General features: G+C 48.4%; 54 protein-coding genes, 4 tRNA genes, 1 pseudogene and 1 riboswitch (1 of these 60 running past the window's edge). Of the genes and pseudogenes, 28 read left to right on the forward strand and 31 right to left on the reverse strand.

Annotation, left to right across the window (positions count from 1 at the left end):
- On the forward strand, window positions 1–1,225 hold a 1,225-nt coding region (locus tag GEV47_RS10615), incomplete at its 5' end, for a hypothetical protein (RefSeq protein WP_228124663.1).
- Window positions 1,226–1,302: 77 nt separating this feature from the next.
- The gene (locus GEV47_RS10620) at window positions 1,303–1,752 is read left to right on the forward strand and encodes a hypothetical protein (RefSeq protein ID WP_153234761.1); all 450 of its coding nucleotides are present in this window, start codon (window positions 1,303–1,305) and stop codon (window positions 1,750–1,752) included.
- On the opposite strand, the gene GEV47_RS10625 is transcribed toward GEV47_RS10620, so the two are convergent.
- Window positions 1,753–2,067: a glycoside hydrolase family 19 protein gene (locus tag GEV47_RS10625; RefSeq protein ID WP_194270644.1), complete on the reverse strand. Its 315-nt coding sequence runs from the start codon at window positions 2,065–2,067 to the stop codon at window positions 1,753–1,755.
- A 145-nt stretch (window positions 2,068–2,212) separates the two neighbouring features.
- Here GEV47_RS10625 and GEV47_RS10630 point away from each other — a divergent pair.
- A pseudogene (locus GEV47_RS10630) lies at window positions 2,213–2,419 on the forward strand (IS110 family transposase); the annotation flags it as partial.
- A 167-nt stretch (window positions 2,420–2,586) separates the two neighbouring features.
- Here GEV47_RS10630 and GEV47_RS10635 read toward each other — a convergent pair.
- Window positions 2,587–2,677, reverse strand: a tRNA-Ser gene (locus GEV47_RS10635).
- 97 nt (window positions 2,678–2,774) lie between these two features.
- Complete coding sequence (gene acs, locus GEV47_RS10640) at window positions 2,775–4,757, reverse strand: acetate--CoA ligase (RefSeq protein ID WP_153234763.1); 1,983 nt, start codon at window positions 4,755–4,757, stop codon at window positions 2,775–2,777.
- A 121-nt stretch (window positions 4,758–4,878) separates the two neighbouring features.
- Between acs and GEV47_RS10645 the strand changes: the two genes are divergently transcribed.
- The 6 genes from GEV47_RS10645 to GEV47_RS10670 all read left to right on the forward strand — a co-directional run bounded on the left by GEV47_RS10645 (window position 4,879) and on the right by GEV47_RS10670 (window position 9,780).
- Window positions 4,879–5,787, forward strand: a complete 909-nt coding sequence (locus GEV47_RS10645; RefSeq protein ID WP_153234764.1) for a DMT family transporter — start codon at window positions 4,879–4,881, stop codon at window positions 5,785–5,787.
- Between the two features lie 39 nt (window positions 5,788–5,826).
- Window positions 5,827–6,435, forward strand: a complete 609-nt coding sequence (locus GEV47_RS10650; protein WP_153234765.1) for a YqhA family protein — start codon at window positions 5,827–5,829, stop codon at window positions 6,433–6,435.
- A gap of 32 nt (window positions 6,436–6,467) precedes the next feature.
- Window positions 6,468–8,015 (forward strand): fumarate hydratase, encoded by a 1,548-nt coding sequence (locus GEV47_RS10655; RefSeq protein ID WP_153234766.1) that lies wholly within the window; start codon window positions 6,468–6,470, stop codon window positions 8,013–8,015.
- Window positions 8,016–8,054: 39 nt separating this feature from the next.
- Window positions 8,055–8,930, forward strand: coding sequence for a glutamate racemase (gene murI / locus GEV47_RS10660; RefSeq protein ID WP_153234767.1), 876 nt, complete (start codon window positions 8,055–8,057; stop codon window positions 8,928–8,930).
- 120 nt (window positions 8,931–9,050) lie between these two features.
- Window positions 9,051–9,126, forward strand: a tRNA-His gene (locus GEV47_RS10665).
- A 297-nt stretch (window positions 9,127–9,423) separates the two neighbouring features.
- Window positions 9,424–9,780 (forward strand): DUF805 domain-containing protein, encoded by a 357-nt coding sequence (locus GEV47_RS10670; RefSeq protein WP_153234768.1) that lies wholly within the window; start codon window positions 9,424–9,426, stop codon window positions 9,778–9,780.
- 14 nt (window positions 9,781–9,794) lie between these two features.
- Here the strand turns inward: GEV47_RS10670 and GEV47_RS10675 are convergent, their stop codons facing one another.
- From GEV47_RS10675 to glyA, 9 genes are all read right to left on the reverse strand, one after another.
- Window positions 9,795–10,019: a hypothetical protein gene (locus GEV47_RS10675; protein WP_153234769.1), complete on the reverse strand. Its 225-nt coding sequence runs from the start codon at window positions 10,017–10,019 to the stop codon at window positions 9,795–9,797.
- A gap of 109 nt (window positions 10,020–10,128) precedes the next feature.
- Window positions 10,129–10,413 carry a hypothetical protein gene (locus tag GEV47_RS10680; RefSeq protein ID WP_153234861.1) on the reverse strand — a complete coding sequence of 95 codons (285 nt, stop codon included), beginning with the start codon at window positions 10,411–10,413 and terminating at the stop codon, window positions 10,129–10,131.
- 252 nt (window positions 10,414–10,665) lie between these two features.
- Window positions 10,666–11,010: a hypothetical protein gene (locus tag GEV47_RS10685; protein WP_153234770.1), complete on the reverse strand. Its 345-nt coding sequence runs from the start codon at window positions 11,008–11,010 to the stop codon at window positions 10,666–10,668.
- A 130-nt stretch (window positions 11,011–11,140) separates the two neighbouring features.
- Window positions 11,141–11,758 (reverse strand): riboflavin synthase, encoded by a 618-nt coding sequence (locus tag GEV47_RS10690; RefSeq protein WP_153234771.1) that lies wholly within the window; start codon window positions 11,756–11,758, stop codon window positions 11,141–11,143.
- A gap of 119 nt (window positions 11,759–11,877) precedes the next feature.
- Window positions 11,878–12,963 carry a bifunctional diaminohydroxyphosphoribosylaminopyrimidine deaminase/5-amino-6-(5-phosphoribosylamino)uracil reductase RibD gene (ribD, locus tag GEV47_RS10695; RefSeq protein ID WP_153234772.1) on the reverse strand — a complete coding sequence of 362 codons (1,086 nt, stop codon included), beginning with the start codon at window positions 12,961–12,963 and terminating at the stop codon, window positions 11,878–11,880.
- A gap of 54 nt (window positions 12,964–13,017) precedes the next feature.
- On the reverse strand, window positions 13,018–13,938 hold the full coding sequence (locus GEV47_RS10700; protein WP_194270646.1) for a PilW family protein: 921 nt from the start codon (window positions 13,936–13,938) through the stop codon (window positions 13,018–13,020).
- Window positions 13,929–14,450 (reverse strand): GspH/FimT family pseudopilin, encoded by a 522-nt coding sequence (locus tag GEV47_RS10705; RefSeq protein WP_153234774.1) that lies wholly within the window; start codon window positions 14,448–14,450, stop codon window positions 13,929–13,931. Before GEV47_RS10705 ends, GEV47_RS10700 begins: the two co-directional genes overlap by 10 nt.
- Window positions 14,451–14,602: 152 nt before the next feature.
- A complete protein-coding gene (nrdR, locus tag GEV47_RS10710) occupies window positions 14,603–15,079 on the reverse strand; it encodes a transcriptional regulator NrdR (RefSeq protein ID WP_153234775.1) in 477 nt (158 codons plus the stop codon).
- A gap of 204 nt (window positions 15,080–15,283) precedes the next feature.
- On the reverse strand, window positions 15,284–16,531 hold the full coding sequence (gene glyA, locus GEV47_RS10715) for a serine hydroxymethyltransferase (RefSeq protein WP_153234776.1): 1,248 nt from the start codon (window positions 16,529–16,531) through the stop codon (window positions 15,284–15,286).
- A gap of 105 nt (window positions 16,532–16,636) precedes the next feature.
- A riboswitch (ZMP/ZTP riboswitch) is annotated at window positions 16,637–16,761 on the reverse strand.
- 286 nt (window positions 16,762–17,047) lie between these two features.
- On the opposite strand from glyA, the gene GEV47_RS10720 reads away from it, so the two are divergent.
- From GEV47_RS10720 to GEV47_RS10760, 9 genes are all read left to right on the forward strand, one after another.
- Window positions 17,048–17,797: an SDR family oxidoreductase gene (locus GEV47_RS10720; RefSeq protein WP_153234777.1), complete on the forward strand. Its 750-nt coding sequence runs from the start codon at window positions 17,048–17,050 to the stop codon at window positions 17,795–17,797.
- Window positions 17,798–17,859: 62 nt separating this feature from the next.
- The gene (gene ybgC, locus GEV47_RS10725) at window positions 17,860–18,294 is read left to right on the forward strand and encodes a tol-pal system-associated acyl-CoA thioesterase (RefSeq protein WP_153234862.1); all 435 of its coding nucleotides are present in this window, start codon (window positions 17,860–17,862) and stop codon (window positions 18,292–18,294) included.
- A 51-nt stretch (window positions 18,295–18,345) separates the two neighbouring features.
- On the forward strand, window positions 18,346–19,044 hold the full coding sequence (gene tolQ / locus GEV47_RS10730; RefSeq protein WP_153234778.1) for a protein TolQ: 699 nt from the start codon (window positions 18,346–18,348) through the stop codon (window positions 19,042–19,044).
- The gene (locus GEV47_RS10735; RefSeq protein ID WP_153234779.1) at window positions 19,044–19,478 is read left to right on the forward strand and encodes an ExbD/TolR family protein; all 435 of its coding nucleotides are present in this window, start codon (window positions 19,044–19,046) and stop codon (window positions 19,476–19,478) included. Before tolQ ends, GEV47_RS10735 begins: the two co-directional genes overlap by 1 nt.
- Window positions 19,479–19,524: 46 nt before the next feature.
- The gene (tolA, locus tag GEV47_RS10740; RefSeq protein WP_153234780.1) at window positions 19,525–20,523 is read left to right on the forward strand and encodes a cell envelope integrity protein TolA; all 999 of its coding nucleotides are present in this window, start codon (window positions 19,525–19,527) and stop codon (window positions 20,521–20,523) included.
- 25 nt (window positions 20,524–20,548) lie between these two features.
- Window positions 20,549–21,835: a Tol-Pal system beta propeller repeat protein TolB gene (gene tolB, locus GEV47_RS10745; protein WP_153234781.1), complete on the forward strand. Its 1,287-nt coding sequence runs from the start codon at window positions 20,549–20,551 to the stop codon at window positions 21,833–21,835.
- 114 nt (window positions 21,836–21,949) lie between these two features.
- A complete protein-coding gene (gene pal, locus GEV47_RS10750) occupies window positions 21,950–22,465 on the forward strand; it encodes a peptidoglycan-associated lipoprotein Pal (RefSeq protein ID WP_153234782.1) in 516 nt (171 codons plus the stop codon).
- Between the two features lie 193 nt (window positions 22,466–22,658).
- Window positions 22,659–23,405, forward strand: a complete 747-nt coding sequence (gene ybgF / locus GEV47_RS10755; protein ID WP_153234783.1) for a tol-pal system protein YbgF — start codon at window positions 22,659–22,661, stop codon at window positions 23,403–23,405.
- Between the two features lie 133 nt (window positions 23,406–23,538).
- Window positions 23,539–23,614, forward strand: a tRNA-Lys gene (locus GEV47_RS10760).
- A 178-nt stretch (window positions 23,615–23,792) separates the two neighbouring features.
- On the opposite strand, the gene GEV47_RS10765 is transcribed toward GEV47_RS10760, so the two are convergent.
- The 6 genes from GEV47_RS10765 to GEV47_RS10790 all read right to left on the reverse strand — a co-directional run bounded on the left by GEV47_RS10765 (window position 23,793) and on the right by GEV47_RS10790 (window position 28,498).
- A complete protein-coding gene (locus GEV47_RS10765) occupies window positions 23,793–24,053 on the reverse strand; it encodes a hypothetical protein (RefSeq protein ID WP_153234784.1) in 261 nt (86 codons plus the stop codon).
- 223 nt (window positions 24,054–24,276) lie between these two features.
- Window positions 24,277–24,828, reverse strand: coding sequence for an NADPH-dependent FMN reductase (locus GEV47_RS10770; protein WP_153234785.1), 552 nt, complete (start codon window positions 24,826–24,828; stop codon window positions 24,277–24,279).
- Between the two features lie 51 nt (window positions 24,829–24,879).
- Window positions 24,880–25,227 carry a GFA family protein gene (locus GEV47_RS10775; protein ID WP_153234786.1) on the reverse strand — a complete coding sequence of 116 codons (348 nt, stop codon included), beginning with the start codon at window positions 25,225–25,227 and terminating at the stop codon, window positions 24,880–24,882.
- Between the two features lie 122 nt (window positions 25,228–25,349).
- Entirely contained in the window at window positions 25,350–26,060 is a 711-nt protein-coding gene (locus GEV47_RS10780) for an HAD family hydrolase (protein WP_153234787.1), read from the reverse strand.
- 30 nt (window positions 26,061–26,090) lie between these two features.
- On the reverse strand, window positions 26,091–27,110 hold the full coding sequence (gnd, locus tag GEV47_RS10785; RefSeq protein WP_153234788.1) for a phosphogluconate dehydrogenase (NAD(+)-dependent, decarboxylating): 1,020 nt from the start codon (window positions 27,108–27,110) through the stop codon (window positions 26,091–26,093).
- Window positions 27,111–27,433: 323 nt separating this feature from the next.
- The gene (locus GEV47_RS10790; protein ID WP_153234789.1) at window positions 27,434–28,498 is read right to left on the reverse strand and encodes a M29 family metallopeptidase; all 1,065 of its coding nucleotides are present in this window, start codon (window positions 28,496–28,498) and stop codon (window positions 27,434–27,436) included.
- Between the two features lie 198 nt (window positions 28,499–28,696).
- On the opposite strand from GEV47_RS10790, the gene GEV47_RS10795 reads away from it, so the two are divergent.
- Window positions 28,697–28,772 (forward strand) — tRNA-Lys (locus GEV47_RS10795).
- 109 nt (window positions 28,773–28,881) lie between these two features.
- Here the strand turns inward: GEV47_RS10795 and GEV47_RS10800 are convergent.
- Genes GEV47_RS10800 through wecB form a run of 4 tightly spaced genes read right to left on the reverse strand, consistent with a single transcriptional unit; the run spans window position 28,882 to window position 34,909 of the window.
- Window positions 28,882–29,799 (reverse strand): DUF4434 domain-containing protein, encoded by a 918-nt coding sequence (locus GEV47_RS10800; RefSeq protein WP_153234790.1) that lies wholly within the window; start codon window positions 29,797–29,799, stop codon window positions 28,882–28,884.
- Window positions 29,800–29,846: 47 nt separating this feature from the next.
- Complete coding sequence (locus GEV47_RS10805; RefSeq protein ID WP_153234791.1) at window positions 29,847–32,318, reverse strand: NfrA family protein; 2,472 nt, start codon at window positions 32,316–32,318, stop codon at window positions 29,847–29,849.
- Window positions 32,319–32,321: 3 nt separating this feature from the next.
- Window positions 32,322–33,770, reverse strand: a complete 1,449-nt coding sequence (locus GEV47_RS10810) for a glycosyl transferase family protein (RefSeq protein ID WP_153234792.1) — start codon at window positions 33,768–33,770, stop codon at window positions 32,322–32,324.
- A complete protein-coding gene (gene wecB / locus GEV47_RS10815) occupies window positions 33,770–34,909 on the reverse strand; it encodes a non-hydrolyzing UDP-N-acetylglucosamine 2-epimerase (protein ID WP_153234793.1) in 1,140 nt (379 codons plus the stop codon). Before wecB ends, GEV47_RS10810 begins: the two co-directional genes overlap by 1 nt.
- Before the next feature lie 352 nt (window positions 34,910–35,261).
- Between wecB and GEV47_RS10820 the strand changes: the two genes are divergently transcribed.
- Window positions 35,262–35,648: a hypothetical protein gene (locus tag GEV47_RS10820; protein ID WP_153234794.1), complete on the forward strand. Its 387-nt coding sequence runs from the start codon at window positions 35,262–35,264 to the stop codon at window positions 35,646–35,648.
- A gap of 110 nt (window positions 35,649–35,758) precedes the next feature.
- On the opposite strand, the gene GEV47_RS10825 is transcribed toward GEV47_RS10820, so the two are convergent.
- From GEV47_RS10825 to GEV47_RS10845, 5 genes are all read right to left on the reverse strand, one after another.
- The gene (locus tag GEV47_RS10825) at window positions 35,759–36,544 is read right to left on the reverse strand and encodes a 4'-phosphopantetheinyl transferase family protein (protein WP_153234795.1); all 786 of its coding nucleotides are present in this window, start codon (window positions 36,542–36,544) and stop codon (window positions 35,759–35,761) included.
- A 138-nt stretch (window positions 36,545–36,682) separates the two neighbouring features.
- Window positions 36,683–37,495 carry a DUF1223 domain-containing protein gene (locus tag GEV47_RS10830; protein WP_322741613.1) on the reverse strand — a complete coding sequence of 271 codons (813 nt, stop codon included), beginning with the start codon at window positions 37,493–37,495 and terminating at the stop codon, window positions 36,683–36,685.
- Window positions 37,496–37,658: 163 nt separating this feature from the next.
- A complete protein-coding gene (locus GEV47_RS10835; RefSeq protein WP_153234797.1) occupies window positions 37,659–38,243 on the reverse strand; it encodes a YceI family protein in 585 nt (194 codons plus the stop codon).
- A gap of 54 nt (window positions 38,244–38,297) precedes the next feature.
- The gene (locus GEV47_RS10840) at window positions 38,298–38,879 is read right to left on the reverse strand and encodes a YceI family protein (RefSeq protein WP_194270647.1); all 582 of its coding nucleotides are present in this window, start codon (window positions 38,877–38,879) and stop codon (window positions 38,298–38,300) included.
- 95 nt (window positions 38,880–38,974) lie between these two features.
- Window positions 38,975–39,517 carry a cytochrome b gene (locus GEV47_RS10845; RefSeq protein WP_153234799.1) on the reverse strand — a complete coding sequence of 181 codons (543 nt, stop codon included), beginning with the start codon at window positions 39,515–39,517 and terminating at the stop codon, window positions 38,975–38,977.
- A 200-nt stretch (window positions 39,518–39,717) separates the two neighbouring features.
- Between GEV47_RS10845 and GEV47_RS10850 the strand changes: the two genes are divergently transcribed.
- A complete protein-coding gene (locus GEV47_RS10850) occupies window positions 39,718–40,719 on the forward strand; it encodes an NAD(P)H-quinone oxidoreductase (RefSeq protein ID WP_153234800.1) in 1,002 nt (333 codons plus the stop codon).
- A 69-nt stretch (window positions 40,720–40,788) separates the two neighbouring features.
- Here GEV47_RS10850 and mgrA read toward each other — a convergent pair whose 3' ends face one another.
- Both mgrA and GEV47_RS10860 read right to left on the reverse strand, forming a co-directional pair.
- Window positions 40,789–41,823 (reverse strand): L-glyceraldehyde 3-phosphate reductase, encoded by a 1,035-nt coding sequence (gene mgrA / locus GEV47_RS10855; protein WP_153234801.1) that lies wholly within the window; start codon window positions 41,821–41,823, stop codon window positions 40,789–40,791.
- Between the two features lie 150 nt (window positions 41,824–41,973).
- A complete protein-coding gene (locus GEV47_RS10860) occupies window positions 41,974–43,215 on the reverse strand; it encodes a CaiB/BaiF CoA transferase family protein (RefSeq protein ID WP_153234802.1) in 1,242 nt (413 codons plus the stop codon).
- 185 nt (window positions 43,216–43,400) lie between these two features.
- Between GEV47_RS10860 and GEV47_RS10865 the strand changes: the two genes are divergently transcribed.
- Both GEV47_RS10865 and GEV47_RS10870 read left to right on the forward strand, forming a co-directional pair.
- Window positions 43,401–43,784: a hypothetical protein gene (locus GEV47_RS10865; RefSeq protein ID WP_153234803.1), complete on the forward strand. Its 384-nt coding sequence runs from the start codon at window positions 43,401–43,403 to the stop codon at window positions 43,782–43,784.
- Between the two features lie 27 nt (window positions 43,785–43,811).
- On the forward strand, window positions 43,812–44,381 hold the full coding sequence (locus tag GEV47_RS10870) for a glycine zipper family protein (protein WP_153234804.1): 570 nt from the start codon (window positions 43,812–43,814) through the stop codon (window positions 44,379–44,381).
- Window positions 44,382–44,822: 441 nt separating this feature from the next.
- On the opposite strand, the gene GEV47_RS10875 is transcribed toward GEV47_RS10870, so the two are convergent.
- Window positions 44,823–46,250, reverse strand: coding sequence for an ATP-binding protein (locus tag GEV47_RS10875; protein ID WP_153234805.1), 1,428 nt, complete (start codon window positions 46,248–46,250; stop codon window positions 44,823–44,825).
- Between the two features lie 170 nt (window positions 46,251–46,420).
- Window positions 46,421–47,152, reverse strand: a complete 732-nt coding sequence (locus GEV47_RS10880; protein WP_153234806.1) for a response regulator — start codon at window positions 47,150–47,152, stop codon at window positions 46,421–46,423.
- Window positions 47,153–47,478: 326 nt separating this feature from the next.
- Here GEV47_RS10880 and GEV47_RS10885 point away from each other — a divergent pair, with 326 nt between their 5' ends.
- The 5 genes from GEV47_RS10885 to GEV47_RS10905 all read left to right on the forward strand — a co-directional run.
- The gene (locus GEV47_RS10885) at window positions 47,479–48,036 is read left to right on the forward strand and encodes a Spy/CpxP family protein refolding chaperone (RefSeq protein WP_153234807.1); all 558 of its coding nucleotides are present in this window, start codon (window positions 47,479–47,481) and stop codon (window positions 48,034–48,036) included.
- A 259-nt stretch (window positions 48,037–48,295) separates the two neighbouring features.
- Window positions 48,296–49,720, forward strand: coding sequence for an MdtA/MuxA family multidrug efflux RND transporter periplasmic adaptor subunit (locus GEV47_RS10890; RefSeq protein ID WP_228124664.1), 1,425 nt, complete (start codon window positions 48,296–48,298; stop codon window positions 49,718–49,720).
- Between the two features lie 172 nt (window positions 49,721–49,892).
- Window positions 49,893–53,054 (forward strand): MdtB/MuxB family multidrug efflux RND transporter permease subunit, encoded by a 3,162-nt coding sequence (locus tag GEV47_RS10895; protein WP_153234809.1) that lies wholly within the window; start codon window positions 49,893–49,895, stop codon window positions 53,052–53,054.
- Between the two features lie 15 nt (window positions 53,055–53,069).
- Window positions 53,070–56,291, forward strand: a complete 3,222-nt coding sequence (locus tag GEV47_RS10900; RefSeq protein ID WP_153234810.1) for an efflux RND transporter permease subunit — start codon at window positions 53,070–53,072, stop codon at window positions 56,289–56,291.
- A 29-nt stretch (window positions 56,292–56,320) separates the two neighbouring features.
- Window positions 56,321–57,671: the 5' portion of an efflux transporter outer membrane subunit gene (locus GEV47_RS10905; RefSeq protein ID WP_153234811.1), read on the forward strand. Its footprint extends 113 nt past the window's final position; the window shows 1,351 of its 1,464 coding nt (coding positions 1–1,351); it begins with the start codon at window positions 56,321–56,323; its stop codon lies off the right edge, out of view.

The following is a 57,671-nucleotide window of genomic DNA, read 5'->3' on the forward strand; positions in this document are numbered from 1 at the left end:
CGGCACTGAAGGCACGCCTTTTGGAAAAATACGGAAAAATAATTACCCCTGTTTATATGCCGTCGCATTAATTTTGTTTGGGCCGTGGACAGTGATGCAAGCGCTCCCAATCGTTGGTCTGTCGAAGCATGCCACGCAACTATATAGCTATATTCGACGTTTAGCGCCACTCATAGAAGAATTGCTCATCACGCCATTTATTTCCCCGCAATTTTTACGCTATCTCCAAACACCTGCAGTGCGCTTGATCACCAAAGAGGCAGTGATCAAATCGCTACCACTGTGGTTTGAAGAAACCTTTGGTCATAACTCGGCAGAAGATCAACAAAAGGCGGCCCAAATATGGCAAGAAGAACCGGCATTGCGCCAATTGATACAGCGCTTGGATGCCTATTGGCCGCATCGTTATAAACCCACGGTGTGCCCGATGTGCAACAGCACCAGCATACAAAAAAGATATTGCGTGTCTAGCGAACAGTATTATGAGTGTACCGCTTGTAGTAGTCATTTTTCTGCTACGCATAGCACCCCGTTCCATCGGCTGCGTTCCGAACACTATCGGCGGCTATATGCAACGGCACTGGTATTGTGGGGAACATGGAAAATTAGCCGCACAACCCATGTCATTGGGTGCAGCATAGAGAAGCAAGTGCATACTTATATTGCGCGCTTGCAGCCATTGATAGACGAACTCGATGTGCGGCCACTGACCTCACGCCCATCCTTTCGATTTGGTATTACCCCGGCACAGCAAGGGATACGCTGTATGCGTTGCGATAGCGACGACTTAATTTTTTGGCGTCGTAATACCCCGGATAACCCTACGATAAAATGCAATAGCTGTCAGCATAGTTTTGCTTTACATGTTGAACGTAGACAATCATTGCCGATTCCCGACAGCATCTGTTGCCCTGCCTGTACCAGCAAAAATTTACTGCAAGAAAAACATCCAGATGGTCGGTATAAATATCGCTGCAAGGATTGCCGAAGCTCCTTTATGTATCCGCCCAAGAACCCCAACCAATCAAAACACGCGTCCAAAATTCCACTGCCACCAGTGCCTGCCGGTACGTCATGCCCATTGTGTGCAAGTGGAGATGTGTATGTTAAGGGATGGTCTCCAGATCGCAGGCCTGTATTTAAGTGTCGAGGCTGTGCACGACAATTTATCAGTAACCCTAAACGGCTTGCATCACAGACTCGCCCCTTGATTGAACAAGGGTGAGGCGAAAAGCACATTGGCCCGCGTCGCGTGCTTTAACTAATTTGTTTGCAAGTGAAAATCTGAAACTGAAAATTCAAATGAACAAAATTCGCGTGAAACTTGAAAGTAAAATTACTTCCTACTTTGGAAAAATGCATGAAAAAAACATGGAAAAACTTTTGCAAAATACACGCAAAGGCTCGGATAAGAGTGCAGAAAAACTTGCGGACAGTTTTATCAATATATCTACCGCACTTTCAATAGCAGGAGGACTCTCTGCCTTTTCTTTAACCACTCTTGGTGCTAAATACTTCATTGCGCATCGAGAGTTTTCACGACTTAATGTAATTGCTCAACTTAGGATGCCCCGCAACATCATGCTTTTTATCGGTGCTTTGGCTGTGATAATGCTTGGTATTTTTGTCGCTATCAATCTCCGAGACAGGGCATTTGCCATCTACGATGATCTTGAAAACAAAAAGAAAAACGAAGCTAGGGCCATAAAACGCAGACTTAGTATAAGACCGGGTACATCACGTCCAGTCTAATCACACGATCGTCCTCATTGCTGCGCTGGTAAGTAACTCACGGTGCGCCAAGCCGTTGATGCCGCCATTGACACGCTTAGTCACTCTCACGAGATCGCCCATGATGCAATCGGGTACATTACCTTCCCACCAAGCGATAGAGGCGTGAAGTGCGATTACAGGTTGCGCCAACAGATCAGGTGTATTTTCTAAATCGAGTTTGAGCGCTTTACCAACCACGGCATAATTGTCTTTACCAGTCACTTGCAGCAAACCCCGACCACGATATTGGTAGCCATCACCTGGTGTCGTGTTACCTAAGCGATTGCTATACACTTTATTCGCCAGTGCCGCTGGATTACGCAGATACGGCAGAGCTTGTTCGTTAGTGGGCTTTAATGGAATGGACGCCCTCTTTCAAAACGGCATCGAAGTGCCAAAATAGCGGGAATATCTCGCTTAACTGAAAGGAGCGTCCATCATGAAGATTACTACGATAGGCATCGATTTAGCAAAGATGGTTTTTCAGATTCATGGTGTAGATGGTTATGGCGAAACGGTATTGCGCAAGAAATTAGACCGATCCAGGATGCTGGAGTTTTTCATCAAATTGGAACCGTGCTTGATCGGAATGGAAGCTTGCGGTATCGCCCATTATTGGGCACGCAAGCTAGTAGAGATGGGACATCCCGAATTGATATAATTATAATACACAATAGCATCATGCAATTTAATTGCAGTACTCACGAAGTGGAATTGAAACGAAAGTTACACGGGAATATTTGATGTTGATTTGATAGTTGAAATAGAAAAACCCCTTGATTCCTAATGAAATCAAGGGGTTATATGTATTATTGGCGGAGAAAGGGGGATTCGAACCCCCGGTAGGCTATGAACCTACACACGCTTTCCAGGCGTGCGACTTAAACCACTCATCCATCTCTCCTGATACGGTAATGCTGTCTTCGCTTTCACGAAGCCGAGCATTATAGCAATAATTTTAGGAGTGTAGTTGTTTTCTGCCGCCACAACCTATCCTATTTTTATTGCGCTTCTTTTAACTGTTCAAGAATTGCTGGGTTTTCCAAGGTAGAGATGTCTTGCGTAATTTCCTCTCCTTTGGCCAAAATTCTGAGTAAGCGCCGCATGATCTTGCCTGAACGGGTTTTTGGTAAATTGTCACCGAAGCGAATTTCTTTGGGCTTGGCAATCGGGCCGATTTCTTTGGCTACCCAGTCGCGTAACTCTTTGGCAATCTGCTTGGCTTCTTCACCGGTTGGACGACTGCGTTTGAGTACGACGAAGGCGCAGATGGCTTCGCCGGTGGTGTCGTCTGGGCGCCCCACTACTGCAGCTTCAGCGACCATAGGATTGGCGACCAGTGCGGATTCGATTTCCATCGTGCCCATACGGTGGCCGGAAACGTTGAGGACGTCGTCGATGCGGCCAGTAATGGTGAAATAGCCAGTGTCTTTATTACGCACCGAACCATCACCCGCCAGATACACTTTGCCACCGAATTCGGCAGGGAAATAGGCGTTCTTGTAACGCTCAGGGTTATTCCAGATGGTGCGTATCATCGCTGGCCATGGACGTTTGACGACCAAAAGACCGCCCTGCCCGTTAGGCAAATCATGGCCTGCTTCATCCACAATCACAGCGGCAATTCCTGGCATCGGCAAAGTACAAGAACCTGGCACTAGCGGCGTTGCACCGGGCAGTGGTGAAATCATGTGGCCACCAGTTTCGGTTTGCCAGAAAGTGTCGACAATCGGGCAACGCTCTGCGCCGATATTTTTGTGGTACCACATCCATGCTTCCGGATTGATCGGCTCACCCACAGATCCTAGCAGTCGCAAGGACGATAAATCGTATTTGCTCGGATGAATATTGGCATCCGCATCGGCGGCTTTGATCAACGAACGTATCGCGGTCGGTGCGGTGTAGAAAATGGTGGCTTTGTGGCGCGCAATCATGTCCCAAAAACGACCAGCATTCGGGAATGTTGGAATGCCTTCAAAGATGATTTGCGTAGCACCAACTGCCAACGGGCCGTAAGCGATATAGGTATGGCCTGTGATCCAGCCAATGTCGGCAGTACACCAGAACACATCAGTCGGCTTGATATCGAAAGTCCATTTCATCGTCAACGCTGCCCACAGCAGATAACCGCCCGAGGAATGTTGCACGCCTTTGGGTGTGCCTGTCGAACCGGATGTGTACAAGATGAAGAGCGGGTGTTCCGCGCCAACCCATTCTGGCGTACATTCGGCCGCTTGTTCTTTCACTAGCTCATGCAACCAATGATCACGTCCCTCGGCAAATTTCACTTCGCCGCCGGTGCGTTGGTACACGATAACATTCTTGATGCACTCACAACCACCCAATGCCAGCGCTTCATCAACAATTGCTTTCAACGGCAAATGTTTACTTCCGCGTACCTGGTAATCTGCCGTCAATACTGCCACTGCGCCAGCGTCAATGATGCGCTCTTGTAATGATTTGGCAGAGAAGCCACCAAACACCACTGAGTGGGTTGCTCCGATACGCGCGCAGGCTTGCATGGCAACCACGCCCTCAACCGACATCGGCATATAAATCACGACGCGATCACCCTTCTGGATGCCGAGTGATTTCAAGCCATTGGCTAATTTGCAGACTTTCTCGTACAGCTGCTGGTAAGTCACTTTGACGACATCGCCACTATCGGACTCAAACACAAGAGCAACTTTGTCTGCATTGCCATTTTGCAGATGGACATCAAGGCAGTTATACGAAACGTTTAGCTGACCGTCTTCAAACCATTTGTAAAACGGTGCATTGGACTCGTCCAGCACTTGCGTAAATGGTTTATGCCAATGCAAATTCTCGCGCGCAAGGCGCCCCCAGAATCCTTGTTCATCCGTAGCAGCTTCGGCACATAGCGCGTGATATGCATCCATGCTGGAGATTGCTGCGGTCTTACTGAACTCCGCAGAAGGCGAGAAAATTCTTGTTTCGTTTGAGAGGGTTTCGATATTTGCCATACGCTTATCTCGTTTTCATTTATAGATATAAAAGCTTTTACACTTACCTGAAGCTTACACTCACCACTTCGAAGATCACCGCTTCAAAAACGTTAATCCGTCAAGACCATTACAATACCGCATGCATTCATCTAAATCCAACACTGTTTCCTATTCTCTCCTCACGCTGGCCATGCTACTTACCGGCGCCAACATCGGCTTTGGCAAAGCCGCAGTCGCCATCATGCCAGTGGTATTGTTTGGGCTGTTGCGCTATGTGATCGCCGTCATAGCAATGGCTCCGCAATATTTTAAAACTGGTACGCGACTGACTCGCGGCGAGTGGATAAATTTATGCGTGCAAACTTTTTTCGGGACTTTCTTATTCACCTTATGCATGCTTTACGGTGTGCAACACACCACTGCGACAGCGGCAGGTGTCATCACCAGTACCTTACCTGCGACCGTGGCGATTTTATCCCGCCTGATCTTAAAAGAACAACTCAGCGGTCGTACCATGATTTCCATATTACTCGCGATTCTGGGTATCGCCGTGCTGACGTTGGCGAAAACCGATACCGGTACGACCACTGCTACCTCTTCACTTATTGGCAATCTGTTTGTTATTGCGGCCGTGATTTGTGAGTCCATTTATGTTGTGTTCTCCAAACGCCTTACCGGTAGCTTATCGCCAATGCGCATCACTGCTTATAGCCACTTGCTTGGCTTATTTTTGATGCTGCCGTTTGGTTTAACGGCGGCCTGGTCTTATGATTTTTCTACTATCACTATCAACATGTGGGGCATCATTATTTGGTACGCATTAGCGGCCAGTGTGTTTGCATTTTGGCTATGGTTATCAGGCTCCAAGCACGTTCCGGCCAATGTCGCCGGTATTTTTACGGCATTTATGCCAATCGCCGCGGCCTTTGTTGGCGTCGTGTTTTTGCATGAACAACTAAGTTGGGCGCACTTAGTGGCACTGATATTAGTATTAAGCGGAATTGCCATCGCCAGCTGGCCTCAGCAATTTCGACGTCAGGAAGTGTAAAATAGCGCGGCATCGATCCTGTAACCTCTCTGCTCCCCTATGAACGATAATCAAATTACAGCACCCAATAAAGTCATTGGCTTTATTCCCAATTTAATTTTCATGAGCCGCTGGCTACAATTGCCTCTGTATCTCGGCTTGATTTTGGCGCAATGCGTATATGTATTTCATTTCTGGGTCGAGTTAAGTGATTTAATCGGTGCCGTATTTGGTAATGCCTCGTCGTTACAACATATTCTCGATGCAGTTGCCATCCCAGGCACGCCGCGCCCAGACAAATTAAATGAAACAACCATCATGCTCGTTGTGCTGGGACTAATTGATGTGGTGATGATTTCCAACTTGCTCATCATGGTCATTGTTGGCGGTTATGAAACGTTTGTTTCACGCATGAATTTAGAACAACATCCGGATCAGCCAGAATGGCTATCGCATGTGAATGCATCTGTATTGAAAGTAAAACTGGCAATGGCGATCATTGGTATTTCGTCTATCCATTTGCTCAAAACTTTCATCAATGCCGGTGCTTATGACGCTAAAACATTATTGGCGCAAACTGGCATACACATCACCTTTTTGTTATCAGCCTTAGCCATTGCCTGGTGTGATCGCATCATGACGACAACGCAAAGTCAGGCTAAACATTAAACCCTTACCTCCACTTCTATCAAAGAAACGCCATGACCACCCTTACTACAGTCAAGCAAGAAGACCTCATTGAATCCGTCGCAGCAGCGCTGCAATACATCAGCTATTACCATCCGGTTGATTACATCCAGCATTTGGCACGCGCCTATGAGATGGAACAAAGCCCTGCCGCCAAAGATGCTATTGCACAAATTTTGACCAATTCGCGGATGTGCGCTGAAGGCAAACGTCCGATTTGTCAGGACACCGGCATCGTCAATGTTTTCTTGAAAATTGGTATGGATGTGCGCTTTGAAGGTTTCAAAGGTTCTATCGCGGATGCCGTCAACGAAGGTGTGCGTCGTGGCTATCTGAATCCAGACAATATGCTGCGCGCGTCCATCGTCGCTGATCCGCAGTTTGATCGCAAAAATACCAAAGACAACACCCCAGCCGTGATCCACATGGAAGTCGTGCCGGGCAATAAAGTCGATGTGCAGATCGCGGCAAAAGGTGGCGGTTCGGAAAACAAAACCAAATTCGTCATGCTTAATCCATCCGACTCGTTGGTCGATTGGGTGATGAAAACTGTCCCGACTATGGGTGCAGGCTGGTGCCCACCAGGGATGCTCGGAATTGGTATCGGCGGCACAGCTGAAAAAGCCATGTTGATGGCAAAAGAAGTGTTGATGGAAGATATCAACATGTATGACTTGCTTAAGCGCGGGCCTCAAAACAAAACCGAAGAATTACGGATTGAGCTATTCCAGAAAATCAATGCGCTCGGTATCGGTGCGCAAGGTCTGGGCGGCTTGACCACGGTGCTGGATGTCAAAATCATGATGCATCCTACGCATGCAGCCTCAAAACCGGTCGCTATGATTCCAAATTGCGCGGCAACGCGTCATGGTCATTTTGTGCTTGATGGTTCCGGTCCGGCATTCATGACACCGCCGTCGCTGTCTGAGTGGCCAGAAGTACACTGGACGCCAGATACTGAAAAATCCAAGCAAGTCAATCTAGATACGCTAACCAAAGAAGAAGTCGCGTCCTGGAAACCAGGCCAAACTTTGCTTTTGAACGGCAAAATGTTAACCGGCCGCGATGCAGCCCATAAGCGCATTGCAGATATGCTGGCAAAAGGCGAAAAACTCCCAGTCGATTTCACTAATCGCGTTATCTATTATGTCGGCCCGGTTGATCCAGTCCGTGATGAAGCCGTCGGCCCTGCAGGTCCAACTACTGCAACGCGGATGGATAAATTCACCGACATGATGCTGGAACAAACTGGTTTGATTTCGATGATTGGTAAAGCAGAACGTGGACCAGCTGCGATTGAGTCTATCAAGAAGCATCAATCTGCCTATCTGATGGCAGTCGGCGGTGCCGCTTATCTGGTATCGAAGGCAATCAAATCAGCTAAAGTCATAGGCTTTGCTGATTTGGGGATGGAAGCGATTTATGAATTCGATGTGAAAGATATGCCAGTAACTGTTGCCGTCGATTCCAACGGTATTTCGGTCCACAATACCGGCCCGAAAGAATGGCAAGAAAAGATTTCGCATGCATCATTGGCGAATATTCCGGTTACCGCAATCTAAGCCAATACATTTAACGCATTTAATTAATACGATACTGCCATGAACTCAACCATGCCGATGGAGTCGCCAGCGATAACGACGTTAAGCGCAGCGCCCATCGGTATTTTTGATTCCGGCATCGGCGGCCTTTCTGTGCTGCGTCACATACGCCGTGCGTTACCGAACGAAAATTTGGTGTATTTTGCCGACTCAGGTTATGCGCCGTATGGCGACAAAACAGAGCAAGAAATTATAGAACGTACTCTCAGCATCACGGCCTTTCTCCAGCAACAGCGAGCGAAGGCCTTAGTAATAGCCTGTAATACCGCTACTGCGGCTGCTATCAAAATAGTTCGCAGCGCTTATCCTGCATTGCCAATTGTTGGTGTCGAGCCCGGCCTGAAACCCGCCGCACAACAAACCCACAGTAAAATCGTCGGCGTACTCGCGACTAAAAGTACACTCGCTAGTGCGCCGTTCACTGCACTCATGCAGCAAATCAGCCTGGAAAATAACGTCCAGTTCGAACTGCAGGCCTGCGTTGGCCTGGTCGATCAAATTGAACGCGGCCAGTTGCACGAAGCAGCAACTGAGCAATTAATCGAGCGGTATGTTGCACCTTTAATCAAATCTGGCGCTGATACCTTGGTCCTTGGCTGCACCCACTACCCTTTCGTTCAACCCTTGATAGAAAAAATCATCAAACGCCTGACCGATAACACTATTAACATCATCGATACCGGTGATGCAGTGACCAGACAATTGTTGCGTGTGCTAATGACGTTGCAGCATTCACAAAGCACAAAAAAAACCGCAGGTGATTTAATTGCCTATACCAGTGGCAATCAAAACGTGCTGAAAACGGCATTTTCTCAACTATTGCTTTTGCATCCGACAGTATTACAAGCGCCAAATACTGAAACCGCCGATATTTAATAAGGCGTAGTAAAAGTAATTACGCAATTCACGCATTTTTGATTTGCCAGCCAGAATTTTAGTTTGTATAATAGCGAGCTGTTCTGATCACACTGAACAGGTAATAACAGTAAGACAGCGGTGGCTGTAGCTCAGTTGGTAGAGTCCAGGATTGTGATTCCTGTTGTCGTGGGTTCGAGCCCCATCAGCCACCCCACAGAATACGTAGCGAAATCAAATGGTTACATGCTTAATGCTTGTAGCCATTTTTGCTTTTGGCTGGCGAAACTCCGGCATTGAAAATAAAAAAGGGATGCATATAAAAATGCATCCCTTTTTTTTATTTTTCATAGAATACTCGCACGCCTTGCCAAAAATATCAGAATCAATTGGGCATTTAATTTCCCTTGTGACAACGTCCTAGATATTTTTCCAAAAAGAAACTATTATATTTGTTGTTATCGAAATGAAACATTGAAATATCACAATTTTTTGTTCATATCAGGAGATACAAATGGGTTTCGTTGACGCGATTAAAACGTGTTTTTATAAATACGCCTACTTTGCCGGTCGTGCTTCCAAGGCAGAGTTCTGGTGGTTCTTTTTGTTTCTAATACTGGGATCCTTGGTTTTATCCTCTATCAATAAAGTATTCAACGACGTATTTGCCGTCGCAACTCTCGTCCCATCGCTAGCTGTTGGCAGTCGCCGTCTTCACGATACTGATCGCAGCGGCTGGTGGCAACTTCTATGGTTAATTCCACTTTTGGGATGGATTGCAATCATCTATTTTCTGACTCAAGACGCCAAAGAACCAAATCGCTTTACCGAAAATGTTGCGGACAGCACAAACACATTAGTAGGAAAATAAGGCTGAATCAGCTTTTAATGTGCTTTTGACATAACAACTAACCAGCGTCGCAGCAAAAGTATTTGCAGATGCCCGGGCTGTACGCCGGCACTGCATTCAATAAGAGGATTGCTTTTGTATAAGCGCTTGTAGTAATCACGGCAAATGAATAATTCGCGTTTGCCAAAGCGCAGCAGGATGGATGTAGGGGTAGATTCCATGCCATACAGGGAATCCGAAGTAATGGTCAAATTCGTCATGATTAGCTCCGTCTCGTTGAAGGAGCTATTACTTTAGCACGAGTACTGTATAAACATACAGTGAAATTTTTCACTGTATGTTTTCTGCAGCATTTCTACTTATTTCGAATTAACGTCTGCCGTGTCCGTGCCAAGCGTGTCCACGATACCCGCCGTGGTAGCCATAATAGCCCCGATAAGGATAGCCGCGATAACCATAATATGGCCCTACACCAACATAGACTGGCGCTGGAGGGTAATAAACTGGTCTAGGTGCATAAACCACTGGTGGTGGCGGATAATAAACGGGCGCTGGCGGATAGTAAACCGGACCAGGAATACCAACATTGAGAGACACTCCAACGCCCGCTTGCGCTGGAGTTATCGCCAGGAACATGCTTGTCCCTGCGAGCATGGCAATAGCTGCAATACGGATGAATTTTTTCATGATAGTCCCTGCGGGTTAAATAAGTGATGCACATCATCATTTAACCTAAAATTTCGTCACCTCGCTATGTTCAAGTCGTAATCTGTGTAACGGGATGTGTCATTGCGTTGCTTTTTTCAACGATGACTTCGATCCTTGTCCTTGACAAACAACCCTGACCAAAACTTCAACTGCATAAAATCGATTGCGAAGTGCAGAGCTTATGTATGCACAATCCAATTAATCTCGATCACGTCCCTCGCGCCATTCATGGCCACGATATTCATCGTGCTTTTCACGCCATTTGCGATCGCGCCAATAATTCCGATAGCGGTAATCACGAGATTCATAGTAAGGCTGCGGCTCTACATAGACGGGTCTAGGCTGCACATATACTGGTCGAGGTGTTTCATATATCACAGCTGGAGGCGGCTCATAATAAACCGGTGCTGGTGGATAATAAACTGGTCCAGGAACACCAATATTGACCGACCAATCGACGTGCGCCTGCGCAGGCGTTGCCGACAATAGCAAACCGGCGCTGGCCAAGAAAGCAACGGTGGCCATACGAATTATTTTTTTCATGACTGTACCTGATGGGTTAAATAAGCAATGCTATACATCAACATTTAACCCAAAATTTATTCAGTCAGCCATGCTCAAATCGTAAGCCACGTAACAGAATGTATCTTTATGTATTTTTATATGGCGAAAACTATGCGCTAGCTGGATTCAGCATACGTTCCACGTAACGCGCAATCAAATCAACTTCCAGATTAACCGGTTTGCCGACACGCAAATGCTTCAATGTCGTCACTTGTATCGTATGGGGAATCAGATTGATTGAGAACAAACAGGCATCAACGGTATCTTCGACACGATTCACAGTCAGTGAGACGCCGTTAACCACAACAGAGCCTTTGTAGGCAAAATATTTAGCCAGATCACGTGGGGCTTGTATCACCAACTCCCATGACTCACCGACAGGCTCAAATTTCTTTACAGTGCCCAAACCATCGACGTGACCCGACACCAGATGACCACCTAAACGTTCAGCTAAGGTCAGCGCTTTTTCCAGATTCACTTCACCGATCGCGTCCAAACCCGCAGTGCAATTGAGGCTCTCACGCGAAACATCGACTACAAAACCGTCAGGTGTCTTTTCCACCACCGTCATGCAAGCGCCATTGAGAGAAATCGAATCGCCCAGCGCGACATCATGCATGGCGAGTCCGCCTGCATCTATCATAAGTCGCACACCGGCATCAGCCGCTGTGGAGTGTGGTACTACGGAAGTAATTTTGCCGACTGCGGCGACGATACCTGTAAACATAAATAATCCGAATAAAGTTAATAGAGCTAATGCAAAATTTGTCGCTTGGGATAACCACACAACAGCGGCGACAGATCAATACCAATCTACTTTGTTGAACGAAAATTCCAAGGGCAACATTAAAGGAAACGTGCAAGGATACGTATATCTTCGCCGACTTGCTTGATTTGGTGAAATTTCAAAGAAAATTTGTCCTGCAAATTTTCTAATTCCGGTAATGCAAACATTCCACGTGCATCGCCCAGTATGCTTGGTGCCAGATACACTAGCAGTTCATCCACGCACCCTTCTTGAATCAGGGATGCATTCAGCTTCGCACCTGCTTCAATGTGAACCTCATTCATCTGACGGCGCCCGAGTTCCTGTATTACCTGTGGCAAATCGACTTTGCCTTGTGCATTTGGCAGCACGATTACTTCAGCTCCTCGCGCTTGCAAAATGGCTTTCTTCTCTGCGTTGTCGATCGCAGAAAAAATTAAAGTAGCATCGCCATCCAGAATCCGTGCCAGCGGCGCTATGCTGAGTTTACTATCAATAATCACACGCAGCGGTTGGCGCGCAACAGGAACCGCTCTGACAGTTAATTGAGGATTATCTTCTTTCACGGTGCCGATTCCAGTCAAAATTGCACCGGCACGGGCGCGCCATAAATGCCCATCATCACGCGCTGCCGGCGAGGTAATCCATTGACTTTGTCCGTTATATAGCGCGGTCTTGCCATCCAGACTGGCTGCCACTTTCAAACGCACCCAAGGTTTACCGCGCTGCATTCGGGAGAAAAACCCGATGTTCATTTCATACGCCTGCTCTGCCAGCACACCAGATTCCACGATAATTCCCGCCGCTTGCAAGCGCGCAAATCCTTGCCCGGCTACTTGCGGGTTAGGGTCCAACATGGCCGCCACCACTTTGCCAACGCCAGCACGCACCAACGCATCGGCGCATGGCGGCGTGCGGCCAAAATGGCTGCATGGTTCCAGTGTCACGTACACCGTCGCACCACGCACATCATGGCCTTTGGCTTGCGCATCGCTTAATGCTTCAATTTCAGCATGATTGCCGCCAGGAGCTTGCGTATAGCCTTGCCCAATAATTTGCTGATCGCGCACAATCACGCACCCGATCGCGGGATTAGGCGCACTGGTAAACAATGCTTGTTCGGCAAGTTGTAATGCTTGCGCCATAAAAACGTCAGCTTGCGTCATGGAGTCCACTCGTAGTGCGGTAAAAGGGATGATTGTACAAAATATACCGCTGCTCTAGTTATCTACACCAGCGCCAGCGCTTCCTGCACTATTACGCAACATCGTCACGCTGGTCAACACAGCACGTAATTTATGATCTTTTGCCGTTCGATCGACGCCGTCGCAGTCCGTGTAATGCTGTGGCTCCGTAGTATTATGCTTTGCGCCAACGATTTGAAGACATAACTTCACACTGACGACTCTGCGCCAATTAACTAGCTGATCAGACGACAATGCATCCACATCTGCTGCGCTCAAAAACTGCTGTACCGAAGATCCGCCATTCGCTGCTACGCCATACAGCAAGCGCAGGTTTTCTACATTATCCAATAATGGTTGTGCGATCGTGCCGCCGTTACCGTTGCAATATAACGATGCAATTTTGCTACGCGCAGGTGTGGCCACAAAAAATAAATTGGCAACAATATGGACCGGCTTGTTAACGAGGTAAGCCGGATGAGTGGCTGGCAAAACATATGTTTTTGCTTTAGCACCATTACAGTCGGCACCCGCTCCGCTGAGAGAATCAAAGTCATCGCTAACACGATAAGCGACTTCAAACGCTGCTGCCCCAGTACCGCTGCTACAACTAAAATCCGGGGGCGACATCATAGGCTTATTGTAGCCATGATCACAGCCCCGCAAACCCCTCCCGGGATTACCCTCTTCATCGACAAAATCAGTTCTGTCTACAAGAGCAGCATTAATGTCAGTCGAGCTCAAATTACCGAAGCCGGCTTGCCGTAAATTCGTTTCCATCAGTTGCATCGCATATCGGCCATCTTGGTGCAGACGCAGATTGTCGTCATGCAAACGATAGCTGGCACTGATACTCAAATACAGCTGTATCACGAATAGCATCATCACCAGACCGATCACCATCGCCACCATTAATTCGATGATGGTAAAGCCGCTGTCCCTTTTTATTAAGCACAAACCGTAACCCCCACCAACACTCTGACCCGCCCACTGCGACTCATGCAAACGATGCGAGAATACTGATCGTTATAGGCAAACACCAGGTTTCCGAAACTGGCGCCAGGATTGCCATCGGCGTTATAGGTGATGATTTTTTTCGTACCAGTCACGCGCACCTTGTCGGGCAATGCCCCCTGACGCAACAAAACCTGCTGATCGTCCAGTAACATCACAACCCATCCACTTCCCCAATCATTCGCATCACGCGCATCCTTAGCAGTGCCGACGCACAAACTAGTATTGGCGCTATCTGCGCTACGACAGAGTTGCACTGGCCGACCACGTTTAATCGCTTCTGATCTGGCAAAGATCGTTGCTGCGACGAATTGATTCACAGTCGAATTTAAGCGATTTTCAATCACAAAATGCTGCATGGATGGCGCACCGATAGCCAACAAGATACTCATCACGGTGATGGATATCAGTATTTCTATCAGTGTAAAACCGGAATACAAAAGAGAATGCCGCATGACATGCTTAAGTCAAATGATCAGGCTTTTTATCTTATGTGTTTTAGGGAAGAATGCGCCATTTTTAGGAAAGCAATGGCGGCAAATTAAGGGAAGGATTATGTTGCAAGTATGCAAAAAAGCAGGAGCCGTCCCACTTTAGCGCCAGAAGCCTACTTTTTACCCTTGCGTGACGCCGCAGGACCAGAAAACTCTTCTATCATGTTTTGAAATTCAGCCACATCTTCAAAACTTTTATACACAGAAGCAAAACGGATATAGGCAATTTTATCGAGTCGTTTTAATTCGTGCATGACCAGTTCTCCGACATGGCCGGAGATGATTTCACGCTCGCCGCTAGATAATAATTTTTCTTTAATGCGATGCAAGGCTTCATCTAAAGATTCGGCCGAAACCGGGCGCTTGCGCAAAGCCAGCATCAAACTGGCACGCAACTTGTCACCATCAAACTCAGTGCGACTACCGTTCTTTTTGACGATGATGGGCATCGCCAGTTCTATCCGCTCATGCGTCGTAAAGCGCTTATCGCAGTTGGTACAACGACGGCGGCGGCGAATAGCATCGCCCTCTTCCGAATCGCGGGTATCCAGAACCTGAGTTTCTTCGTGTTGGCAGAACGGACATTTCATGATGGCGCAATCTGACGTTGGGGATAAACAGATATAAGTATGCCCAAAAAATTGTTTAGACTAGGCGTGCCGAACGCAGACAGTACGACTGTACGGCAAGGAGGCGCAACAACGTATAAACGATTTTTTGGGCATACTTTAAATAAGGGCGCAATAAAATTTTGCGCCCTTATGATTTTACAGCTAGCTCAATAATACAAAAAATTATTTTTCGTACACTGGGAATGCATCAGTCAATTTTTTCACTTCCACTTTTACGCGTTCTATCGTCGCTGCATCATGTGGGTTGTCCAGCACGTCGGCGATCAAATTACCCACTTTAGTGGCTTCTGCTTCCTTGAAACCACGTGTAGTGAATGCTGGACTGCCAAGGCGGATACCTGATGTCACGAATGGTTTTTCCGGATCGTTCGGAATCGCATTCTTGTTACAAGTCATGTGTGCAGCGCCAAGAATGGCTTCTGCTTCTTTGCCAGTAATTTTCTTCGCGCGTAAATCAACCAGCATGACGTGCGATTCAGTACGACCCGACACAATACGCAGACCGCGCGCTATCAATGCTTTTGCCAACGCATCTGCATTTTTCACGACTTGCTGTTGATAAGCTTTGAATTCTGGCGTCAGAGCTTCTTTAAATGCGACCGCTTTACCAGCAATCACGTGCATCAATGGACCACCTTGAATACCTGGGAAAATCGCTGAATTAATCGCTTTTTCGTGTTCAGCTTTCATCAAGATGATACCGCCGCGTGGACCACGCAAAGATTTGTGCGTAGTCGACGTGACGAAATCTGCGTGCGGAACTGGATTCGGGTATTCGCCCGCAGCGATCAAACCTGCGTAATGCGCCATATCCACCATAAAGTAGGCGCCAACTGCTTTGGCTACTTTTGACATGCGCTCAAAGTCAATTTTCAAAGCATAAGCCGATGCACCTGCGATAATCAGCTTTGGCTTCTTTTCGTGCGCTAGCTTCTCAAACGCGTCGTAATCGATTTCTTCTTTTTCGTTCAGGCCATATGAAACAACATTGAACCATTTGCCAGACATATTGAGCGCCATACCGTGCGTCAAATGGCCGCCTTCAGCCAACGACATGCCCATGATGGTGTCACCTGGTTTCAGCATGGCAAAAAATACACCTTGGTTGGCTTGCGAACCGGAATTTGGTTGTACGTTGGCTGCTTCTGCGCCAAACAATTGCTTCACTCGGTCAATCGCTAATTGCTCTGCGATATCGACAAACTCACAACCGCCGTAATAACGCTTGCCCGGATAGCCTTCGGCATACTTATTCGTCAACTGTGTACCTTGCGCTTCCATGACGGCGGGCGAAGTGTAGTTTTCAGAAGCGATCAGCTCAATATGTTCTTGCTGGCGATGATTTTCTTTTTGAACGGCGCTCCACAACTCTGGATCGACATTGGCTAGGGTGTGATTTTTTGCAAACATGGAATACTCCGATTGATAGATGGGGGATCTGATCGAATAAGGGCCAAATAAATATGGAATTGCGGCAGCCTCAATCGTACCTATAGCACTTTCAGTACTTCCATTCGGGGCTGCCCAGGCGCACGGCGGTAAAATCTCACGCTTCCCGGTGGATGCCCACCTATTCCCGATACTGCGCTAGCTACTTTTGGTAGTGTCAGTACGGTTTTTCGCCAGTCACGTGAGACGAAATGGTGCCGCCATTGTAGGTGAAGGGCGTGTTTTCGGCAAGATTTGGGCTACAATTTCGACTTGGCATTACTTCGCTTACAACAGACTTCCGTCAAAACCAGATACGGGACTGTAACTTAAGGTTACTGAGAACATGTAAGGCCGTATAACTGTTTAGACTAGGCGCCCCGACGCAGTCAGTAAGACCGTGCAGTGAGGGAGCAACAGCGTTTTAACCGTTATGCGCCCTTACTTAGCTTCCGAAAGAAGTCTAACGAACTTGTAAATAAGACAGGATAAGCAACCATGATTGTATTAATTACCGGCGCAACCGCAGGCTTCGGGGCTTCAATGGCCCGTACATTCGTCAAAAACGGCCATAAAGTCATTGCCACCGGCCGTCGCAAAGAACGTCTTGATGATTTGGCCACCGAATTGGGATCTGCTCTGCTACCGGTGACCATGGATGTGACGGATAAGCAATCCATTACTACCGCACTTGCGTCACTGCCGCCTGAATGGCAAGAAATTGACGTGTTGATCAACAATGCCGGCCTCGCATTAGGCACCGAATCTGCTCAGCAAGCCTCGCTGGAAGATTGGGAAACCATGATAGAGACCAATTGCAAAGGCCTGGTCACAGTAACGCGTTTAGTTTTGCCCGGTATGTTAGCCCGGAATCGCGGCACCATTATCAATCTCGGGTCAGCTGCTGGTATCCATCCCTATCCGGGCGGTAACGTCTACGGCGCCACTAAAGCTTTCGTCAAACAATTCACGTTGAATCTGCGAGCCGATATCGTTGGCACTGGCGTGCGTGCGACTGATCTTGCGCCGGGCTTGTGCGGTGGCACAGAATTTTCTAATGTACGCTTTCACGGCAACGACGAAGCAGCGGCCAAGGTATATCAAGGTACGCAACCACTGACGCCAGAAGATATTGCCGACACCGCTTATTGGATAGCAACCTTGCCAGCACATATCAACATCAATCGCATCGAAATGATGCCGACTTGCCAGGCGTTTGCTGGCTTGGCGATTAAACGTAATGTTTAAGATCTGAAATCTACTATCTAAGATCTAAGCGAAATTATTAAGGCGGATATACATTGGATATATTGGATACGGACGTAGTAAACCAACAAAATTTCAGATGGAAAATCCGCGTATATTACGAAGACACTGACGCCGGCGGTATTGTATTTTATGCAAATTATTTGAAATTTTTCGAAAGAGCACGCACTGAATGGCTGCGCGCAACCGGCATTATTCAAAGCAAACTGATCGAAACTGACGGCGTTGTATTCATCGTCAAAAGCACCGCCGTCGAATATCACGCACCTTCTCGTTTGGATGATGAACTATTCCTGACAGTTGTAGTCGAACGCCTCGGCCGTGTCGCCGTTGATTTTATTCAAGAGGCATGGCGCATTGAAGATGGTGAAACCAAGCTACTGGCAACCGGCCGTATCACGGTAGTTTGCGTCAACGTAAAGACCTTACGTCCGCAAGCAATTCCACCTACAGTGCTAGAGCATATCAACAGTAAGTAGGCTAAAAGTAAGCTAAAAAGAATTTAAGCGAAAACAAAGAAAAGCAAAACTATGACCGTTACTCAAGATTTATCATTTCTTACTCTCATCACCAATGCCTCTGTCATCGTCAAACTGGTGATGCTACTGTTACTCGCAGTTTCAGTGATGAGTTGGACGTATATTTTCCGCAAGATGTTTGCTGTTAAAAAAGCTCGTGCGCAAACTGAAGAATTTGAGCGCGCATTTTGGTCGGGCGGCAATCTGACCGAACTGTATCAAGATGCCAATTCCAACCGTCGTCGCGGCAGCAGCAGTGGAGCAATGGAACGGATTTTTGCAGCGGGTATGGATGAATACAACAAGATTCAAGCCACCGCAGCACATAAAAATGGCGTTGATGCCAATGCCATGCTCGATGGTGCACGCCGCGCCATGCGCGCTGCTTATCAGCGTGAAATGGACGGCTTGGAATCGCATTTGGCCTTCCTGGCGTCGGTCGGTTCAGTATCACCCTACATCGGTCTGCTCGGCACGGTTTGGGGCATCATGAATGCGTTTCGCGGTTTAGCTAACGTCCAGCAAGCTACTTTGGCAGCGGTCGCACCCGGTATTGCAGAAGCCTTGATTGCTACGGCGATTGGTTTGTTTGCAGCGATTCCTGCGGTGGTCGCTTACAACCGCTTTTCACATGACGTAGACCGTCTGGCGATTCGCTTTGAAAGTTTTATTGAAGAATTCTCTAACATTTTGCAACGGCAGGCACGCTAATGACCGGCTTTTCCTCCATGCGCGGCGGACGCCAGCGTAAATTTAAAGCGGAAATCAACGTCGTTCCTTACATCGACGTGATGATGGTGTTGCTGGTGATTTTTATGGTGTCCGCACCGATGGTGAATCCTAGTGTGATCAACTTGCCCAATGCAGCCAAATCGAGCGCACCACCGACTGAGTATATCGAGGTGTCGTTAAAGGCTAATGGTGATGCCAGCCTGCGGGTCCATGGTCAATCAAGCGGCACAAGCAAGCCTGAAGCGGTAGAACCAGGGCAGCTAACCAATAGATTGCGCGCTTTACACGCTGACAGCCCTGATATCGCAGTGATGATTTCGGCTGACAAAGACATCAAATATGACGAAGTGATTAAGGCCATTTCTGACGCCAAGACGCTAGGTATTAATCGCGTTGGATTGGCTACCAAGTGACGACTATGCTTTACCTAGTGTTTAGCTGCAAAGTAATCATCAGCTCATGACCGCAAATATACAAAATCACTCTCCTTACCTCGTTCCGCAAGAGCCCGGACGCTGGCGCGCTATCGCGCTGGCGGCTGTTGTGCATTTTGCATTATTGGCATTCTTATGGATAGGTGTACAGTGGCAAAGCAAGGTGCCTGTCGCTGTAGAAGCTGAAGTCTGGAGCATGGACGCGAAAGAGGCTGCGCCACCAGCACCGACTCCTCCTCCTGTATTGCAGCCGGAGCCAGTCACACCGGAGCCGCTGCCAGAGCCAAAACCAGTTATTGCGCCACCGCCACCTAAGGTTGTGGAGCAACCTGTCGTTCCTGATCCTGAAATCGCGTTGGCCAAAGAGCGCAAACGTAAAGAGCTTGAGCAGAAAAAACTCGATCAGGAAGAGCAAGATCGCAAAGACAAAGCACTACAGCAAGAACAACAACGTAAAGAAGATGAACTAGCCAAAAAAGAAAAAGCGAAAAAAGACACTGCTGATGCAAAGGCTGAAAAACAAAAAGAGGACGATGCGAAGAAAAAGGCTGATGCAGCAGAAGCCAAACTGAAAGCAGCTGCCGATGCCAAACAAAAGCAAAAATTAGACGCGGCCAAAAAAGCTGAAGCAGCCGCTGACCAGGCGCAGCACGATGCCACCATGAAAAAATTGCTAGGCCAAGCCAGCGGTAACGGCGCGGCCAATAGCACTGGCACCGCTGCAAAATCGCAAGGACCAAAAGGTGGCGATCCTGGATATGCCTCTAAGGTTGGCGCTAAAATTCGGAATAATATTAACTTTAACGCGCCTGATGATGTAAGCGGCAATCCGGCCGCAGAGTTCGACGTGCAATTGTTACCCGATGGTTCTATCTCCAGCATACGTTTAAAAAAACCATCTGGCGTTCCCGGTTTTGACGAGGCCGTCAAACGGGCTATTGAGCGCTCTGCACCTTATCCTAAAGATAATTCGGGTACTGTTCCTTCCGGCTTCACCGGAATCCACAGACTGAAAGATCAGTAACTTATTTATGAGACTCAGGACTACCATGCGAAAAAACTTCATCAATAAACTCGTGCGAGCGGTTGCTGTTATCAGCGTGACTGTCGCTACCCTGCTATCAGCACCACTGGTGCACGCACAACTGCGTATCGAAACCTCGGGTGTCGGTGCGACGCAAATCCCCATCGCCATTGCAGGCTTCAGCAACGAAAACCTGGCGCCACAGCAAATCACCGCCATCATCAAAGCCGACTTGAGTCGCAGTGGCATGTTCAAGATCATTGATACCGGTGACACAATTTCCGAAACCACACCCGTCAATTACACCGATTGGAAAGGCCGTGGCGCTGACGCGCTGGTAGTTGGCAGCGTACAGAAACTGGCCGATGGTCGCTACGACGTGCGCTATAAACTGTATGACACAGTGAAATCCAGCACATTATCTGGCCTTTCATTAACCGCGACAGCACCAAGAACTCGCGTTCTGGCGCATCAGATTGCCGATGATATTTATGAGAAATTGATCGGCGTTCGCGGCAGCTTCGCTACCCGCATCGCCTACGTCACCAAATCGGGACGCGAATATCGCCTGGAAGTGGCCGATGCTGATGGTGAAGGCACACAAGTGGCTTTGCGCTCCAACGAACCTATCATTTCACCATCCTGGTCGCCCGACGGCACCAAAGTCGCGTATGTATCATTTGAATCTAAAAAACCAGTGGTTTACGTGCAAAATCTGGTCACGAAACAACGTACCGTCGTCGCCAATTTCAAAGGTAGTAACTCGGCACCATCTTGGTCGCCAGATGGTAGTAAAATCCTTATAGCATTGGCGCGTAACAGCTTAACGCAGGTATATGTGGTCAATGCCGACGGCTCTGGCTTGCGCCGTCTGACAAATACCAATGGCATTGATACTGAACCACAATTTTCTGCCGATGGACAAAGCGTCTATTTCACAAGTGACCGCAGCGGCGGGCCACAGATTTATAAGATGAGTGCCAACGGCGGCGATGCACAGCGCGTTACCTTTAGCGGAAATTACAATATCAGCCCACGAATCTCACCGGATGGTAAAACTTTAGCGTATATTTCCCGTCGGAATGGCGGCTACCAGTTGTATGCGTTAGACTTAACAAATAATCAAGAGCAACGTCTGTCCGATAGCAGTAAAGACGAATCACCAAGCTTCTCGCCTAACGGCAAATATATTATGTATTCCACCGGTCGCGGTGCTTTGGGTGTTGTGTCCGTCGACGGTCGCATCAAACAACGTATCGCCGCGCCATCCGGCGATATTCGGGAACCGACCTGGGGCCCATTTATGAAGTAAATGGTGGCGATACCACCGGCACATTGTTCAATGAATGATTTTTATGCAGTGAGCAATGTGTCTCAATACCTGCAATAACCGTAGTTATTATTAATCACAATCTGGAGAAAAAAAATGCGTCCCATTCATAGTTTTGCCCTCATCATTTCAAGCGCAGTTTTGTTGGCTGCATGTTCATCCCCAGTTAAGCTAGAAGACAAAGCAGCGCCTGTAGTTGATCGCGGCGCAAATGCAGATGCACGTACTGTCAACACAGTTGACACTGCTTCACGCGATCCACTGAATGATCCACAAGGCATTCTTGCTAAGCGCAGCGTTTATTTCGACTTCGACAGCTACACAATCAAAGATGAATTCCGTCCAGTCGTAGAAGCGCACGCACAGTATTTGATCGCCCATAAAGATCGCAAGATCCTGATCCAAGGTAATACCGATGATCGCGGCGGCAGCGAGTACAACTTGGCACTGGGTCAAAAACGCGCAGAAGCGGTACGTAAAGCTATGGCATTGCTAGGCGTTGCCGATGCACAGATGGAAGCAGTATCGCTAGGCAAAGAAAAACCAAAAGCAATGGGTAACGACGAAGCGTCTTACGCTGAAAATCGTCGCGACGATATTATCTACAATTAATGTAGTACCGATGTGAAGCAAGCTGCTCCGCTCGCCTGTTTACAGAACGCGAAACAAAATGCTTCACATCGATTTGTAGACTTCTTTCCAAACCGTAGTTTCAGTAGAACTGAAGTAATAGAGCTGAAACAACAGGTTTGGAAAGTGGTTTAAAAACGATGAATATATTTCAGACTTGCTGGACTAGGATCTTATGCGAAATTTTTTAAAATCAACATTAACAGCGGCTGTTCTGGCCGCATGTTCCCTTGCCCCACTCGCTCATGCCGGCATGTTTGACGACGACGAAGCGCGCCGCGCGATTCTCGATCTTCGCAGCAAAATCGATGCGATCAATTCCCGTCTGGATAGCAAGTCAGATAAAAGCAGTTCATTGAGCCTTGCCGATCAAAATGATCAGCTCAATCAGGAAATTTCCAAACTGCGCGGACAAATCGAAGTACTGACCAATGAGGTCGCCAACACGCAGCAACGCCAGAAAGATTTTTACGTCGATCTGGATACCCGCTTGCGTAAATTGGAACCGCAGAAAGTCAATGTAGATGGTCAGGAAGTCAGCATAGACCCGAACGAGCAAAAAGCCTACGATGCAGCCTTGGATAACTTCAAAAGCGGCAATTACAAGGGTTCTGCCGCAGCTTTCATCTCCTATATCCGCAGCTATCCGACATCCGGCTTTGCGCCATCAGCGCAATACTGGTTAGGCAATTCGTATTTTGCACAACGTGATTTCAAAAGCGCCATTGCCGCGCAACAGGCATTGGTCAAAAAATATCCGGATAATCCTAAAGCTGCCGATGCAATGCTGAACATGGCTGACAGCTATACCGGATTAAAAGATAAAGCAGCCGCTAAGAAAACATTAGAGCAGCTGGTATCGCAATATCCGAATACGCCAGCAGCAGCAACTGCTAAAGATCGCTTAGCCTCCGGGAAATAACACGAGCAATATTGTTTTCGCTATTTTTTCGCAATGAAGTGTTGTCGCTGCGCAATTTCATCGACATTTCATTGAAAAAATGTGAGGTTATGTTTGACGGGCTGCTACAACCTCACTATAATAGCCGTCTTTCGGGTCGTTAGCTCAGCTGGTAGAGCAGCGGACTTTTAATCCGTTGGTCGCAGGTTCGAATCCCGCACGGCCTACCACGAATGCAGTAGTACAGAAGCCGCTTACAGCAATGTAAGTGGCTTTTTTGTTGGCCATTCCATTTCATCCCTTCTCATCATTTCCCCAACCGCTTGTCTTATCTGCGCAACAGATCCGATCTACGTCGTGAAATCAGGGCGATCCGTTACAGATTGCCCCCCCCTACTTTGCGGCCGCTTATTGCCAACCTGGATGGTGAGCGCGGTAGTACTCCAAGGCTGCATTGCGTTCCACCTCGGCTTGTTTGGCCAATTCAACCGCCCGACCCATGTGGCCGCCAAACTCACTACCATGCTCTTGATGAATGACGACCATTTCATTAATAGCGCGTTGCAAATCATGCGTTGCGGCCATCGCTTTATTGTGAAGTTCGTCTGCAAAAACGACGGTGGTGACTAAAAGCGCGCACAAGAGCACAGGAACTGTTTTGATCTTCATGATGTTAAATTCTCCGGAACGGGACTATTCCCTGCCCGGATAAACGCCTGAGCGTATGCGCTGGTTGACTGCGCCCATTCTGCATGCCGCCCAAACTCATGGTGACGGTTTGTGGCTTTACCGGAATCCCTACCCTGCATGCCATCAATATCTATACATCCGGCAGGTCTAAAAGCGCAGCGCTTTCCGACCTGCCTGACTGATATCCTGGCAGTCGTTTCCATCAAGCGTTCTGCTTTTTCACCCAGGCTACGTAAGTATCCATCCAGTTTTGCAGAAATTTTTTGCTATCCTCGCCGATGTTGCCGGCCTCATCGAACAAGCCATCTTTGTTTTGTATAAAAGCCTCCGGCTGGCCCAGCGTCGGCACATCCAGATAAGAGAGCACATTGTGCAAATGCTGTTGCGCCATCGCGGTACCGGCAGCGCCAACCGAGACACCCAGCACACCAGCAGGTTTGCCGACCCAGGCACTTTGCCCGTAAGGACGAGAGGCGTGATCAATCGCGTTCTTGAGCACCCCAGGGATCGAACGGTTATATTCAGCTGTGATGAACAAAAGACCCTGCGCAGCCAAAATCTCCGCTTTTAGTCGTTTAACCGATTCTGCCGGATTGCCGTCATCGTCCTGATTGTAAAGCGGTAAATCACCAATTTGCACTTGCTTAAACACGAAGTCGGCCGGCGCCAGTTTAACGATAGCATCTGCCATTTTGCGATTGAATGACTCACGACGAAGACTGCCGACAACCACTGCGATCTGATATTGACTCATGATGATCTCCATTTCAGAAATTTAAATACAGTTACCAGGCCGACATTCCATTCACACGGACCGACCATCATAGTGATGGACCGGAAGAGATGCAAAGTCAACGTTCTCAAGACAGCGGATATTGATTGCGACGACTCGATCGCCCTTGGCGTCAATTTTCTCACCATAAGGATGCATGCCGCAGGTCGGGCAAAAACGATGCTGGATGACGTGTTTGTTGAATGTGTACGTAGCCGCATCCTCTTCCGAGCTGAGCAAATGCAGCTTATCACGGGGTATAAACCACATAAGCGATCCTTTGCGGGAGCAAATAGAACAGTTACATGTGACCGCACCAGTGAGATCGCCCTCAGCCTCAAATTTGATTTTCCCGCAGTGACAACTACCTTGATAAATCATGTATTCCTCCTCGCGTTTGGAAATTGAAATATGAAAAAAGTCAGGGCCTGCAAATTTCGCATACGAAATTACTGCAAATAAAACATGTGTCGATACCCATACTCCGCTTGTCGTATTCCGATTTATGATGGCCTCATTTCTGCATTTTCCTTTCCTGCTGCAGCGAGCAACACTGGCATATCGTACCCCAGTAAATCGTCAATGCGCTGGACGGTGATATCTGCTGGCGGGTAAGTTGCCACGTTGTGCGGATCAAGCGCATAGTGACCCTGACATACAAAAACAGTAGTCAAGCGTTTGCCCCAGATTTTTTTCATTCCCGCCAAAATGCTGAGCTTGTCATCCACCATCACGTAATGCTGCGCTGGATAATGTCGCTCAACATCTGCCAGCATTTTTTCTTTATGAAGATAGATCAATACACGGCCGTCAACCGCTTGCCAAAGACCGGAATATTGAATTTTATGCGGTTGGAAAACCATATCCCCATCCGACAGAACCACCGTCGGCCCACTCTTCTCAAGATAAGCAAGAACATCAAGTACGTTCGGAAATAAATGGTCGGCAAAGGGATAGTCGAGAAAAAAAGCCGACATCCGTAGCAAAGCACGTTCATCGTTGTTTACTTCAAAGCGAAAACGTTGCAACGCTCCCAGATAATCGGCATAGCCTAACTCAGCGCGCAGCTCTTCATAAATCTGCCAATACCTATCGCGAGCCCAGACACCGAACTTCCGATCCAGATGCGCCTGAAGATCGTCCCGCAAGCGATCGTTGTCGAATAAAGTGTTATCACAATCAAACAGAAAAACAATTTCGTTTTGCGTTTTCATGAGAGCTATCCTTTACTTACATCGCACCCGTTACGACTTGCCGTTCTTTTCTACATGCCCGCCAAATCCATGTCGCATGGCAGACAATATTTTGTCGGCAAAATCACCCTCGCCGCGCGAACTAAAACGTGAATACAGTGCGGCACTCAGAATCGGCACGGGAACCGCTTCGTCAATAGCCGCAGCAATCGTCCAGCGTCCTTCACCGGAATCTGCAACATGGCCCGCATAATTTTTCAGTTCTGGATCGTGCAATAGCGCGCTGGCAGTCAAATCCAGCAACCATGAACCGATCACACTACCGCGTCGCCATAGTTCCGTGATCTCGGGTAAATCCAGGTCATATTGATAGTATTCAGGATTGCGCAACGGCGTGGTCTCAGCGTCATTGTCGTTTTCTTTATGGCCGATATTGGCATTTCGCAGAATATTCAATCCTTCAGCATAGGCACCCATGATGCCGTACTCAATGCCGTTATGTATCATTTTGACAAAATGACCTGAGCCTTGCGGACCACAATGCAGATAGCCTTGCTCGGCAGTGCTGCCAGCATTATCCCGTCCTGCGGTCACAGGAATATCTCCAATACCTGGAGCCAGCGTGGAAAAAATGGGAGATAGATATTGCACCGTTTCTTTTTCGCCGCCTATCATCAGACAATAGCCGCGATCCAAACCCGCCACACCACCACTGGTGCCAACATCAACGTAATGGATTTGATGTTCTTTCAATGCAATGCCACGTCGAATATCGTCATGATAGTAAGAATTTCCACCGTCAATGATAATGTCACCAGCGTCCAGCAATGGGATTAACGTCGTCAGATTTTCATCGACCAAAGCTGCGGGCAACATCAGCCAAATAATGCGCGGGGTAGCTAACTGGGCGACTAAATCTTTAAAAGATGATGCGCTTACAACATCGGGGCGCAACACAGCCTTGATAGCGTCAGGCTGCACATCATAGACCACACATTTGTGATCACCTTTAGCCAGGCGCCGCACCATATTAGCGCCCATACGTCCCAATCCAATCATGCCTATCTGCATTGCGAATCTCCTCAGTGATGTACTTATGCAAAGATAAAAAATGTCGCGGGGTGTAACCGGCGCTCAGTGATGACTTATTGCAGCGCTTTTATGGTCTGCAGATTGTATATCTTCGCGTCCATTTCTACGTGCGTCATTGATTTTCTTGTTTGCTTCACGTCGGCGACAGCAACCGTCTGCCCACAGCACTCAAGCAGAACGATTGGATCACGCTTATTTTCTGGAAGGAGGATGAAGAGCCGTCGCTAACGGACACTTAGATGGAGTGCGCCAAATGTAAATCTAGCGTCTTTTCGTATTTACTCTGCGGCGATGAAGTACCATCAAACCAGCCAGGCACCATCGCGATATACCAAGTCATCATCCAGGTACACGGCCTCTGTCACTGCAAACACATCGATATGAAAACGGGCATCGGCGCGTCTGATATTTGGTTTGTTGTATACGCCATGCTTCGCGCCTAACGATAAATGGATGCCGCACATCCGTTCATAAGTGCCGATGTCGTCGACCATGCGGTCGCGGGTAAATGCGCGGTTCATGCCGAATCCTAATTCGCGTATCCAGACCTCGCCTTCCAGCGCGCGAATATTGGCCAAGACCTGATCAAATTCTGGCGTTGAATCACGCACATCCGTGACCTTTCCCTTATTAATCACCAAAGTGATTGGTTGCTCTGGTCGATTCACATGGAATGAAGTATCACCAAACACAAAAATCCGCACGCAGCCGTTCACCGCTTCCAGATCCTGCGATTCGGTAAACACTTCACCAATGGGAAACTGGCCGCCGACGTTTTTCATTTCGCGATAATCGCCGACATTCAATTTGGCCGATTCAAATGGAACAGAAAATACCAGGCGTTCGCCGCCGCTATCGACCACACCACACTGCGCGCGATCAATCCGGTTTTTCAATGCGGCACCAACCCCGCGGTAATACAAGGGATCATAAGCCAGCGATTCAATGTAGTAGAGCGCCTGCGCATCCGGCATGCGTGACAGATGCGGATGCTCAACCACTTTCAGATCGCGTTTAAACAATTCCACCCGCAGCCGGAAAGCCTCTAATCGAAAATGTGTCGATTGAATCAACACCACTAAGGTCGATGGTGCCAGTAATGCAAACGCCGCCAACACATCCTCACCGGCAACCGCATCAAAGTTAATCCAGCCTGCCGTCGGCAAACAGCGCCGATAAGCCTCAACTAAGGCAATAGAGAGGTCACAGCGCTCATCAAACACGATCAATGCCGGCAGCGCCGTACTATGTTCAAATACCAGCGACACAATATCGCGCACGTGCGGTTCCGCAAGATCGGCCATCTCCTTGCTGCTGAGGTGATAAGAAGGCGAAAAAGCTGGATCGCAAATGAGGGAGGCCGTCATGGAAGTGTTGAAATTAAATAAATGAAATAGCTAAAAAATACAACGAAACATGATTAACATGCATGCAACATCGCAGAAGAAGTCAGCATTTTAAAGCACGAAACCCTATACCATCTTCCCACATCAGAAAAATATGCGGCTAAGCAGCAAAAAAAACTAGGAAAAATGTACAACCCTCGTTATAATTGCGCCCCTATCGGGTCGTTAGCTCAGCTGGTAGAGCAGCGGACTTTTAATCCGTTGGTCGCAGGTTCGAATCCCGCACGGCCTACCAAGAATGAAGAAGTACGAAAGCCACTTACAGCAATGTAAGTGGCTTTTTTGTTGCCGGACTTTATTCTCCACATCTTGATGCGACGCGAAATCATAGGCTGACAAATAAATCAGCGATCCCATAACGGCTTTTTGCATCGATTAGAAAACGGCGAGTGTAGAGGCAAGCGAAGTTGCGTCAGGGAGAAGATAACCTCAGGATTTTTACCGGTCGCCTCACACCAGGTTGTTATTCTTTTTTGAATACTATATTTACTTGCCGGGCAATATTCAGTTTCAATCCCTGTCCGTGTTTGGTGAGATTGTTCAGAAAAAATTTCGAGTACGCCTTGCCAGGCTTGAGGAGGCAAAGATTGCGTTATGCTGTGTAAATACTGTGTCGTATCAATTTTATTGTGGCGTTGCTCACCCAAGCCATCCTGAATCAGCCAGATGATGCCGGTTTCTTTATTAATTTTTTCGAGCATTTTGGCAAAACTAACCGGATCTTGATTTCCGCTAAAAAAAACAGAGGCATAAACTGGAATGACCGGATACAAATTGTGTAACTGCTCAATCGTCTTGAGGAAGTGAGTTGACAGCATTTGCTGCCGTTCTGCTGTTTGCCAGTTCAAGTCGTCTATTTCTTCAGGCAGATACCAACCTGCTATCGGCACAGGTGATTGTTTAATTAATTTTGCAGCTTCATTGATGCTTCTATCCCTAATCGCGGCCAGTTCAATGTCAAGCCGACTGTCCGTTTTGTTCAAGATATCGAAATAATTTGGATCAGAATAAAGTCCGTGAATAATCTGCAGCGACTTATCTGTTACCAATGCCTGACGTATCCAGCCTCGCCCGTCATCCGGCCAGAACTCAGTATCACCACGACGGCTCCATTGCAAGATCAGATGGCTATAGCCTTGCAGTTGCAACTGATGAAGTAATTTGCCATCCAGTCGAACTGCATGGCTATCAAGTAAATTCCACGGTTGAAAAAAAACCCTCTGGGGAAGGCTTTGTTCACACACAGCAGTAGCTGATGCCATGCTGGTCACCAAAAGCAGACAACTGAACAGTCTGACTATGCGCTTACTCAATGAAATATTCTCCACTGTAGCAAAACAATGGTGTGATCCAGACTATTCCCGCCGATACGCTGCCGCACTTCAAGCGATAAACGTTGCCGGACGTCGGGTGCACGCCAAGGGTCAGCGCCATGCCAACTTTGCAGGGCGATACCCATCACCGCGTCGACCCGGCTCACTGCGGTGTTGCTGAAATTATCGTTATTGATAGCCAGCGCACTGCCGACATACGGCATGAAAGTGGATTTTCCGTCTAACCACGCTAAACGCTGTTGTCGTCCTAGTTCAGCCGAAAGCGTCAAATAATAACTTTTTTCGCGTAGCAACCGCGCAATATCACCATACACATTGAAGCTGGTCCATTGCGTACCGGTTGGTCGCCAGTCGGTGCCAAACGAATGTGAGCCAGATAAACGCAGCATGACATCACTGGGGGTGTCACTACCATTTCTGTATAGCCACTCAACCGAGCCGAGTACGTTTTCATCAGCCAATAATCGCTGCCGAAAACCAATCCCGGCTAGTGTATTACCGGACATAAACTCAAATGAACGATTTTCCAAACCTTGGCTTGCTCTTGCAAATAACCAGCTTGGGTGCTCAGCATCCCATAATGGGTCCAGTCGATACGCGGCCTCGAAATCTACCGCACCGCCGAATTGCGCGTATTGCGAAGGGCTAATGCCCACTCCGTCAGGAACTATCGGGCCTTGATTTAAACGCACTTGTGTGCCGGCTGAAATACTCCAGCGATCTTCCAGCGTTTGCACCGCGCGCTGCCAGGCGTACAACTGATTCTCAGCAGCCTCGCCGCTAACGCTATTGCGTGATTGGATATTTTTGCTCTGATCAATGCTTGCGCGAAAATCGCGGATGGCTGCCTTCGATTGCCCCAATTTCATTTCTAGCAGGGCAATTTCCGGGATCAGTTCCGTGCGCTGGGAATCCAGTTCCACAGCACGCTGAAAATGCAGTAGCGCTGCGGCACTTTGTCCATTACTTTTAAGCCAATACGCATATTCTGCATGTAACAACGATTGCTCATCATTGAGCTTCAGTGCCTCGGAAAGCGCCTCACCTTGCGCTGAAGAATTGCCCGTACTTCGCATCAAATTAGCCAACTCGTACCACACTTGCCATTTGGGGCTTTCAGCCAGCGATGTACGAAAATTAGCTTCGGCTGCAACGTTGTCGCCGCGATGTTGTGCTGCATATGCCTGTGTCAAAGCCAGTTGGCCGGGTGGCAGGAAATGGCGATAACGCGTCACTATCACGACACTTGATGGCAACTCAGGATGCTGGATGGCCAGATCAACTAAATTGCGGGCGAGTTCCGGGTTTTCTTGTTGTTGTAAGCTGGCATCCCAACTTTGCATGGCCTTGTCGAGTTGCTGGGATGCGTACCAGGCATCACCTTCGCTACGCAGCGTTTGCGCTAATGGTTGCAAGCCAGCCTGAGCACGCACACTGCTTGCAGCGTGAAAATGTTGTGCAGACCTTTCCGGCTGCGCGCTTGCACAATATGCGGCGGCCATCTGACTATGTTCGGTAGTTTCCCGGATATCGGCATCGACAGCAATTTCCTGCAGTAGCAAAGGACAATTTTTATTTTCCAGGTTGAGCGCCAGCGCTTCTTGAATAGCGGGAGTGAACAAATTTTCACGCCGCAAAACAGCTACTTCTCCTTCCAAATCACTATAGTGTTGCGCGGCGGTCAGGTGATAAAAATCGGCAATGATGCGCTGAGTGCGCATCGCTTCAGATAATTCACGATACGGAAATTGCGAATCTGGTGGTGGCACGATCTCTTTGCTGCTAACTGTTTTTTGCTTGCTGATATTAATCGGCGCGACAACTTCCTCTGGTGCGACTTTAGCGACTTTAGCTGCTTTAGATACTTCGGCACCTGCAGCAGCCGCAACCAATTGGCGATTCCAGCGCTGGCTGTCAGCATCTGCAATAAATACTTTTTGCTGCTGCAACCATGCGATGGTTGCTTGCGCTTCCTGATATCTTTTTAGACGGAACAAAGCATCTATCAATTCACGCCCTGCCTTTGTTCGACTATCTGGATGTAACCCAACATGTTCAATCGCGGATCGAAACTGCTCAATCGCCTGATTGTCGTCATTCCCCAATTTCTTTACATAGCCGACGATGTAATAGCCCAAAGGGTCGCGCTGAAAACGCCTTTCCCAATCTTCACCCAACTGCCGCAAACACGCTATGTCATGCAATTTTTCACATGTCTGTGCATGTAAAATTCGCGCATCTCGCTTGTTCGGGTCAATTTTCTCAGCTTGTTGCAACAATACTAAAGCGCCGGCGTAATCACCTGCTTTATACAAATCGTAAGATCGTTGCAGTCGAGGATAAACGCGAAAGTTGTGCCATTCGCTATCTAGCCACGCAGCACGCGCCTGCATATGAATGCCAACGCTCAGGAGAACGACAAAGCGAAGTAAATTTTTCAACCTCATAGGTCATTCTCCGGGGTGCAAATCAGGAAAATCGTGACTGGTTTTATCCCATGTAACAGCGCGACCAGTCTTGTTACTGTTACGCACTTGGAAAAAAGCACGAAAAAAAGCACATATGTTCACGATATTTCCAACCAAAATCCGCGGCAGCGCCTGTAATCCTTGCCAATAACCGAAATAGCGACTCGTAAAAATAAAGCGGTGCAGCAAACGGTTGCACATGAAGAAAAAATTAATTTTAACCAGCACGAAAAACCAGCTTTCTTGAGGAATCAATTCCGGAAATCGCCACCAGCGAGGATTCATCTGAAGATGGATCCAATTAAACATTACCGTTACCACGATAAAATACCCCATCAGCACAGCAGGAAAAGCGATCACACTTTTACGATCTCTCATTAACATGTATTTCATCAGTGGCGCACCGCTCCAACCCAGATTCTTCCATCCCTGAAATACGATGCCAACTATCCAGCGTGACTTTTGACGAACCGCCTGCCACGTATGATTAGGGAAATATTCCTGCACACATAGCATAGGATGCACGCCTTTGCGACCAAACCAGGCAGGCGGTTTATCTTTAAACTGGACTTGGTAATGCAGCAGCATTTCACGCGCGCCGACTTGATGTAAGCGAAAACCGATTTCGTAATCCTCCGTTAGCGAACCAACGTCAAATACCACGCCGCCGTTGATTTTTTCTAGAAGTTCAATTGCACGACGACTAAATGCCGTTCCAACGCCAGCACTTGGAATCTGGCCGGTTAGCAATTGACGTACCAACATATCTTTGCCGTGCCATTCAGAAAATTCATCGATATAGTGATTTCCAATCGCGTTAGTCCAACTGCGCGCAAGCGGCATCACAGGTATCTGAACCAAATCAAAACTTGGCACCAGGCGATTGAAAGCACGTAGTTCCAACGGATGAATAATATCTTCCGCATCGTGGTAAGCCAGACAGCTGAAATGTATATCTTCAGCGGCTTCCATTGCGGTGATAAAGGCGATGATGTTATTGAGGCAGTCTGCCTTTGTCGTTGGTCCCGGATCACGGGTTACCACTTTATGTACATTCGGATATTTTGCAACGACCTTATCAACCTCGCGTTGTGTGTCGGGGTCATTCGGATAAGTGCCAACAAAAATATGATAATTTTCGTAGTCAAAAGTGCGCGCCGCATAGTCTGCCATGCGCTGAATAACGGGCGCTTCCTGCCATGCGGGGATCATGATGGCGATAAGCTGCTGCGGGTCCTGATACAACTCGTCGGCATACTCTGGAAAGTGCGCATCACGACGCCAGTTTCGATGCTGAAACAGACGCCATAGCCAGTAACGCACATCAATGATGATGTCGTCGATCGAACTGATAAAAATGATGACGATACCGATCCGTAATAGGATCGCTATGCAAAACCAGTAAGTAGCAAGTAAATCAACCGGCGCCATTATTCAGACTCCCAACGGCGGATCAATTCAACTATTTTGGTGGCGGCTTTGCCATCGCCATACGGATTGCTGGCTTGCGCCATGGCGCGGTAAGCCTTCTCATCATCCAGCAAGCGACTCACCTCAAACACAATTTTGTCAGTATCAGTACCTACCAGCCGGGCAGTTCCTGCCGCAATGGCTTCCGGGCGTTCGGTGGTTTCACGCATTACCAGAACCGGCTTACCGAGCGTTGGTGCTTCTTCCTGAATCCCCCCGCTATCGGTTAAGACGATGTGAGCACGTTTGAGCAGATAGACAAATGGCAGATAGTCTTGCGGCGCAATCAGATGCACAGCTTCAACGCCTTGCAGGATGTCATTGACCGGTTGTTGCACATTCGGATTAAGGTGAACCGGATAAATAATTTGTACATCGGGGCGAGCCGCGAGCCTGGCTAATGCCTGGCAAATATTCACAAAGCCTGCGCCAAAATTTTCTCGTCTATGTCCTGTGACCAAAATCAGTTTTTTGTTTGGATCAAGAAAGGGAAACTGATCAGCGAGTTGCTTAGTCAGCGTGGGATTTTCATCCATCCGCTGGCTGACATCGAGTAGCGCATCAAGCACAGTATTACCCGTGACGAAAATCTGTTTTGGATCACGGCCTTCACGCAGTAAATTATCAGCGGCTTGCTGGGTAGGCGCAAAATTCAAGCGTGCAAACAGTCCCACTACCGAACGATTAAATTCTTCTGGCCACGGTGCATCTAAGTTACCTGTGCGCAGACCGGCCTCCACATGGCCAACCGCAATGCGCTGGTAAAAAGCGGCTATGCCAGCTGCTAATGTGGTGGTAGTGTCGCCATGCACCAATACCAAATCAGGACGGAAATCTTCCAGTACGGTGCGCAATCCGGTTAAAGCACGTGCAGTAAGATCAGTTAAATTCTGTCCCGGTTGCATCAGATCAAGATCGTAATCTGCCTTTAACGCAAATAACTGCATAACCTGATCCAGCATTTCGCGGTGTTGTGCAGTCACACACACTTTGCAGTGCATGGTTGGATCAGCTTGCAAAGCACGTACTACCGGTGCCATTTTGATCGCCTCTGGACGTGTACCAAAGATGCAAAGAACCGTTTTGATAGATGCGCGCATTACTATTCACTCCGATTAAAGGCGAGAAAAAGCAAATTTAGTGGACAGTTTTACCACAAAAATATCCAATATTTCCGTACTGAAAAAAAATAATGAATTACGGCTATCCCGAAATGGCTTGGCTGCGCCAATGACGAAACGTAATTGCACACCACCACGAAATGGCAAATGCCTGGCGGTTTATGACTGATCAATTTGGTCGCTTCAAAATTCTGGAACCAATCAGCCACCGTGGTGCGCGAAGCAAATTGTAATGGAATGTAATAGCGGTCAACAGCATCTTCAGGCGAGTCGTTATTGGATCAAGCCCTCGGGAATTCTGAGGTAATCAAGATAACGTAAAGGTGCAAAAATGAATAAATTAATCGCTACTCTCATCGCTGGCTTGTTCGCAACTTCTGTTTTCGCTCAAGGCACTGCTCCCGCAGCACCTGCAACACCAACTGCCACTGCTGCGGTAACTGCACCAGCTGCAAAAGTCGATGTAAAAACCAGCAAGGTTGAAGCTGCGACCAAAAGCGATGTAAAAGCGGATACCAAGGTAGCGACTACCAAAGTCAAAGCCAAGAGCAAGAAAGCAAAGGCTCACCACAAAACGGTCGCCAGCAAGACAAAAGCAAAAACTTCTGCGACGGTAGCCAAGACTGATACCAAAGCACCTGCTGCGGTAGCGAAAGTGGATACGAAAGCACCTGTTGCTGTAGCTAAGGCAGATGCAAAAATTGCAGCACCTCAGTAATCAAATCAACACGCATTAAAATAAAAGAGGCAGGCCCACCCTGTCTCTTTTATTTTTTACGTTAGTCATCTGAGTCAAATTGGCAGAGCCGTTTTCCAACTAACAATGACTCAAGCCGCATTGACTCTCAACAATTGATAATCTATCTCTTGCTCCGATACCAGCGGCACCACTTGTTTGAATATGAGTGACGGTGGCTCAGGCTCTACCTTCTCAGCGCACAGTGCAACCAAATAATTACCAGCCATTTTGAATTGCCAAAAGCGCCAACGCGCTGGCGTATCATTCAGCTCCGGTGCTAGCGCGAGCGCAATCTCATCTTCACGCGGAAAGCTAAAGCTAAATTGTTGCAACGGTATCGACAAACCCATGCCACGCGCTTTGATGTAAGACTCTTTGAGTGTCCAGTATTCGAAGAAACGTTGCTGTTGCTGATCTGCTGGTTGTGCGCAAAAGTCGACCACTTCTTCAGGCGCAAAGGAATGCTCGGCCAAATCCTGCGATATTGACCTATCTTGATTATTTTCCGTATCCAACCCAAGCGCATGATCGCACGTGACTGCAATGATAATGAGGTTATCGGCGTGCGTGATGTTGAATGAAATCTTCTTATCCAAACCGGTGCCAAAATTGATGTGCGGTTTACCATAAGCATTGGCGGCAAATACCCATTGCTCTGGTGCGACAGACCCATAACGCGATAGCACGGTACGCGCCAAGACCCTGGTCACCAGATAACGCTGTCTATCCTTGGCGAAATAAAAGCGTTGCTGCTGTACCCTTTCCTCATCGGATAATAAATCACGATACGTTTGCAGCAGCGATTCATCGGTAATTTCGGCGGGAAAAGCACACCACAGGTCGATGCGTTTAGTGTCAAGTTCAAGTCGCATCATGTGCCGGTCGAATGAATACACAACAGCTGCTGATCAGCGATACTGGTCTGCTGCAAATTGCCAGCGTGTATGTCCGGTAGTACAAAAATGCACATTGCATCCTCTTCATAAATATCAAGCGAAGTAGTTTACCGCTAATTACTCAATCCCAGGCTGCAACCTAAGTGCTTGCAGCACTTCGCCGTTGCTCGCATTTTGTACAAATACCACTACACCAAATTGTCCTGTTTTAATGCCGCCTTGGATTTTATCGAGCGCGATGTTTTCATTAATATTTGCTGCGCCATCCTTTAATGGATATGGTCCCAACCACTGACGCACCACATAATCATGATGCAAAGTCACGCCACTGTTTTCGCCCGCAGCGATATTGGAAACCAGTTTATTTTCGTACAACGCAATATAAGTCTGAAAATTTTGTACTCCTTGCGGACTGCTTCCACGTAACTTGACGTTACTGGATAAATCGTATGAACGCGCTGTTGTGCCAGAAGACAGTTTGATCTCTATATCGGCAGCGGATGGTTGTGCAGTGATATTTTTGATTATATGGTCGAAATCATTCGTATCTGACCAACGGCGCAACTCTCGTCCTGCGACAAATACTTCTGGGGTATAGACAACCTTACTATGAACGAACGCCGCCAGCTCTTGCTGACGCGTAGTAAATTTTCGATCAGAAAATCGATCTTTCCAACCCAAACTATTCCAATAGTCAACATGCAAGGCCAGTGGAATCACTCGCTTGGGATCGGCTTGTGCGCCGGTCTGGATGAGCCACGCATCTGCTGGTGGACAACTGCTGCATCCCTCACTGGTGTAAAGCTCTAACAGGGCAACGCGATTGGCCGGACTGTGAGCGGTATAGGTTGCCGCTTGTGTAGATGGCACGACGCTGATGAGTAATGCTAGCAACGGCGTCAGGTATGTATATTTTGCAAAAGTAGACACATCAACCTCCGAATGAAAGATGTTGAGTATTGGTCGTCTGAATGCCATCAACCTTACACCAATAGGCACAATAGGTATTGGACAATAAAAAACCGCCATCATTTCTGATAGCGGTTTGTCTGGCTCATGCAAAAATAGTATTGATGATGCGCCTTAGTCAGCCTTAATCTGCCTTAATTCCTTCAGCCTGAATTTCCAGCTTCACTTTCATGTTGAAGCCAAAATCCTTGCCATAGCTAATACCAAAGTCATCACGATTGAATTCGCCTTCGATGTCGGCACCACACACTTCGCGTTTAAGCATAGGGTGTTGTTTACACATGAATTTTTCAATTTCAAGCTTCACAGGCTTAGTCACACCGTGTAGTGTCAACTCGCCGGTAACTTCAGTTGGTACATCGCCCTTGAACTTAGTGAATTTGCCGACGTATCTGGCTTCCGGGAATTTTTCAACATCGAACATATCTTTGCTTTTTGCATGCTCATTTAATTTTGGCATACCAAAATTGATTGATGCCGGATCAATTTTTACGTCGATAGTTCCGGTTTTAGCTTCGCGATCCAACACAACAACACCATCGCTGGTTTTGTCGAACTTACCGCGCCAGACCGACAGGCCGCCCATATGATCTGCCTCGAAACTTGGGTAAGTATGGGTAGGGTCCAGGTTATAAGTAACTGGCACAGCAAAAGCCGCGCTGGTAGCGATGGCAATAATGGAGGTTACTACTAAAGTACGTAATTTCATTGTTTTTCCTTTTGTTAAATTAAATTCAATCATTCACGATTCTGCTTACTTTGCTTATTTTTTAGCTGCGGTCACAATATGAAATTTAATTTGCACTTCATCCGCAACCACAGAAGTATCTTTCCAATCACCTTCACCTACATTAAACGCGGTGCGCTTGATCGGTAATACACCGTCAAACACATTGCTACCGCCCTCTTGCTTATAGGTTGCGGTGACTACTACGTCTTGCGTTTTTCCTTTGATGGTCAACTTCCCGGCAACATCATACTTGCCCGGAGCGCCTTGTTTGATGCTACTGGAAACAAATGTGGCTTTAGGATATTTGGCGGCATCAAACCAATCTTTTTTTTGCACTTCATCGTTATATTCCTTACCCGCGCCGAGATCGAAGCTCGTCATGTCGATATTCACAGTTGCTGAAGATTGCGCTAACTGAGAAGGGTTGAAATTGATAACGGCATCAAATTTCGCAAACTTGCCATTCATCGTCACGCCTAATTGCTTGGCAGCGATGAGTACTGAGCTTTTCGCCTGATCGAGTTGCGCCCAAGCCGGGACAGCAAGTACGGCCGCACCAAGTACGCCAGCTAATAATAATTTCGACATCGTTGATCTGATACTGACATGCGCCATCTGATGCTCCTTCGGTTGTCTGAAATACGCCGTCCTTGCGAAAGCAAGATTGACGATGTTTTTAAAATCAATTACTTGTTCTTACTTAATTCAACTTACTTTAAAAACGGCAGCATCTTTGCTAACGTCCCATCCTTGTCTACCCAGTGATGTTTTAACGCCGCCAACACATGCATCACCACAACCGCTGCCATGAAATAATTCAACCAGGCGTGTACCGATCCTAAAATATCCTGTAATTCTTTATTTTTTGCGATCAGCATCGGCATTTCAAACACGCCCAGATAGACCACGGGAATCCCCGCCGCGGCGCTGTAAAAATACCCTGTCAACGGCACGATAATCATCAACACATATAACAAACCATGTCCGGCATGCGCGGCTTGTTGCTGCCAGCGTGGCATGCTGATTGGTAACGCCGGCACCGGATGCAACGCGCGCCACAGCACGCGTAATACGACAAATCCAAAGATGGTTACACCTATCCACTTATGCCATGAAAACAATTTCAATTTTTGCGGGGTAATACCGGGAATCCCTGTCATGTATAAACCCATCGCAAACGCCACGCAGATAAGTAATGCGATTAACCAATGCAAACTGATGGCTGTGGTGCTATAGCGGGTTGGCGCGCTCATTCAAAATCCTTTTTCGTTGTTACACTATGCACAATTGAAGGACTGTACCGCAACTCGGAAAATCCTGCATTGGACAAGATCAACTTATTCAAATTATCTGACCCTACTCGGAAAAATGACCGCAATTGACATTAGGCACTCATCGTACAATACACAATATTGTTATCGATTTAACCAAAAACATTAAAAGGAATATCCATATGCGCGCAATTGAAATCACTCAGCCCGGCGCTCCGGAAGTTTTACAACTGTGCCAACGCCCTATTCCCACGTTCACTAAAGGCGAAGTATTAATCAAAGTCCATGCTGCCGGTATTAACCGCCCAGACGTATTTCAACGCTTGGGAAGTTACGCACCACCGCCCGGCGCGTCTGATTTGCCGGGATTGGAAATCGCCGGCGAAATTGTCGATGGGGATTTCAGCAACAGCCCTTTCAGAAAAGGTGATTTGGTATGCGCTTTAGTTGCCGGCGGTGGCTATGCCGAATACTGCGTGGCCTCGACGGAACTTTGTCTGCCGCTTCCAAAAGGCTGGACCGCACTTGAAGCGGCCTCGCTTCCAGAAACATTTTTCACCGTCTGGAGCAATGTCTTTCAACGCGCTCAACTGAATGGCGATGAGACCTTATTGGTACAAGGCGGCAGCTCCGGTATCGGTGCGGCTGCGATTCAAATCGCTACTGCGTTAGGTCATCGCGTGTTTGCCACCGCTGGCACGGATGAGAAATGCCGTGCATGTGAAGAACTAGGTGCCGTACGTGGTATCAATTACCGCACGGAAGATTTTGTCGAAGCAGTCAAAAAAATGACCGATGGTAAAGGTGTCGATGTGATTCTCGATATGGTTGCCGGAGATTATGTACCAAGAGAAATCGACTGCTTGGCCAATGATGGCCGTTTGGTGTTCATCGCCACTTTAGGTGGCAGCAAAGCCCAGATCGACTTCCGCCAAATCATGATGCGTCGCCTGACCATCACCGGGTCTACCTTGCGGCCACGCACCATCGCCTTCAAAGCGGCGATTGCCAAACAATTGCACGAACAAGTATGGCCGTTATTTGAGGCGGGAAAAATCAAGCCTGTGATCTATCAAACCTTCCCGTTGGAACAAGCGGCACAGGCGCATACCTTAATGGAAAGCAGCAGTCATGTCGGCAAAATTATGCTGACTCTGGAACCTGCGGCGTCGTCAGGAATATAGAGCAATTGAAGCTAAGCAATCGCTAGCCGGACAGCACTTTGTCTTCCGGCTAGCGCGATCTTTCATTCATCAATACTTCGACGAACGCTCCCACAAATTAATCCCGCCATCCTGTGCCTGAACATCAATCGCAGCTAACTCTGCTGCAGAAAAATTCAGTTGCTGTAAGGCTGCCACATTCTCACGTATCTGCGCAGAACTGCTTGCGCCAATCAAGGTAGTGGTAACACGTGGATCGCGCAACACCCAAGCTAACGCCATCTGCGCCAGAGTCTGACCACGTGCTTTGGCAATCTCATTCAAGGCATGCACACGCGCCAAATTTTCCGGGCTCAAATGCGCTTTCTGCAACGATCCGCCGCCCTCTCGATTGATACGTGCATCATCAGGAATGCCACGCAAATATTTGTCACTCAACAAACCCTGCGCCAGAGCGGTGAAGGTAATGCAACCCATCCCTTCCTTTTCCAAAGTATCAAGCAAGCCACGCTCTATCCAGCGATTGAGCATGTTGTAAGATGGTTGATGAATCAGGCAAGGCACTTTCCATTCACGTAGTAATGCAGCTGCCTCTTGCGTTTTTTCTGGCGAGTACGACGATACCCCTACGTATAGGGCTTTACCTTGTTGAACTGCGGTGGCCAAGGCGCTCATCGTTTCTTCTAGTGGCGTCTCTGGATCAAAGCGATGAGAATAAAATATATCAACATAATCCAAACCCAGGCGTTTGAGACTTTGATCAAGGCTGGCCAACACATATTTACGTGAACCACCGCCTTGCCCATAAGGTCCCGGCCACATGTCCCAACCGGCTTTCGTCGAAATAATTAATTCATCGCGATATGGTTGTAAATCTTCTTTCAGAATCCGGCCAAAATTAATTTCTGCGCTGCCGTAGGGCGGGCCATAATTGTTTGCCAAATCAAAATGTGTAATACCCAGATCAAACGCGGTATGCACCATTTCGCGTTGCAGTGACAATTGTGTGGCATCGCCAAAGTTGTGCCACAAACCCATAGACAGCAACGGCAATTTCAAACCGCTACGTCCACAAAAACGGTATTGCATTTTTTCGTAACGATTTTCAGCAGCATGGTATGACATGGTTTTTAATCTTTCTGAATTTATGACTATCTACAAAATCTAACTTATTTATTGATTTTACGCACAACTCACCGTCATTCCCGCGTTCGCGGGAATGACGGTGGATAGATTATGCTTGTACTTAACATCAACTGAATATCAACGTAATATCTAAATCACGCCATTTTTACGCAACTCAACAATCTCTGCTTCGCTACGACCAATCGACGCCAATATTTCATCGGTATGTTGCCCCAACTTCGGCCCAACCCAATTGGTTTTTCCCGGCGTTTCAGATAGTTTAGGAACTATGCCCGGCATCTCTATCGGCTGACCATCAGGCAACGTGAATTGTTGAATCATATCGCGCGCACGGTAGTGCGGGTCTTGATGAATGTCGGCCGCGTTGTAGATACGACTGCCAGGCACTTCGGCTTTTTCCAACACTTGCAGCACGTACTCCAAATCATGTTGTGAGGTCCAATCTGCGATAGCCTGATCAATCATGGCTGTATGCTCTACACGTCCGTCGTTGCGTGCTATGCGTGGGTCTTGCGCTAAATCCGGGCGCTCAATGGCGAACATCAAGCGTTTAAAAATGCTATCGCCGTTCCCGGCAACAATGACATAACGACCATCGGCGCAAGGATAAGTATTCGAAGGCACGATGCCGGGCAAACTTGCACCGGTGCGCTCGCGCACGAAACCAGTTTCTGCGTACTCGGGTATCAAACTTTCCATCACACCAAATACCGCTTCGTACAACGCCACATCGATGAATTGGCCTTTACCGCCATTTGATTTCAAATGATGCATCGCCAGCAACGCGCCAATCACACCATACAACGATGCCAGCGTATCGCCTAAACTGATACCAGTACGTACCGGTGGTCGATCAGGATAACCAATCAGATTGCGCAAACCGCCCATCGATTCAGCGATCGCGGCGAATCCAGGACGGCCGCTATAGGGGCCATCCTGACCATATCCGGATACTCGGACCATAATCAAATTGGGATTGATTGCCGACAAATCATCCCAGCCTAAGCCCCATTTTTCCAACGTGCCGGGGCGAAAATTCTCAATCACGATGTCAGCATCTTTGACCAGGTCACGAACGATTTGCTGACCTTGTTCAGATTTTAAATCCAGCGTAATGGATTTCTTATTGCGACTTTGTGAATACCACCACAACGAAGTTCCCTCATGCAACTTGCGCCATTTGCGTAAGGGATCGCCGTCAACCGGCGACTCCACTTTGATGACCTCAGCGCCAAATTGCCCCAACAAACTGGCCGCATAAGGACCAGCGATCAAATTTGCCAATTCAATAACTTTTATGCCTTGCAGTGAGGATTTTTCTGTATTGCCCGGCTCTGATGGTGGCTCCGGTCGTAAGTTGTTAGTTGCCATTTTCAAATTTTTAAAAAAAAACAGATTGCTTAAATGATATTATTTCCAGATATGTCATCACGTGTATAAAGAATGTTTCTATTGCACTTCTGAGCCACGCCATTTGCAACGGGACGTAACGGCCATTGGCGCTTAGAGTGATATCGCATTATGATGATCGTACAGGTCAATGTGTGAGGTTTGTCATGAAAAAATTTATTGTTTTAGCATTAACCGCAGTCAGTTTACTAGTTGCCAGTGGTGCAAGTAATGCCTGGGGCTACTACGGACATGGTGGTTATTATGGCCCACGCGTCGGCGTCGGCATCTCAATCGGTGGACCACTGTATGTCGGACCAGGGCCATATTATGGCTACGGCTATGGCTATCCGTACCCATACTACCCACCTGCAACGGTAGTGGTACAGCCGCAGGAACAAGCCTATATCGAACGCAGCGATAATGTAGCGCCGGCCGCTGCAGCGGTTCAATACTATTGCCCAAGCCCAGCTGGTTACTACCCACAAATTCCACGCTGCCCTAAAGGCTGGCAAAAGATTGTGCCCGACAATAACTATCCACCACAATAATCAAGACAAGGTACCAGTGTGAATATCATGAATAAACCTATGAAAATCCTCGCCGCCTCGGCAGCCGTCTTGTTAGGCGGTTGCGTCGGCGTCCCGACTGGCCCCAATGTCATGGCAATGCCAGGCACAGGTAAATCCTATGGACAATTCCAAAACGATGACGCCTCCTGCCGCCAAGAAGCACAAATGCGCGTAGGCCCTAATGCAGGCCAAGCCACCGCCGACAATGCTACTGGCACAGCGGTTGCCGGTACGTTGATTGGCGCAACAGTTGGTGCTTTGATCGGCGCCGCCAGTCATAACGCTGGACAGGGTGCGGCAATTGGCGCCGGTGTTGGTTTGTTGGGCGGTAGTTCGGTCGCCAGCGACAACGCCAATCGAAGCGGTGCAAGCCTGCAACGCACATACAACAATATCTACACACAATGTATGTATGCCAAAGGCAATCAAGTACCAGTACCAGCTGGCTATGTACGTAGCCGTCCAGCACCAGGCTACTATAACCAACAACCACCGCCAGATTACTACCAACAGCAACGACCAGCTCCAGGTCAGGGCAGCTACTACAACGTACCGCCTGATTACGTGCCAAATTGATCTAGTAAAAGAAGTCACAAAAAAGCCTGTTTCGTTTATCGCGAAACAGGCTTTTTTATTACCCACAGATCACACCCAGCGATTTTCATAAAACCGAAACTACCCGCAACAACGATGCTGTTGAAGTTGCTTTTGACGTGCCCCGATGCTGACGTTGCCAAAAGTACGGCTGCTTATTCGGAAAAAGAGGGAAGACATGTCTGACCGCAGCGAGTTGGTCTTTCCTCCCGAATAAGCAGCCGTGCTTTTGGGAACCCGCCTACGGCAGGCAACGGCTGTTGTTGGAGCAGTGCTCCAACCCTTGCTTTGCTTACTTTCTTTGGCGAAGCAAAGAAAGTGAGTAGCTGTCGGGCGACCCCCGACATTGCCAGCACCACGAAGTAAAAACTAAAACAGCATCACAAATTGAAATCGTTGATCTTGGCAAGCAACGCAACCAGTCTAAACCGGCAACCTCAAAATCGCCTCCAACCCACCCTCGGGATGATTCCTCAAAGTCAGCGTCCCTCTATGATTCTCTGCAACATTGCGAGCAATCGTCAAACCCAAACCGGTTCCACCAGTATCTCGCGAACGCGATATTTCCAAACGGTGAAACGGTTCAAATACCGTATTCAATTCATCTTCAGGTATGCCATTACCGCCATCACGAACGCGAATCACAATGAAGTCGCGCTTTTGCCCGCCCTCACCACTACTTTCACGAGCAATGCTCAAACGTGCAAAATGCCCATACTTGACTGCGTTATCAACCAAATTTATCAAACAGCGGGATAAAGCACTCGGTTGCGCCATGATGGATGCTTGTGTGGTCCCGCTCAATGTCACATCTTGACCGGCATCGGCAGCATCGGCGCAGACACTATCGAGCAAGGAATCGATATCCAATAAACGCATTTTTTCGGCGGAATCCATGCTGCGTGCCAATTCCAGACCTTCACGCACCAGACTTTGCGTTGCCGCCAAATCTTCGAGCAATTTAGTACGCAACTCTAGGTCGGAGACTTTTTCCAGACGCAGGCGCAAGCGTGTCAACGGTGTCTGCAAATCATGCGTAATCGCAGCCAGCATATGCGTGCGATGTTCAATTTGCCGTTTAATCCTGGTCTGCATGCTATTGAAAGCGGTGGCAGCCAATCTGATTTCGGTTGGTCCGGTTTCTTGTAAGGGCGCTCTATCAATGTCGCGTCCTAGTTCCCCTGCAGCATCGGCCAAGTGCTTAATCGGGCGGGTAGTTATTTTCGCGACCAGATAGGCCAGCATCCCGATTAATACCAGGAACAACGCAAGGTAAGGGGAAATGAAAGGCAAGCCCGGTACACCCGGTCCATGGCCGCGCAGCTCGCTGGGTTCGCGCATCATGCGCAATTTCAATTTCAATAAAGCGCCGTCTTGCAAACCAACGTACACCACCTGACACTGATTAAAGTGCCGACGTATTCTTTCATTTAGAGGAGTGGGATCAGGTCCTATCCTTTTGCTTACATTAAAGCTGCAACCAGTCTGTTGAGAAACGACTATCTGACGCGTTGCTCCCAGTCGATTTTTGAGCAGCGCCGATAACGAATTATTTTCATCTGTCGCATTTTCGGTATTGCTCACAAGGCTGGCTTCTACACCAAAATTCTCGCTGGTTTGCAATACCACTTGCCGCATCTCGGGGCTGCGATTATCCAGTGACAATACCAGTTGTTCAACCCGTTCCGCGATACGAAAATCGTAGAGTTCGCGCATGGTACCGCGAACCTCGTTATCCGCTAGCCACTTGGTGGTGCCGGCAGCGACCAGAATACCGGCCAATAAAATCAAGAAAACGCGCCTGGCAATTGAGCCAGACAGCAAATTGGAGAACGAATTAGAAAGCTTCATTACAAGTAGTCAGTTCAACTGAATTGATGAAAAATAAATGGATGGATTTTTTGTCTGGCAAAACAGGAGGAGGAGTCATAGTGAGCCATGGCGACGGCAAGCAATGTCGCCAGGCGGGAAAAGATTCAACTTACACCCATCAATTTAGCTGGACTGACTATTTAGCCCTGTCATTGTTCTACTGTCACCGTGGTGGCCAGAATATAACCTTCATTGCGAATAGTTTTGATGATGTTCGGTGTGCGAGCATCATCGCCTAATTTTTGTCGCAAACGGCTGATTTGAATATCAACTGAACGATCAAAAGGATCGGCTTCACGTCCTTGCGTCAATTCCAATAACTGGTCGCGATTCAAGATGCGATTAGGATGATCCAGAAAAACCTTCAATACCCGAAATTCCGCACCCGATAAAGCGATCACGACGCCAGCACGATTGACGACATGGCGCGCAATCAAGTCCAGAGTTAAACCAGAAAATTCGATTTTTTTCACTTCTGACTTTGCCATATTCGGCGGTAATGCCTGAGTGCGGCGCAGTACGCTGCGAATCCTCGCAAATAATTCACGCGGTTCAAATGGCTTGGATAAATAATCATCGGCGCCCATTTCCAGACCCAATATACGATCCAGCGACTCACCACGCGCGGTCAACATGATGACGGGTATGCCGAAATGCACTGGGTGTGAGCGTAAATTGCGACACAAGGTCAAGCCATCATCGCCAGGCAAGGTAAGGTCAAGCACAATCAGATCGACGCGCGACTCTTCCAATATCTTACGCATTTCATTGCCATTGTTGGCCCCCAGAGTACGCAAGCCATTGGCGTCCAGATATTCGGCCAATAAGCTGCGAATTTCCCTATCGTCATCAACGATTAATATTTGCGCTGTAGTGTCCATGGTTATGATTACTTATCCTAAAACAAATGTTGTTAAATATCTATTTAATGCGTATTTCATGCTGTGAATAAGGGCGTGAAGCAACAATTCCCTGCTATGAATTATGTCCATTCCTCACTATGCCCGTGTGAGCATTTTGTATATAGCCATATCATAAACGGATTTAGAAACATAACGATACAAAGCAATTGCCGTCTTATATAAAAGGATACAAACGCGCGGCACGACGAAAGAAAGCCGACACATGGTTGCGGTCTAATGAAGTTGTGCAGAAGATCATCTGCCTCAAGATGCGCAGGCATCATTCATGAACGAAAGGATTTATCATGTTAAAACTTCAATTTCGTAAACAACTTCTCGCTAGCGTTGCGGCTCTTTCCATCGGTGCTTTTGGTATGAGTGCCTACGCACAATCGGCAAGCGATACAGCGGCACCTGGCGCAGCACCAGCCACTGGCCAAATGCGCCACGCACCAACGCCAGAACAGCGGGCAAAGTTTGCCGCCGACATGGCCAAACGTGAAGCTAAATTGCATGACGCTTTAAAACTCACACCAAATCAGGAAGGTGCCTGGACAACTTTCGTCGCTCAGATAAAAGCCCAACTTCCAGAAGGCGGCATGCAGCGTCCTAATAAAGATGACTGGAAAAATCTCACCACGCCACAGCGCCTGCAAAAACAATCAGAACGCATGGCTAAAATGCAAGAGCGCATGACGGCACGCGCTGCGAGCATCAACACGTTCTATGCTCAGTTAAGCCCGGAGCAACAAAAAACTTTTGATAAACATTTTGCGCAAATGCATCGCCGTGGTCACCATGGTCCAAATGGCGGAAAAATGTCAAAACAAAATAATGGCACACCAATTGATTCAGGTGCCTGATTAGATTTCAAACGCAATCATTTTTACAATGATCCAACCTCAATCCTGCTCGGGCAGGGTTGAGGTGCATGTCAACACGGCCAAAACCTCCCGAAAGAAATTTGCCCCCTTTTCCACTTCAATTTTGTAAAGATTTGCAGTTATCACGACATCATGTGAAAATTTCCCGCTACACTGCTGCAATCCTTTTCTCTACTGACTCCGCTGAATTTTGCCTGCGATGAATACCACTCCCTCCCCAAATAAGAAAACCCCTGATATGCAATCCACAACATCAAGTCGTCGCTGGTTATGGTTATCGTTGATCATCGTATTGGCAATAGCAGCCTATTTTATTTGGGGCCGTAAACCAGCTACTCCAGCCGGTGCTGATGCAGCAACCGCGCAAGCAGCCGGTAAACAAGGAAAAAAGGGAGGGGGTCGCGGTATGGGCGGTGGCGCAAATATGGTGATGCCCGTCGGCGTTGCGACAGCAAAAACGGATGATGTACATATTTATCTGTCCGGTCTTGGCGGCGTAACACCGATTGCTACCACAGTAGTCAATAGCCAAGTTACTGGTCAATTGACTGCTTTAGACTTTACTGAAGGCGAAATCGTCAAAAAAGGTCAGTTGCTGGCACAAATTGACCCACGTCCGTTTCAAGTCGCCATCACAGAAGCTGAAGGCGCTTTAGCCCGTGATTCCGCACAGTTAAAAGCAGCACAAGTTGATTTACAGCGTTACCGCACTTTGTTGGCGCAGGACTCTATCGCCAGCCAACAGGTCGATACCCAGGCTGCTTTGGTCAAACAATACGAAGGCACTGTTAAAACCGATCAGGGCACATTAGATAACGCTCGCCTGCAATTAACTTATTCCCGGATCACTGCACCAATTGGCGGTCGGCTCGGTTTGCGCACTGTCGATCTGGGCAACAATGTTCAGGCCAATGGCACCACAGGCATTGTCTCCATCACACAACTACAACCCATCACGGTCGTCTTCAGCATCCCGGAAGACAATATTCCTGCGGTGATGAAGCAAATACAAGCCGGTAAAAAACTCTATACAGAAGCCTGGGATAGAGCGCAAACAACCAAGTTGGCTGAAGGTACGCTGCTCACCATCGACAATCAGGTCGACTCGACCACCGGCACGATCAAACTGAAAGCGCAATTTCCGAATACAAATTACAACCTGTTCCCGCAACAATTCGTCAATGCAAAACTGCTGCTCGACACCTTGAAGGGCGCGACAGTGATTCCTAACTCGGCTATTCAGCGTGGTTCAGATGGTTTGTATGTGTATGTGGTCAAAGCTGACAATACCGTGACCCTTCGTAACATCGTTGCTGGTCCGGTTGAGGGCGAACAAACCGCGATAACGAGTGGTGTACAAGTTGGCGATACCGTCGTGGTCGATGGCATCGATAAACTGCGTGAAGGCGCGAAAGTCGAGCCTATCAAACGCGGCGCTGGTGGCGCTCTGGGCGATGCGCAGAAAATGACCGCTGCTGATGCGCCAAAACATGGACATCATCACGACCAGGATCAAACGGCGGATGCAGGCACTACAAAAGCGGCAGCGGCGACGTCGGCAACCAGCACAGCGCCAATAGCCGCCAATACCGACGCAGATGCTTCCAAAACCTGGCACAAAAATAAAGCGGCACCCGCACCAGCTCCTGCGGCTGCAAACTAACAAATGTAGCTCCCCTCGCCCGCTTAGGGAGAGGGGTTGGGGAAAGGGAGCGCGTCGCAAATTTTCTTAGACACGCTCCCTCTTTCCCGGCCTCTCTCCCACCCGTGGGGGAGAGAAGCAAACCGCGTCACATCAGCATCCAGATTAACCGCGAACCAACAACGAGCAGCGCATGAATCCCTCACGTCAGTTTATTCTCCGTCCCGTCGCTACCACCTTATTAATGGTGGCTATTTTTCTGGTCGGGGTTGTTGCATATAAACAGCTCCCACTTTCGGCGTTGCCAGAAGTCGATTATCCAACGATACAGGTAGTCACCTTATATCCTGGTGCCAGCCCGGATGTGATGACCTCATCTGTTACCGCGCCATTGGAACGTCAGTTCGGACAAATGCCGGGTCTCAATCAGATGTCCTCAACCAGCTCCGGTGGCGCATCGGTGATCACGCTGCAATTTAGCCTGGACCTGAGCCTCGACGTCGCGGAACAAGAAGTACAAGCAGCGATCAACGCGGGTACCAATTTACTGCCTTCAGATTTACCGAATCCGCCGATTTACAACAAAGTCAATCCGGCCGATACACCTATCATGTCGCTGGCGATCACGTCAAAAACGCTGCCGCTGCCGAAAGTACAAGATTTAATCGACACCCGTCTGGCGCAAAAAATCTCGCAAGTACCAGGCGTCGGTCTGGTGACACTATCTGGTGGTCAACGCCCTGCGGTACGTTTGCAGCTGAACCCACGCGCAGTCGCTGCACTTGGCCTGAATCTGGATGATATCCGCACCGCTATCGGTAACGCTAACGTCAATCAAGCAAAAGGGAGCTTCGATGGCCCTACCCGCGCCTCCACGATTGACGCCAACGATCAGCTTCAATCCGCTGATGAGTACCGGAATCTGATCATTGCTTTTAAAAGTGGTGCACCTATCCGTATCAGCGACATCGCCACTGTCATCGACGATGCCGAAAATGTTCGGTTGGCAGCATGGGCGAATACTTCGCCTGCGGTGATTTTGAATATTCAACGTCAGCCAGGCGCTAACGTTATTGGCGTAGTCGACAGCATCAAAAAAATTCTGCCCTCTCTGCAAGATACTTTGCCCGGCGCGATTGATGTCAAAGTCCTTACTGACCGTACCACTACGATTCGCGCTTCCGTCACCGACGTCGAACACGAGCTGATCCTCGCGGTGGTATTGGTGGTGATGGTGATTTTCCTTTTCTTGCGCAATATTCCGGCCACTATCATTCCTAGCGTTGCGGTACCGCTATCGCTGATTGGCACTTTCGGCATCATGTATCTGACCGGATTCTCGATCAACAATCTGACCTTGATGGCACTCACGATTGCCACCGGGTTCGTGGTCGATGATGCGATTGTGATGATTGAAAATATTCATCGTTACATCGAAGAAGGCATGAAGCCATTGCAGGCCGCATTGAAAGGCGCAGAGCAAATCGGCTTTACGATTATTTCGCTGACTTTTTCCCTGATCGCAGTATTGATCCCGTTGCTGTTCATGGGTGATGTGGTTGGTCGCTTATTCCGCGAATTTGCGATTACGCTCGCCGTGGCTATTTTGATTTCCGCTTTCATTTCGCTGACGTTAACACCAATGATGTGCGCCAAACTATTGCGCCATATCCCTGACGAAGAACAGAGCTGGTTTTATCGCAAAGCCGGTGCTTTTTTTGATCGCGTGATTGCCCGTTACGGCAAAATGTTGGAATGGGTGCTGGAACGTCAATTTGCCACGCTGATGGTTGCTTTTGGCACCTTGGCGCTGACAGTCGTGTTGTATATCTTTATTCCAAAAGGCTTTTTCCCGGTACAAGATACTGGCGTAATTCAAGGGATATCGGAAGCGTCGCAATCAATTTCATTTGGTGCCATGGCAGAGCGTCAGCAAGCGGTCGCTAAAGTCATATTGAAAGACCCTGCTGTCGAAAGTTTGTCATCCTTCATTGGTGTCGACGGTACCAACGCCACCCTCAACAGTGGCCGCATGTTGATTAATCTAAAGCCACGCGATGAACGCGGCGGTGTCGATGGCAAAGGTGGTTATATAAGCGCCAGCGACATCATTCGTCGTCTGCAACATTCTTTGCACGATACGCTAGACATCACGCTATACATGCAACCGGTACAGGATCTGACCATTGAAGACAGCGTCAGCCGCACCCAATATCAATTCAGCGTTGAAGATGCTAACCCTGCTGAATTGAGCATTTGGGTTCCCAAGTTAATTACGCGCTTACAGAAAATTCCTGAACTGGCCGATGTCGCCAGCAATCAGCAAGATTTAGGTTTGCAAACTTATATCAAGATTGATAGAGATGCCGCGTCGCGTCTTGGCATTACCACCGCTGCGATCGACAATGCGCTATATAACGCCTTTGGTCAGCGTTTGATCTCCACCATTTACACGCAGTCGAATCAATATCGCGTGGTGATGGAAGTCCATCCTGACTATCAAAAAGGACCTAGTGCTTTAGACAGCATTTTCTTGGTTGCGGCCAACGGTGATCAAGTTCCTCTGACCAGCATTTCCACTATCACTGAGAAGACCACGCCATTGGTGGTCAATCACATTGGTCAATTCCCCGCCACCACCATTTCATTCAATCTGGCACCGGGTGCCTCATTGGGTGCTGCGGTCGATGCGATCAAAGCGGCAGAAGCTGAAATCGGCATGCCTGCCAGTACCGAAACCCGCTTCCAGGGTGCTGCACTGGCATTCCAGGCATCACTCAGCAATACGCTATGGCTGATTTTGGCGGCGATTATCACTATGTATATCGTGCTGGGTGTGCTGTATGAAAGTTATATTCATCCGATTACGATTCTATCGACGCTGCCTTCTGCAGGTGTCGGTGCCTTGTTATCACTGATGATTTCGGGAACCGATCTGGGCATTATCGGCATCATCGGTATCGTCCTGCTGATCGGTATCGTCAAGAAAAACGCGATTATGATGATCGACTTTGCACTCGACGCCGAACGCAATCAAGGTTTAGCGCCGCGTGAAGCGATTTTCCAGGCTTGCTTGTTACGCTTCCGTCCGATCCTGATGACCACCATGGCGGCTTTACTGGGTGCATTACCGCTCATGATAGGTAATGGCGTTGGTTCAGAGCTACGGCAGCCACTCGGTATCACCATGGTCGGTGGTTTGCTGGTATCGCAAGTGCTGACTTTATTTACGACACCTGTGATTTATCTGGCATTTGATAAGTTGGCGCGCCGCTTCAAAGAGCGCTTTGGGAATGACGATGACGACCTTGGTGAACACCATGGCACACCGGCCTTATCTCCTGAACAGCAATAAGCGGACGAGAAACAGATGAATATTTCACTCCCGTTTATTCAACGGCCGATTGCCACCACGCTACTGACCATCGGTGTTGCGTTAGCAGGGTTGGTGGCGTTCCGCATGCTGGCGGTTTCGCCTTTACCGCAAGTTGATTTGCCGACGATTTCGGTTTCGGCATCAATGCCTGGTGCCAGTCCGGAAACCATGGCGGCAACCATAGCAACACCGCTGGAACGTGCGCTAGGCTCAATTGCTGGCATCACAGAAATGACTTCATCGAGTTCGCTGAACTCGACTCGTATCACATTGCAATTTGACCTTAGCCGCGATATCGATGGTGCCGCGCGTGATGTCCAGGCGGCGTTGAATGCTGCTCGCAATTTGCTGCCGACCGGTATGCCTAGCAGCCCGACCTATCGCAAAGTTAATCCGTCCAGTGCACCTATCCTGATTCTGTCGTTAACTTCTGACAGCATGACGCAAGGCCAAATGTATGATGTTGCCGACACCATTCTGGCGCAAAAAATATCACAGGTACAAGGCGTTGGTCAGGTTAGCGTAGGCGGTAGTTCACAACCTGCTGTCAGGATAGAACTGAACCCGACTGCGCTCAATAAATACGGCATCGGCAGCGCCGACGTCAGTAATGCAGTCGCCGCCACCAATGCCAATCGTCCCAAAGGTATGCTGGAAGAGGGCAATAAAAATTGGACCATTACCGCCAACGATCAGGTCAGTACCGCTGCCGAATATAAGCCGTTAGTCGTCTCTTATCGCAACGGATCGCCGATACGTGTTTCTGATGTTGCCGATGTCGTCGATTCCGTGGCGGATTTGCGTAACGCCGGATCAGCCGATGGGAAGCCTGCGATTCTGATCATCATCACACAGCAACCCGGTGCCAATATTATTGAAACCGTGGATCAGATCCGCGCCATGCTGCCGCAGCTGAATGCATCAATCCCCGCCGCCATCACGATGAAAGTGGCGATGGATAGGACGCCGACAATTCGGGCATCGCTTAAAGATACCGAACACACGTTGCTGATGTCGATTGCCTTGGTGATCATGGTGGTATTTATATTCTTGCGTAATGCCCGCGCAGCACTGATCCCTACCGTGGCGGTACCGATTTCCCTGATCGGGACGTTTGGGATTATGTATTTGCTCGGTTACAGCCTGGATAATTTATCCTTGATGGCGCTGACGATTGCCACTGGTTTTGTGGTCGATGATGCCATTGTGGTGCTGGAAAACGTCTCACGCCATGTCGAAAATGGGATGAAGCCTTACGATGCGGCCATCAAAGGGGCGCGTGAGGTGGGCTTTACCGTGCTCTCCATGAGTATTTCTCTGGTCGCCGTTTTCATTCCGATTTTACTGATGGGCGGCATTGTGGGCCGCTTGTTCCGCGAATTTGCCGTGACCTTGTCGGCCGCCATTTTTGTTTCACTGATCGTGTCCCTAACTACCACGCCGATGATGTGTGCACGCTTGTTGAAGCACGAACCACATCGCAAGCAAGGACGCTTTTTTGACTACACCGAACGCATGTTCGATGCGATGCTAAACGGCTATAAACGTTCGTTGGCATGGGCGTTAAATGTTCCGCTATTGATGTTACTGATTTTAGTCGGCACAATTTTTCTCAACATACATCTATATAAAATCGTTCCAAAAGGGTTATTCCCTCAACAAGACACCGGACGGATGATCGGTGGTATTCAAGGCGATCAGTCGATTTCATATCAAGCGATGAAGGTGAAACTCGATGAGTTTGTCGATATCGTCAAAAAAGACCCTGCTGTGAATAACGTGATTGCCTTCACTGGTGGTGGTCAGCGTAACAGGGGCACGATGTTTATTACACTCAAACCTTTATCTGAACGCAAAATGAGCGCCGACCAGGTGATCGCACGCCTGCGCGTAAAAACCAGTCATGTCCCGGGAGCGAGTTTATTTTTACAATCAGTGCAGGATATTCGGGCCGGCGGTCGTTCTAGCGATGCGCAGTATCAATACACTTTGCAATCCGATGATCTGAACGAATTACGCACCTGGGCGCCTAAAATTCAACTGGCACTTTCCAAGTTACCCGAGCTGACAGACGTCAATACCGATCAGAATGACAAAGGTCTGCAAACCACCGTCACGATAGATCGTGAAACCGCAATTCGTACCGGTGCCACGCCACAATTGATTGACACTTCGCTCAACAATTTATTTGGTCAACGTCAAGTCTCAACGATTTATAGCGGCATGAACCAATATCATGTGGTGATGGAAGCGGCACCGCAATATTGGCAAAGTCCGCAAATTTTAAAAGATACTTATATTAGTATCACGCCGCTCAATGCAAACTTATCGGCTACTACCTCGGCATTGGGTACGCCTCCAACCTTGACAGCGGGCGGCCAGCAATCATCCAATTCTTCGCTGGCACAAACCCTGTCAACTGCAGTGGAAAATCAAGTTCCGTTGTCATCGTTTGCGACTTTTGCGGCGACTAACACGGCCCTGGCGGTGAATCATCAAAGTCAATTTATCGCCGCGACAATTTCGTTTAATCTGCCGGAAGGAACATCGCTGTCAGACGCCACAATCGCTATCAACGCTGCGATGGCCAAGCTTGGTGTACCGACGTCCGTGCACGGCACTTTTGCGGGCACTGCCAATGTCTTTCAATCGTCATTGGACAATCAGCCACTATTGATTTTGACGGCGTTGCTGGCGGTGTATATCGTACTGGGTGTTTTGTATGAAAGTTATGTACATCCGATCACCATTCTCTCTACTTTGCCATCCGCTGGTGTCGGTGCTTTGCTGGCACTATTGCTGACCAAAACGGAATTCAGTTTAATCGCATTGATCGGGGTAATTCTGCTGATCGGTATCGTCAAGAAAAACGCCATCATGATGATCGACTTTGCATTAGACGCCGAACGACATCAAGGCTTGTCGCCTCGCGATGCAATTTTCCAGGCGTGCGTATTGCGTTTCCGCCCGATCATGATGACCACCATGGCTGCCCTATTCGGAGCGATTCCATTGGCACTTGGTGCTGGCGATGGCGCTGAATTGCGAACACCGCTGGGTATTTCGATTGTCGGCGGTCTGATCATGAGCCAGTTGCTGACTTTGTATACGACACCTGTGGTGTATCTGTGTATGGATTGGATGCGTTTGTGGAGTAAAAACAAATGGGATCACCGCGGTGGACGAGCCCCTGATCCAGATGAGGCAACGGTCTGATGTCAATGAATAAAAATTTCGGAGTTAGTATGAATAAAAGCATCCTGGCATTAACCATCACTACCCTCTGTTTGAGCGCCTGCGTGGTTGGTCCTGATTACGTGCGCCCAACTTTGAACACGGACATCCCTACCGCATTCAAAGAATCCAAAGACTGGAAAGTAGCCGAACCGCAAGATCATGCGCTCAGTGAAAAATGGTGGGAATCCTATAATGATCCGATCTTGAATTCCCTAGTTGCCCAGATCGACATCTCCAACCAGAATCTGATGCAAGCCGAAGCGCAATTCCGTCAAGCCAGAGCCGTGGTGCAATCAGCACGCGCAGCCTATTACCCTACTATCGGTGCAACTGGTTCGGCAACACGTTCCGGCAGTGGCGCCATTAGTAATGGCAGCCGCAGCAATATCAATAGTGGTGCCGGTAACACTGTCTCCAACGATTACGCCTTATCAGGCACCGCCAGTTGGGAACCGGATCTCTGGGGAAAAATACAGCGCACGGTCGAATCGGATCGCGCCACTGCCCAAGCCAGTGCAGCCGATTTGCAAGGCGTGCGCCTGAGCGCGCAATCGTCATTGGCACAAGATTATTTGCAATTGCGCGTACTCGACGCACAAAAACAATTGTTAGACGATACCGTAGCTGGCTACGAAAAGTCATATCAACTGACTAAAAACCAATACGCTGCTGGCGTTGCTGCCAAAGCCGATGTGATTCAAGCTGAAACTCAATTGAAATCAGCGCAGGCGCAAGCCCTGGATGTTGGCGTACTACGCGCCCAAATGGAACATGCAATTGCGTTGTTGATTGGTCAGCCGGCATCGACGTTTTCGATTGCTAAATTAACTCAGGCACCATTGGTGCCGACCCCACCTGCGATACCGACTGGCGTACCATCGACTTTGCTTGAGCGTCGACCAGACATCAGTGGAGCAGAACGCCGCGCTGCTGCTGCCAATGCGCAGATTGGTGTCGCTAAAGCGGCATATTACCCATCACTGACGCTATCCGCCTCTGGCGGTTTCCAAAGTAATAGTTTTGGCAATTTGCTGACACTGCCTAGTCGTGTCTGGTCGCTTGGACCTGCTTTAGCAGAAACCATCTTCGATGGTGGTGCACGCCAGGCGCAAACCGCTCAGGCAATAGCCAGTTACGACGCTGCGGCCGCAGTCTACAAACAAACTGTGCTGACTGGCTTCCAGGAGGTCGAAGACAATTTGGCAGCTTTGCGAATCTTGGAAGAAGAAGCGAAAGTGCAAGATGAAACCGTGAAATTGGCACGCTACTCGGTACAACTGGCTTTGAATCAATACAAAGCCGGTATCACCAATTACACCAGCGTCGTTACTGCCCAAGCTACAGCGCTGACCGCCGAGA

The organism is Glaciimonas soli, assembly GCF_009497155.1.
In the GTDB taxonomy this organism is placed as follows: Bacteria; Pseudomonadota; Gammaproteobacteria; order Burkholderiales; family Burkholderiaceae_D; genus Glaciimonas; species Glaciimonas soli.

Coding starts and splice junctions, on each gene's coding strand:
- GEV47_RS10620 (WP_153234761.1), top strand. CDS start 1,303: ATGAACAAAATTCGCGTGAAACTTGAAAGTAAAATTACTTCCTACTTT.
- acs (WP_153234763.1), bottom strand. CDS start 4,757: ATGGCAAATATCGAAACCCTCTCAAACGAAACAAGAATTTTCTCGCCT.
- GEV47_RS10645 (WP_153234764.1), top strand. CDS start 4,879: ATGCATTCATCTAAATCCAACACTGTTTCCTATTCTCTCCTCACGCTG.
- GEV47_RS10650 (WP_153234765.1), top strand. CDS start 5,827: ATGAACGATAATCAAATTACAGCACCCAATAAAGTCATTGGCTTTATT.
- GEV47_RS10655 (WP_153234766.1), top strand. CDS start 6,468: ATGACCACCCTTACTACAGTCAAGCAAGAAGACCTCATTGAATCCGTC.
- murI (WP_153234767.1), top strand. CDS start 8,055: ATGAACTCAACCATGCCGATGGAGTCGCCAGCGATAACGACGTTAAGC.
- GEV47_RS10670 (WP_153234768.1), top strand. CDS start 9,424: ATGGGTTTCGTTGACGCGATTAAAACGTGTTTTTATAAATACGCCTAC.
- GEV47_RS10675 (WP_153234769.1), bottom strand. CDS start 10,019: ATGACGAATTTGACCATTACTTCGGATTCCCTGTATGGCATGGAATCT.
- GEV47_RS10680 (WP_153234861.1), bottom strand. CDS start 10,413: ATGCTCGCAGGGACAAGCATGTTCCTGGCGATAACTCCAGCGCAAGCG.
- GEV47_RS10685 (WP_153234770.1), bottom strand. CDS start 11,010: ATGAAAAAAATAATTCGTATGGCCACCGTTGCTTTCTTGGCCAGCGCC.
- GEV47_RS10690 (WP_153234771.1), bottom strand. CDS start 11,758: ATGTTTACAGGTATCGTCGCCGCAGTCGGCAAAATTACTTCCGTAGTA.
- ribD (WP_153234772.1), bottom strand. CDS start 12,963: ATGACGCAAGCTGACGTTTTTATGGCGCAAGCATTACAACTTGCCGAA.
- GEV47_RS10705 (WP_153234774.1), bottom strand. CDS start 14,450: ATGCGGCATTCTCTTTTGTATTCCGGTTTTACACTGATAGAAATACTG.
- nrdR (WP_153234775.1), bottom strand. CDS start 15,079: ATGAAATGTCCGTTCTGCCAACACGAAGAAACTCAGGTTCTGGATACC.
- glyA (WP_153234776.1), bottom strand. CDS start 16,531: ATGTTTGCAAAAAATCACACCCTAGCCAATGTCGATCCAGAGTTGTGG.
- GEV47_RS10720 (WP_153234777.1), top strand. CDS start 17,048: ATGATTGTATTAATTACCGGCGCAACCGCAGGCTTCGGGGCTTCAATG.
- tolQ (WP_153234778.1), top strand. CDS start 18,346: ATGACCGTTACTCAAGATTTATCATTTCTTACTCTCATCACCAATGCC.
- GEV47_RS10735 (WP_153234779.1), top strand. CDS start 19,044: ATGACCGGCTTTTCCTCCATGCGCGGCGGACGCCAGCGTAAATTTAAA.
- tolA (WP_153234780.1), top strand. CDS start 19,525: ATGACCGCAAATATACAAAATCACTCTCCTTACCTCGTTCCGCAAGAG.
- tolB (WP_153234781.1), top strand. CDS start 20,549: ATGCGAAAAAACTTCATCAATAAACTCGTGCGAGCGGTTGCTGTTATC.
- pal (WP_153234782.1), top strand. CDS start 21,950: ATGCGTCCCATTCATAGTTTTGCCCTCATCATTTCAAGCGCAGTTTTG.
- ybgF (WP_153234783.1), top strand. CDS start 22,659: ATGCGAAATTTTTTAAAATCAACATTAACAGCGGCTGTTCTGGCCGCA.
- GEV47_RS10765 (WP_153234784.1), bottom strand. CDS start 24,053: ATGAAGATCAAAACAGTTCCTGTGCTCTTGTGCGCGCTTTTAGTCACC.
- GEV47_RS10770 (WP_153234785.1), bottom strand. CDS start 24,828: ATGAGTCAATATCAGATCGCAGTGGTTGTCGGCAGTCTTCGTCGTGAG.
- GEV47_RS10775 (WP_153234786.1), bottom strand. CDS start 25,227: ATGATTTATCAAGGTAGTTGTCACTGCGGGAAAATCAAATTTGAGGCT.
- GEV47_RS10780 (WP_153234787.1), bottom strand. CDS start 26,060: ATGAAAACGCAAAACGAAATTGTTTTTCTGTTTGATTGTGATAACACT.
- gnd (WP_153234788.1), bottom strand. CDS start 27,110: ATGCAGATAGGCATGATTGGATTGGGACGTATGGGCGCTAATATGGTG.
- GEV47_RS10790 (WP_153234789.1), bottom strand. CDS start 28,498: ATGACGGCCTCCCTCATTTGCGATCCAGCTTTTTCGCCTTCTTATCAC.
- GEV47_RS10800 (WP_153234790.1), bottom strand. CDS start 29,799: ATGGCATCAGCTACTGCTGTGTGTGAACAAAGCCTTCCCCAGAGGGTT.
- GEV47_RS10805 (WP_153234791.1), bottom strand. CDS start 32,318: ATGAGGTTGAAAAATTTACTTCGCTTTGTCGTTCTCCTGAGCGTTGGC.
- GEV47_RS10810 (WP_153234792.1), bottom strand. CDS start 33,770: ATGGCGCCGGTTGATTTACTTGCTACTTACTGGTTTTGCATAGCGATC.
- wecB (WP_153234793.1), bottom strand. CDS start 34,909: ATGCGCGCATCTATCAAAACGGTTCTTTGCATCTTTGGTACACGTCCA.
- GEV47_RS10820 (WP_153234794.1), top strand. CDS start 35,262: ATGAATAAATTAATCGCTACTCTCATCGCTGGCTTGTTCGCAACTTCT.
- GEV47_RS10825 (WP_153234795.1), bottom strand. CDS start 36,544: ATGATGCGACTTGAACTTGACACTAAACGCATCGACCTGTGGTGTGCT.
- GEV47_RS10835 (WP_153234797.1), bottom strand. CDS start 38,243: ATGAAATTACGTACTTTAGTAGTAACCTCCATTATTGCCATCGCTACC.
- GEV47_RS10840 (WP_194270647.1), bottom strand. CDS start 38,879: ATGGCGCATGTCAGTATCAGATCAACGATGTCGAAATTATTATTAGCT.
- GEV47_RS10845 (WP_153234799.1), bottom strand. CDS start 39,517: ATGAGCGCGCCAACCCGCTATAGCACCACAGCCATCAGTTTGCATTGG.
- GEV47_RS10850 (WP_153234800.1), top strand. CDS start 39,718: ATGCGCGCAATTGAAATCACTCAGCCCGGCGCTCCGGAAGTTTTACAA.
- mgrA (WP_153234801.1), bottom strand. CDS start 41,823: ATGTCATACCATGCTGCTGAAAATCGTTACGAAAAAATGCAATACCGT.
- GEV47_RS10860 (WP_153234802.1), bottom strand. CDS start 43,215: ATGGCAACTAACAACTTACGACCGGAGCCACCATCAGAGCCGGGCAAT.
- GEV47_RS10865 (WP_153234803.1), top strand. CDS start 43,401: ATGAAAAAATTTATTGTTTTAGCATTAACCGCAGTCAGTTTACTAGTT.
- GEV47_RS10870 (WP_153234804.1), top strand. CDS start 43,812: ATGAATAAACCTATGAAAATCCTCGCCGCCTCGGCAGCCGTCTTGTTA.
- GEV47_RS10875 (WP_153234805.1), bottom strand. CDS start 46,250: ATGAAGCTTTCTAATTCGTTCTCCAATTTGCTGTCTGGCTCAATTGCC.
- GEV47_RS10880 (WP_153234806.1), bottom strand. CDS start 47,152: ATGGACACTACAGCGCAAATATTAATCGTTGATGACGATAGGGAAATT.
- GEV47_RS10885 (WP_153234807.1), top strand. CDS start 47,479: ATGTTAAAACTTCAATTTCGTAAACAACTTCTCGCTAGCGTTGCGGCT.
- GEV47_RS10890 (WP_228124664.1), top strand. CDS start 48,296: ATGCAATCCACAACATCAAGTCGTCGCTGGTTATGGTTATCGTTGATC.
- GEV47_RS10895 (WP_153234809.1), top strand. CDS start 49,893: ATGAATCCCTCACGTCAGTTTATTCTCCGTCCCGTCGCTACCACCTTA.
- GEV47_RS10900 (WP_153234810.1), top strand. CDS start 53,070: ATGAATATTTCACTCCCGTTTATTCAACGGCCGATTGCCACCACGCTA.